The following is a 57,671-nucleotide window of genomic DNA, read 5'->3' on the forward strand; positions in this document are numbered from 1 at the left end:
CGGACGCTGACGCGACCGACGCTGACGCAACCGATGCAGACGCAACGGATGCTGACGCAACGGATGCTGACGCGACTGACGCTGACGCAACTGACGCTGACGCGACCGACGCTGACGCAACGGACGCTGACGCAACGGATGCTGACGCCACGGACGCTGACGCGACCGACGCTGACGCAACCGATGCAGACGCGACTGACGCTGACGCCACGGACGCTGACGCCACGGATGCAGACGCAACCGATGCAGACGCGACCGACGCTGACGCCACGGACGCAGACGCGACCGACGCTGACGCGACCGACGCTGACGCCACCGATGCAGACGCAACGGATGCTGACGCAACGGATGCTGACGCGACTGACGCTGACGCAACGGACGCTGACGCGACCGACGCTGACGCCACGGACGCTGACGCAACGGATGCTGACGCCACGGACGCTGACGCGACCGACGCTGACGCAACCGATGCAGACGCGACTGACGCTGACGCCACGGACGCTGACGCCACGGATGCAGACGCAACCGATGCAGACGCGACCGACGCTGACGCCACGGACGCAGACGCGACCGACGCTGACGCGACCGACGCTGACGCCACGGATGCAGACGCAACCGATGCAGACGCAACGGACGCTGACGCAACGGATGCTGACGCCACGGACGCTGACGCAACCGACGCTGACGCAACCGACGCTGACGCAACCGACGCTGACGCAACCGACGCTGACGCGACCGATGCTGACGCAACGGACGCTGACGCAACGGACGCTGACGCGACCGACGGTGACACCGACGCGGCCGAGCTCGGCATCACAATCACGAACCCCGTGATCGAGCGCGAGCAGACGCAGTCGTCGACTGGTACCGGCTTCGAGCCGGGCGAGGTCGTGACTGGTGTCATGAACTCCGACCCGCTGGCGCTGGGAACCCAGACAGCCAACGCGGCCGGAACGGTCACGTTCACGTGGAAGATTCCTGCTGGCACTGACCTCGGTAACCACACGGTGACCCTTACGGGTGCCGATTCGGGATCAGTGAGCATCGGATTCAAGGTTGTGGCGAAGGGACTGGCTGCCACCGGTTCTGATTCCGGCCCGGCTATTCCGCTGGCTCTGATGCTGATCGCTGCTGGAACCCTGGCGGTTGTCGGGTCCCGACGGATGATCAAGAAGGCACAGGCGTCAAGCTGAGCCTGACCGGTACGATCACTCGTATCGGATGAACGACGGCTGGCGGCCCGGACTCCGGGTCGCCAGCCGCGTTCTCGTCTGCTGAATCAAACATCAAACCAAAACTCAAGGGAGTTCGGTGCATAGCAAGCCTTCGCCTCCGGCGACGCTGAGTAGATCCGCACGAGTGGCCGGAGTCATCGCCACGCTGATTGTCTTCGTGGTCGTAACCGGGACGGCACTGATCTTCACGCCCAGTGGAAACCCGCTACGCAGTGCGGTCCAGTCAGTCGCATTCCCGTACTTCTCGCAGAACTGGCGTGTCTTCGCTCCGAACATCCTCAAGAGCAACCGCACCCTCGAGATCCGTGCCCAGTGGCAGGATGAGAATGGCGAACTGGTCACCTCAGGCTGGGTCTCGATCACTGACATCGAACAGCGAACCGTCATGGGGAATGTTGCCCCGTCGCGAATCGAGAAGAACGGCTGGAACGCTTCGAATACCTATCTGAAGCGTTACTTCGCCTTGGATGACGAGCAGCAAGAGCGCGTCCGTGACACTTTTATTGAGGCCCACGACGGGGGATTCCGGCCGGTCCCGGTCGAGGATCTCATCGCAGACCTCGGCGAGGATGACGGCGACGTCGTCCGGTTCCTGCGCGTCGACTACATGCTCATGCGCTACGCCACGATGTACGCGACCGCTGGCTTTGGCGAAGATATCGAACGCGTGCAGTGGCGGGTCGTCACCGAGCGACCAAACGACTTCACACATCGCTTCGATGACGAGCGGCAGTTTACGCCGACGATCCGCACCTTCGGGTGGCGCCAGTCAAACCTGACCGTCGACCCGAATGTGCTGGAGCAGTACAGTGCGGTCATTAGCCGCTACGGTGCGGTCTCCGCCTTCGAGAGGGCAGCCGATGAAGCTGAGTGAATTGTTCGACCGGTGGTTGCGGTGGCTTACCGGCGCGCAGCACAATCTCCGCAGCTTTGCGGTGCTGCGGATCCTGTTCGGCGTCGGTCTGCTCTTCACCGTCGTCCCGAGCATCGCCGACCGGTCGATGATCTGGGGTGCTGCGTCATTCTGGGTCGATCCTGAAGCGAAGCGTCGGGGATACTTCACGTTCGACCTGCTGCTGCCCAAAGACAACGCGATCCTGTTCGACATCGTCTTCTTCGCACTGATCGCCCTCATCCTGCTTTTCACGATCGGATATCGCACCCGCATCGTCACACCTATATTGTTGATCCTCATCGTCTCTTTGCAGTCGAACAACGGGTTCGTCCTCAACGGCGGTGACACCCTGTATCGCATCACCCTGCTCTTCCTGGTGTTCGCGAACCTGAGCGAGCACTACTCGCTGGACGCGAGACGGCGCAGCCGTCGCCCCGGGTTGCCGTCGCCCCGGCGTTGGGGGATCCCTGCTTACATCTCAAACGCTGCGCACAACACCGCGCTGGTGCTGTGCTGCTTCCAGATCATCGTCGTATACGTCGTCTCCGGTGTCTGGAAGCTCACGGGCGAGGAATGGCTCGGCGGAACGGCGCTGTTCTATGCCCTGCGCATCGACGCCTTCATGGCCTACCCGGCGATCAACGAACTGCTGTGGCAGTCCTCGTTGCTCATCTACATCGCGACTTTCATCGCCCTGTGGGTGCAGACGCTGTTTCCGCTCGCCCTGCTGTGGCGACCGACCCGCATATTCGTTCTCGTATCGCTGATCTTCATGCACCTCGGGATCGCGGTTCTGCTGGGCCTGTGGCCGTTCTCGCTCGCGATGATCGCGCTGGACATGCTGTTCATTCGCGATTCGACGTGGGTATGGGCAGGTCAGTGGCTTCGCGCAACGCGGGTTGGGCAGTTCTTGGAGGAGCGGCTCCGGATGCCGGCGGGCAAGCCGGTAAAAGTAGCGGTGGGCGACCCTTCGACAAGCTCAGGGATCGGTTAGCGGTTCATCGACCGACTGCCGCCCACTCCTCCGCGTGCACAGCGACGGTCGCCGCGCCGCCGATGAGCTTCGACACGGGGCAGCGGGCATGCGCGGCATCCATCACGCGCTGTGCCTCCTCCATCGAAGCGCCCTCCACCGACAGGAACGCATCGACGTGGAACTCGTAGCCCGACCCCTCTGAAGCGTGATGCAGCTCGACCTTGACGCGCACCGCAGTGCGCGACTGGCGAGCAACAACAGCCTGCGCCGTAGCATTCAGGCACGTCGACCAGGCGAGCGCGAGAAGCTGCTCGGGGTTCGTGCCAGCGGGATCACGATCGGGATTCAGCGGCGATGACACGGTCACGGTGAGCCCGTCGGGAATCTGGGCGACCCCATCGCCGCCGTCACGGTTGATTGCCTCGGTCCGGTACTTCATGCTCATATCTCAACTATAGTTGGACGCAGTACACCAACTCTGGGCGATGGGGCCGCGAGCAACGGAAGCGGCAGGCATCGATGGAATCAACGAGCACGACGATCGTCGAGTTCGACGACGTCACCAAAGACTACGGTCGGCGCGGCCAGCATCCGGCCCTCGACAGCATCGCCTTCGCCATCAAACGCGGTGAGATCTTCGGTGTCATCGGCGAGAGCGGCGCGGGCAAGACGACCCTTCTCGAACTCATCAACGGCCTCACCATCGCCGAACGCGGAGAAGTGCGCGTCGACGGCGCACCGGTCGCCGGTCGCACTCGCCGAGAACTACGTGCACTCCGCCGCGATGTCGGCGTCGTCTTCCAAGGCATCCATCTGCTCAGCAGTCGCACGGTGCGCCAGAATGTCGAACTGCCCTTCACGATGTCGAAGACGCGAACAACCCGCGCCGAGCGACGTGCTGCCGTCGACGAGATGCTCGCCTTCGTCGGACTCACCCACCGCGCCGACCATTTCCCCGCCCAACTCAGTGGCGGCGAGAAACAGCGCGTCGGCATCGCCCGCGCACTCATCACCCGTCCGGCCCTGCTGCTGTGCGACGAGCCCACCTCATCACTGGATGCCGCCACCACCGCCGAAGTGCTCAAAGTGCTCCTCGCGGCCCGAGAAAAACTCGGCACGACCATCGTCGTGATCTCGCACGACCTCGATGTCGTCAAAGCGATCTGCGACCGCGCCCTGCTGCTCGAACGCGGCCGCATGCGCGCACTCTTCTCGGTCAACAAGAGCGACCTGAACGCGATGCCCAGCTATTACGAGCAGGTCAAGCGGGAGCTGATGTGATGACCTGGCTCACTGACCTGCTCGCCGAGTACGGCGAAGACATTGCAGAAGCCCTCGCCGAGACCGGATACATGATGATCGTCTCCCTCGCGGCGGCCGTGCTGCTCGGACTCCCGCTCGGGATGCTGGTGTTCCTCACCCAGCGCGGCGGCATCGCCGAGAACCGGCCAATCTGGTCGACGGCGAACATGTACATCAACATCGTCCGCTCCTTTCCGTTCCTGCTCCTGGTGGTCTTCCTCATCCCCTTCACCCGCACGGTGATCGGCACTAGCTTCGGCACCCAAGCCGCAACCCTGCCGCTGTGCTTCGTCGCTGTCGCGATCTACGCGCGTCTGGTCGAGCAGATCCTGCGGGAGATCCCGCCGGGCATCTCCCGCGTCGCCGTGGCCATGGGAGCCACGCTCCCGCAAGCAGTCTGGCGCGTGCTGCTGCCGGAGGCGCGCTCGGGCCTGGTCTACGCACTCACCTCGGCCGCGATCAGCCTGCTGTCGTACTCCACCGTGCTCGGCGTCGTCGGAGGCGGCGGCATCGGCGACTTCGCCATGCGCTACGGCTACCAGGAGTACAACGACGCCCTCATGTACATCACCATCGCGATCATCGTCGTCTGCGTGCTCGCGATCCAAGCGGTCGGCCACCGCACCTCCGAGCGCCTCGACCACCGCTGAGAAACACCCACCACCACGCACTGCACCGCACCTCATATAGAGAGAAGGAATCATGCGAGCTCCTCGCCTCGGCATCCTCGCCGCAACCCTCGGCCTCACCGTCGCACTCGCCGGCTGCACAGCATCCGGAACGACAACCGGCGAAACGGATGCCGCACCCGCCGAACCCACCATCCTCAAAGTCGCGGCCGTCACTGCTCCGATGACCGACGTCGTCGAGGCTGCTGGCGAAGCGATCGATGACGGCTTTGAGATCGAACTCGTCGAGGTGTCTGACTACGTCACCGCGAACACGATCGTCAACGACGGAGAGGCATACGCGAACTTCTCGCAGCACGAGCCGTACATGCAGGAGTTCAACGCCGGCAACGACGGAACCCTCGTCGCTGTGCAGCCGGTCTACAACTTCGTCATCGCGTTCTACTCGAAGACGCTCGCCGACATCGCCGACCTGCCCGACGGCGCCACCGTGGCCGTGCCGAACGACGCCTCGAACCTCGGTCGTGCGCTCAAGCTCCTCGACGCGAACGACGTAATCACCCTGGAAAGCGGTGTCGACCCGTACGCGGCGACGATCGATGACATCGCCGAGAACCCGAAGAACCTTGAGTTCCTCGAGGTGCCGATCAGTTCGCTCAACGCCGCTTATGAAGAGGCCGACCTCGTCTACCAGTGGCCCTCGCACATTTCGGCGCTGGGCCTGAATCCGGAAGATGACGGGCTCATCACCGAGCTCGACGACCGGTTCGCGCTGTACGTCGCCGTGCGCGGTGAGGATGCTGACACTGAAGCCACCGCAGCGCTCAAGGCGGCATTCGCCAGCGATGAGGTGCGCGAGGTCATCGAGTCCAACGGCACCATCGACGTAGCGTTCTAAGCACGCCGGCACAGCGCGCCGACAGCACGCCGAAACAACGCAGACTGTGGCCTGGTGACAACAGCACCGGGGCACAGTCTGCGTTGTCGTTGGAGGACTTGCACAGCCCGCTTGGGTTAGCGTTGGAGGACTCCTACGGTTGAAGCATCCTTACTTCTCTCTGAGGGGAAAACCATGGTCGACGCCGCTGTCCGCACTTCGAAGAACACCGACGCCGCAGACGGCACTCCGCGCATTGATGTCGCGCGCGTCAATGATCTGCTGCTGGGCACCTGGGCCGATACGCGCCGCACCGCCCGCGAGATGATCAAGGACCCGGCCTTCTGGCGCATCGATGATCTCGGCAAGGACGAACACCGCGAGCGCGTGCTCAGCCAGCTGCACCTGCTCGTCGAGAACAAGTCCGTGCACCGCGCTTTTCCGAAGGCTTTCGGCGGCGAAGAGAACAACGGCGCGAACATCTCCGGCTTCGAAGAGCTCGTCGCCGCCGACCCGAGCCTGCAGATCAAGGCCGGCGTGCAATGGGGGCTGTTCGGCTCAGCGATCCACCAGCTCGGTACGGACGAACACCACCGGAAGTGGCTGCCCGGAGTGATGGATCTGTCCATCCCCGGCGCGTTCGCGATGACCGAGATCGGGCACGGATCGGACGTGGCATCCGCCAGCACGACCGCCACCTACGATCCCGAGACCGAAGAGTTCGTCATCAACACTCCGTTCCGCGCAGCGACGAAGGAGTTCCTCGGCAACGCCGCCCTGCACGGCATCGCGGCCACCGTCTTCGCGCAACTGATCACGAACGGTGTCAGCCACGGCGTGCACTGCTTCTACGTGCCGCTGCGCGGCGACGACGGGAACGATCTTCCCGGAATCACCCGTGAGGACGACGGGCTCAAGGGCGGGCTGAACGGCATCGACAACGGCCGGCTCTCGTTCGACAACGTTCGTATCCCGCGTACGAACCTGCTCAACAAGTACGGCGACGTCGCCGTCGACGGCACTTACACGAGCCCGATCGACAGTCCCGGCCGCCGCTTCTTCACGATGCTCGGCACCCTGGTGCAGGGCCGCGTTTCGCTCGATGGCGCGGCGTCGTGGGCATCCGCCCTCGCCCTGCACATCGCCATCACGTATGCGACCCAGCGCCGCCAGTTCGATGGCGCCGACGGGCAGGAGGTCCTGCTGCTCGACTACGGCAAGCACCAGCGCCGCCTGCTGCCCCGCTTGGCTACCACCTACGCGCAGATCTTCGCGCACGACGAGTTCCTGCAGAAGTTCGACGGCGTCTTCTCGGGCCGCACCGACACCCCGGATGACCGCGAAGACCTCGAAACGCTGGCCGCAGCGCTCAAGCCGCTGTCGACCTGGCATGCGCTGGACACCCTGCAGGAGGCCCGCGAAGCCTGTGGCGGTGCCGGGTACATGTTCGAGAACCGTCTCGTCGGCCTCCGGCAGGACCTGGACATCTACGTCACGTTCGAAGGCGACAACAACATCCTGTTGCAGCTGGCCGGCAAGCGGCTACTCACCGATTTCGCCGCGCAGTTCAAGGACAAGGATGCTGCCGCCCTCGCCAAGTATGCGGTCGGGCACACCGCGGGCAAGGTGTTCCACGGCGCGGGCCTTCGCCGCTTCGGCCAGAACATCGCCGACTTCGGATCGACCGCGCGTTCGGTGGAGAACGGGTTGCGCGCTGACCAGCAGCACGAACTGCTCGCCGACCGCGTGCAGCAGATGGTCGCGGACATCGCCGGACGCCTGCGCCCGGCGGGCAAGGACAGGGTCCTCGGCGAGAAGCTCTTCAACGAGAATCAGGCAGACCTCATCGAAGCGGCGCGTGCGCACGGCGAGCTGCTGCAGTGGGAGGCCTTCACGGATGCCGTGAACAGCATCCCCGACGAGGACACCCAACAGGTGCTGACGTGGTTGCGTGACCTGTTCGGTCTGCAACTGATCGAGAAGCACCTCGCCTGGCACATCATCAACGGCCGGCTCTCGACGCAGCGCGCGGCCGCCGTGTCGAGCTACAACGACCGGCTGTGCCTGCGGCTTCGTCCGCACGCGCTCGACCTGGTCGGAGCATTCGGCTACGAGCCCGAGCACGTGCGCGCACCGATCGCGAGCGGTATCGAGCAGCAGCGCCAGGATGAGGCGCGGGCGTACTACGCCGATCTCGAAGCATCCGGCACAGCCCCGATCTCGGAGAAGGCGATGAAGAAGAAGGCGAAGGGCTGACGGCGTCGGAGGCCCGCCATACCCTGGTCTCATGACCTCTCTTCTCACCGGAACTGACGGCCGTGCGCGCTGCGCGTGGGTCGGGGTGGATGCCGAATATGCGCGGTACCACGATGAGGAATGGGGCTTCGCCCTGCACGGTGACCGCGCCCTGTTCGAGAAGATGGCGCTGGAGGGGTTCCAGGCGGGCCTGAGCTGGATCACCATCCTGCGGAAACGCCCGCGGTTTCGCGAGGTGTTCCACGGGTTCGAGCCGGCCGTCGTCGCCGCCTACGACGACGACGATGTGGAACGCTTGATGGCGGATGCTGGAATCATCCGCAACCGCGCCAAGATTCTCGCGACGATCGGCAACGCGCGGCTGGTGACCGACATGGAACCGGGCGAACTCGATGACCTGATGTGGTCGTTCGCCCCGGCCGTGGGCATCCGCCCGCGCTCATTCGCCGACGTCCCGGCGATCACTGCTGAGTCGACCGAGATGAGCAAGACGCTCCGCAAGCGCGGTTTCCGATTCGTCGGCGCGACCACGATGTACGCCCTCATGCAGTCGTCCGGAATGGTCGATGATCACGTCGAAGGGTGCTGGCGCGCTCAGTGACGATGGGCAGTTCTCCCCGCCTGTGCCCGGAGAAACGGCAGTTAGGATGTACCGGTGTGTCGGGGCCCGCTGTGGCCGAACGACCTATCAAGTACACCGGGGGGAATACTGACTATGAAGGCGCTGTCATGGTTGCGCGCGAAACCGAAGACAGCTGCCTCCGTGTCAGCGGTCACGGCCGCGGTCGTCGCCATCGGCACACTCGCCTTCGTCTATGACGGCAATCCCACCACCAAAGTCGACCTGAACGACGGCGGCGTCTGGATCACCAAAACCTCCAGCCTGCTCGTCGGCCATTTCAACCACGAGTCGACGGTCCTCGACGGCGGCCTGCGCAACAGCGGTGAGCAGTTCGACATCCTGCAGGACGAGGAGACCGTACTCGTCGTCGACTCAGGCGACTCCGCGCTCACCTCGGTCGACCCGGCCCGAGTTTCACTCGGCGACAGCACGACCCTGCCCGCGGATGCAAAGGTCGCACTCGGCCACGACACCGCTGCGATTCTTGATCAGAAGTCCGGCGATCTGTGGGTCGTGCCGGTTGCCGGCATCGCCGGGCTGGAGATCCGCGGCAGCGAACCGCTCGTCGAGCTCGGCCCGAACGCCGACGTCGCGGTCGCCCAGGACGGCACCGTGTTCGGGCTGTCCGGCAAACGCGGTGAGGTCGTCACCGTGCCCGTCGACAACGAGGGTGCGCCGCTGGAACCGACCGTTGAATCCGTCGGCGAGATCGGCACATCCGTCACGCCGAGCATCACCGCGGTCGGCAGCACACCGGTGGTACTTGATGCCGCTGAGGGCGCCGTGATGACTCCCGGCGGGTTCCGCACCGAGATCGAGCGCGCAGACGGCGCCGTGCTGCAGATGGCATCAGCACAGACGGATGCTGTGGCCATCGCGACAACGTCGGAACTGTTGAGTGTTCCCCTGGATGGCAGTGAACTGCAGCGGACCAGCACCGGAGCGCAGGGCGCTCCGGCAGTCCCGGTTTCACTGCGCGGCTGCGTCTACGGCGCGTGGGCGGCATCGGGGAAGTTCATCCGCGAGTGCCCCGGTGACGGCAGCGACGTGCTCGCCGATATCCCGGAGGGCACCGAGTCCGCCAGTCTCACCTTCCGCGTGAACCGCGACGTCATCGTGCTCAACGACGCCATCGGCGGCGCAGCCTGGCTCGCAGACGAGAGCCTCCAGCGCATCGACAACTGGAGTGACCTCACGCCTCCGGAGGGCGATACCGAAGAGGATGAGGAATCCACTGAGGAGACCGTCGAGACGACGCTGCCCGAGCGCACCGAGATCAACACCGTTCCGGTCGCCGAAGACGACTCCTACGGCGTGCGTCCTGGCGGTACCGCGCTGCTGCCGGTGCTCGACAACGACAACGACTCGGACGGCGACGTCCTGGTGGCATCCCTCATCCAGGACCAGCCCTCTATCGGCACCGTGCAGCAGATCCAGAACGGCGGTGCGCTGCAGATCGCGGTCGACGAGAACGCGTCGGGCTCAGCCTCCTTCGCCTACGAAGTCGATGACGGCCGCGGCGGAAAAGACACCGCGACCGTCACCCTGAGCGTTCATGATTCGACCAAGAACGGCGCACCGAAACCGAAACGGCAGACCACGCTCGCCGTGGAGAGCGGCGGCACGCTGTCGTACAACATCCTTCCGGACTGGATCGATCCTGACGGCGACGACATCTATCTGAAGGATGTCGTTCCTGCCGAGGGCGATGAGGTCGACTTCACCACGGACGGCCAGATCACCTATCGCGCTGTCGCGAGTCCACAGGGTCGTAAAGAGATCCAGGTGATCGTCGCCGACGGTCAGCAGAAGACCGCCACCAGCACGATCATCCTCGATGTGCGGCCTCCCGGATCGACGGATCCGAAGACGAACGCCGATCACGTGGTGACGCCAATCGGTGAGCAGGTCACCGTCGCGCCCCTCGCGAACGACACCAGCACCAGCCGCGAACCGCTTCGGCTCGCACGCGTGTTGGAGGTGCCCGGCACGACGATCCTTCCCGACTTCGACAACAAGACCTTCACGTTCTCGGCAGATAAAACCGGTGTCTACTACGTGCAGTACCTCGTCACCGCCGGCGCGAAGGGCGGCAAGGGGCTCGTACGCATCGACGTGGTTGATGCCGAAGAGACCGACCTGCCCCCGGTCGCGGTGCGAGATGTCGCACTGCTGCCGACCGGCGGCGATGCGCTCATCGGCGTGCTCAACAACGACTCCGACCCGGCCGGCGGCATCCTCGTCGTGCAGTCGGTCTCCGTGGAGCCGAGCAGCGGCATCTCGGTTTCGGTGCTGAACCACGAAATGCTGCGGATCACCGACCAGGGCACGCTGCAGGATCAGGTCCGCGTCACCTATCGCATATCGAACGGCTCGAAAACGGCCGAGGGTGAAGTCATCGTCATCCCGATCCCCGCGCCAGAGGAGATCCTCGCGCCGGTCGCGAACGACGACAGCGTGCAGGTGCGCGCCGGTGACGTCGTCACCATCCCGGTTCTCGACAACGACACGCACCCCAGCGACGACGCCATGCACGTCTCCCCGGACCTCATCGATCCGCTCATCGACCCGGAGGACGGCGAAGCGTTCGTGTCGCAGGACACCGTCCGGTTCCGCGCCGGCGATGAGCCGAAGACCGTCTACGCGACCTATGAAGTGGTCGACTCCCATCAGAACAAAGCAGCCGGATACATCACCATCCAGATCCTCCCGGTGGATGTCGAGACCAACGCCGCCCCGCGCCCCCGCGATGTCGTGGCGCGAACTCTCAGCGGCAGTACGGTGCACATCCCGATTCCGTTGCACGGCATCGACGAGGACGGCGACTCGGTCGAGCTCATGGGTCCGGCGACCAACCCCACCAAGGGGCGTATTGTCGATGTCGCAGCGGACTACATCACCTATGAGGCACTCGACACGTCCACCGGAGCCGACACCTTCACCTACCGCGTGCGTGACCGCCTCGGCAAGGAAGGCGTCGCTACGATCCGTGTCGGTATCGCCCCGCCCGAGCAGATGAACCAGGCACCCTTCGCGGTGAAGGACGCTGTCGTCGTGCGACCCGGACGCGAAGTGGCGGTACCGGTCACGGAGAACGACTCCGATCCGGAAGGTGACCAGGTCGCGCTGGTCGAAGACGGGCTGCAGCTGCCCGACATCGAGGGCTTATCGGCGCGGGTGTCGGGGGACCGTGTGCTGGTCCAGGTGCCGGATCGTCCCCTGGAGACGTCGTTGCAGTACACGATCCAGGACTCCCGCGGTGCCACGGCATCTGCGGTACTGAGCATCACGGTCAATGAGGACGTGCCGCTGCTGCCGCCGATCGCAGCAGATGATCGGGTGCAGCTCACGGACCTCGAGGAGGATCAGCTGACCGCCGATCTCGACGTCCTCGCCAACGATGAGGATCCGGACGGCACGGTCGAAGAACTGGAACTCGCCGTCGGCGCGGGAGCCACGCTGCTCGACGACGGCAAGGTGCGCGTCACGGTCGGCGAGACCCTCCAGCTCATCCGCTACACGATCACCGATCGTGACGACCTGCAGACATCGGCATTCATCTTTGTTCCTGCGTCGAAGGACCTGCGACCCGACCTGAACCCTGCTGTGGAGCCGATCGAGGTTGTCAGCGGCGAGACGAAGATCGTACCGCTCGCGGACTACGTCACCGTCGCTGGCGGCGGCAGAGTGATGATCACTGAGCACGCCAAAGTGAGCGCGATCCATTCCAACGGCGCCGATCTGGTGCAGGACGCGCACACTCTCGTCTACACGTCCGCCGAGCGGTACTTCGGCCAGGACGTTCTGATGTTCGAGGTCACAGACGGAACGAGCGTGGACGATCCGAACGGTCGCAAGGCAACACTGTCGATTCCCGTCACCGTGCTGCCGCCGGCGAATGAACCGCCGACATTCACCGGGGCCACCGTCACCGTGGCGCCGGGAGAAGAAGCGGTAACGGTCGATCTCGCCGCGCTCACGACTGACCCGGATGAAGACGACACCCACGACTACACACTTGTGCGCAACCCGGGCGACGGTGTATCGGCGAGCATCGAAGGCAGCGTTCTGTCGGTCGAGGCATCGACCGACGCCGATAAGGGAACCGCGCTGACCCTGCCGCTGCGCATCACAGACGGCGAGACCGACCCGATCGAGGGTTCCGTCTCGGTGACGGTTTCGGCGTCGACCAGGCCTATGCCTGCAGCCAACACGGACACGTTCACGCGGGCGGATCAGGGCGAGATGATCTCTGTTCCCGTGCTCGAGAACGACTTCAACCCCTTCCCGGAGACGCCGCTGAAGGTGGTGCGGATCGAGCGGGAATCGGGCGAGGGGGCAATCGCTATCAAGGACGACCGCGTCGAGGTCACCCCGGATGCCAACTTCGTCGGAACCATGGTTGTGAGTTATCGCATCCAGGATGCGACCAAAGATCCCGACCGCGAGGCCGATGGCCAGATCGTGCTGACGGTCCAGGGCGTTCCGGATGCCCCGGGGATCCCGGTCGTAACGAGCGTGCAGGATCGCACCGTGGTGCTGTCGTACTCCGCCCCGTCGAACAACGGCGCAGAGATCGATCACTACACGGTGAAATCGGTCACGGGCAGCCCGTACACGAAGGAGTGCACGTCCACGACGTGCACGCTTTCGGGGCTCACCAACAACGTCGAATACGCCTTCGAGGTCACCGCGACGAACCGGGTCGGAGAGTCGGAGCCGTCGCAGAGCTCCGAGATCGCGCGACCTGATGCGCGCCCGGACACTCCGAACCCGCCGACGCTGGTCTTCGGCGACCGCTCGCTGAAGGTGGCGTGGAAGACGCCGACGACACCGGGGTCGCCGGTGGACAGTTTCACGCTGGAGATTTCGCCCGCACCGCCGTCCGGAATCGTGCAGAAGGTCGTCACCGGCAACTCCGTCGTCTGGGAGGGGCTGGAGAACGGCGCTGACTATGAGGTGAAGGTGCGAGCGCACAACCAGGCGCCCGAGCCGTCGAGTTGGAGCGGCTGGTCGGCATCGGTGATCCCCGCCGGGCCTCCGATGAAACCAGCACAGCCGACCACGGCCGAGCTCACCTCGGTGGGCGACCAGGCGCAGATGCAGATCAACTGGGTCGCGCCCGCTAACAACGGTGATGGCATCGACGGATACCAGTTGGAAATCCGCCGCGGATCGACCGTTGTGAGAACCCACGATGTGGCCGCAGGGACGACCAGTTTCGCAGCCACAGTGGACACCTCCGAGTCCGGGTACACCTACCGGATCCGCGCACAGAACAAGGCCGGCTGGGGCGAGTGGAGCGACCCCTCGGTCGAACGCCGCGGCGTCATCGCCCCGGGCGCACCGACCGCTGTCACCGCGGCTCCCGGCGACAAGTTCATTGACGTCGCATTCACTCCCGGTCCTCGCAACGGCGCCCGCGCCGACGAGATCGTCTATGAGTACCGCCTGAACAGCGGCGCGTGGCAGCGCAACTGGGATGGCACGCGCATCGGCGGCCTGACCAACGGCACCACCTACGCGGTGCAGGTGCGTGGGGTTGCGACCGTGGGCGGAAGCACATACGCGGGAGCGGCATCCGGTTCCGCATCGGCGGTCCCGTACGGCACACCATTCGCGCCCACCGCCGACGCTGTCGGCCACGCGCAGAAGGTGACGCTGTCGTGGAATGCCAACGGCTCCGGGAACGGCCGGCCGATCCAGGTCGATATCAGCATTAACGGCGGCGCGTGGCAGCTCAATGTCGGTAAGACCGGAACCCGCGATGCGGGTAACGACTACGACCAGACCCACGACATTACGGTCCGCGTGACTGATTCGCTGGGCAATGTCGCACCGATCGCCTCGGCAGTGGCCAACACTGCCCCCAAGCCGCCGCCACCGCCGCCCCCGGCTGAGGTGCTCACAGCCGGCAAGGGCGACCCTGTCAACCGAGCCGAGTGCTCGACCTATTCGTGCGCCTACGTCACGCTCACCACCAAGAACTTCCGTAGCTCCGGCAACTATGCGCTGTATTGCGATGACGGTGGAAGGCCTCGTTTCGGCGGAATGACGAAGAATGTTCCGGCGAACGGAACCGTCCAGTTGAGCTGCTTCTACGGCAACCCCGGCAACACAATCCGCGTTTACATCCAGGAGCTTGACCGCTACTCAGAGCCCTTTACCTGGCGCTGATCACGCGAAGAATTCGAGAATGGAACACCCATGACAATGACCCCCGAACAGGCCTCCTGGTTCCAGGGCACCTTCCAACGCCTCGTCGAGAACATCGATAAGGCGGTGCAGGGCAAGAAAGAGATCGTCTCGCTGGTCGCCGCGGCCATGCTCGCCGAGGGCCACGTGCTGCTTGAGGACGCGCCGGGAACGGGTAAGACCAGCCTCGCGAAGGCGCTGGCGGCGACTGTGCAGGGCACGAGCAGTCGCATCCAGTTCACTCCCGATCTGCTGCCCTCCGATGTCACCGGTGTGACTATCTACGACCAGCAGGCGCACCGGTTCGAGTTCCACAAGGGCCCGATCTTCGCATCCATCGTCCTGGCCGATGAGATCAACCGTGCCTCACCGAAAACGCAGTCGGCGTTGCTGGAGGTCATGGAGGAATCGCGGGTGACCGTCGACGGCACGACCCACGAGGCCGGGCGGCCGTTCCTCGTCATCGCGACGCAGAACCCGATCGAGCAGGCCGGAACCTACAAGCTTCCCGAGGCGCAGCTCGACCGCTTCCTGATCAAGACGTCCATCGGATACCCCGACCTCGCGGTCACCGAGAGCATTCTGGCCGGGGCATCCGATCGCAACCCCTCGGCGAAGCTCACCGCCATCATCACCACGAACGCGGTCGCCGACATGGCAGACCTCGGATCCACCGTGCACGTCGAGCCGGCCGTGCTGCGCTACGTGGCCGAACTTGCCGAGGCCACACGTCAGGACGCCGCGATCCGCCTGGGCGTCTCCGTGCGCGGAGCGATCGCCATGATCCGTCTCGCGAAGGTCTGGGCTGCAGCGCAGGGCCGCCACTACGTGCTGCCCGACGACATCAAGCTGCTGGCGCGCCCGACGTGGCAGCACCGCCTGCTGCTGGACGCCGAAGCCGAATTCGCTGGCACCACGCCCGACATCGTCATCGCACGGGTGCTTGACAGTGTGGCGGCCCCGCAGGCACGAACGGCGGCCTGATGACCTCGGAGACGATTCAGGCTTCGCCTGCCCAGACAGATCACGACGCCGGTTGGCGTGACGTCGTGGTCGTCCTCGGCATGCGCGCGCTGGAGCGTCTCCGCAAGATCACTGCCGTGTTCCGTCCGCTGGCCTGGGTGCTGATTGCCGCGGCCATCGTCCTGTGGACCGCGGGTCAGCTGCTCGGCTGGTCGGAGCTCGTCATCGCGGCCCTCATCATCGCGCTCACTGTCGCCATCTGCGCTCTTTTCCTGATCGGGCGCACCGAATACGACATCGCGCTCGACCTCGCCCGCACTCGGGTCGTCGTCGGTGAGCGTGCCGTCGGCGCGCTCACCCTCGCCAACCACGGCGACCGCGCCATCCTCCCGTCGCGCGTCGTGCTGCCGGTGGGCGCCGGACGCGGTGAGTTCGGCATTCAGCGACTTGCCCCCGGCGAGGAATCAGAAGAGCTCTTTGCCATTCCCACGCAGAAGCGTGCCGTGGTTCAGGTCGGGCCGGTCAGCATCGTGCGTGGTGACCCCCTCGGACTGTTCGAGCGCGCGCACCCGCGCGACGAGCCGGTCGACCTCTTCGTGCATCCGCGCACGGTCCTTTTCGGCGGGCAGTCGCTCGGGTACCTGCGCGACCTCGAAGGTCTGCCGGCAGCCGACCTCTCCCGAGACGATGTGTCCTTCCACGCGCTCAACGAGTACCAGCCGGGTGATGACCTGCGCCATGTGCACTGGCGTTCCACCGCGCGCACCGGCGTCATGATGGTGCGCCAGTTCGAAGAGACCCGCCGCTCGCACTTCGTGATCGGGCTCTCCCGGTCGACCGGCGACTATATGAGTGATGACGATTTCGAGTTAGCGATCTCGGCGGCCGGGTCCATCGGACTGCGCGCGATCCGCGACTCGCAGCGTGTGGATGTGCGCGTGCAAGGGCGCGCTCTCTCCGCCGGGACGGGCAAGCAGCTGCTCGACTCGCTCTCCGCGCTCGAGTCCAGCAAACCGCGTGAGGGCGGCATCGCCGAACTCGGCGGCATCATCGCGGCGACGATGCCGCTGGCCAGTGTCGTCGTCCTGGTCTGCGGAACCAAGGTCTCCACAGATGAACTTCGTCTTGCCTGCGCACGCGTACCGTTCGGCGCGCGTGTGATCGCCGTGGTCGCAGATACCAGCGCCCCGTCGCCGTCGTTGCGCCGAATCGGGGAAGCGGATGTCGTCACCGTCGGTGACCTGGCACAGGTTCCCCTCGCCCTGCAGAAGGTGCTGGCATGATCGCGCCGGCCTCAGACATCACCCTCCGTCGTTGGGTCCTGGACCTCGGCGCGAGCGCGCTTCTCGTCGCCGTCGCCTTCGTCGGTTTCTGGCCGACCTTCGGTGGACCCAGCTATCTGGGCGCCGCGATCGGCGGCACACTGCTCGGTCTCGGAATCGCGGCCGTGGCTGCCTGGCGCCAGTGGAGCATCCTCGTCATCGCAGGACTGGTCGTCGGGGCGTATTTCGTGTTCGGAGGTGCGCTCGCGCTGCCGCATACGACGATGTTGGGGTTCGTGCCCACGCTCGAAACGCTGCAGAAATTGGCCGTGGGAACGGTGACCTCGTGGAAGCACATGCTGACCACGGTCGCCCCCGTCGGCGCCGCCGACGGCCACCTCATCGTCCCGTTCCTGTTGTGCCTGGTCGTCGCCGTGTGCACGGCATCCTTCGCGCTGCGCCTGACGAGCGTCGCGTGGGCGCTGCTCCCCGTGGCAGCCATGCTCGTGCTCACGATCGCGCTGGGCACACCTGCGCCGGCGTTCCCCGTCGCGCAGGGCCTGCTGCTGGCGGTGCTGGCAATTGCCTGGCTTGCCGTCCGGCAGCTGTGGGCGCCGCACAATGACGCCGTTTCGGTCGGCCAGGTCGACCCGGCGCGTGCCGGTCAGATGCGCCGACGACGCCTCATCGCCGGAGCCGCGGTGCTCGCCGTCGCGAGCGGCGCTGGTGTCGCCGTGAACGCGGTCGCCGCTCCCACCGAGGTCCGCCACGTCTTCCGCGACGTGATCATCCCGCCGTTCAACGTGCGCGACTATCCCAGCCCGCTGCAGAGTTTTCGCAAGCACGTGCGCGATGACGCCAACAAGACGCTGTTCACTGTGCAGGGCCTGCCCAAAGACGCTCGCATCCGCATCGCGACCATGGACCAGTACGACGGCATGGTCTACAACGTCACCGATGGTGGTCCGCACTCCTCGAGCGCATTCACGCAGCTGCGTTCAAATATGTCGCCCGATGCCGAGGGCATTCCGGTGACGCTGCAGATCGAGATCGACAATTACAGCGACGTGTGGGTTCCCGATGCCGGATCCGTCACTGAGATCGACTTCACCGGTGAGCGCGCCGATGCTCTTCGCCGCAGCACCTATTACAACCAGTCGACGGGAACAGCTGTGACGACGTCCCCGCTGACCGCGGGCGACACCTACACCGTGCACACGATCATGCCCGCTGAGCGATCTGACGCGCAGCTCGCCGATGACAAGTTCGGGAAGGTCGCACTGCCGACACAGAGCAACGTTCCGGAGGAGCTCACAAACCTCGCCGGCGAAGCCGTCGCCGCAGCGGAAACGCCGATCGAGAAGGTCCGGGCGCTGGAGACGTTCCTCTCCGAGGAGGGCTTCTTCAGCCACGGGCTCGAGGGCGATGTGCTCTCCCGATCCGGACACACCGCGGAGCGTATTTCGAGCCTGGTCGGCGGCGATCAGATGATCGGCGATGACGAGCAGTATGCGGTGACGATGGCGCTGCTCGCCCGCGAGCTCGGAATCCCGGCCCGGGTGGTCCTCGGCTTCTACCCCGAGAAGGAAGATTCCGGAACCGGAGCGTTCTCGGCCAGCGGCAATGACGTGCATGCCTGGGTGGAGATCAACTTCGCGGCCGCCGGTTGGCTCGCCTTCGATCCCACACCGCCCGAGGACCAGATTCCGAACGCGCAGAACACCAAGCCGCGCGCCGACCCGAAACCTCAGGTGCTGCAGCCGCCGCCTCCGCCGCAGGAGCCGGTCGATCTGCCGCCGACGCTGCCGGATGATCGCGAATCCGAAGAAGAGAAGACGGACGTCGCCGGAATCATCGGTCTGATCCTCGCTATCGGCGGGATCTCGCTCGGAGTCATCGCGCTGCTTGCTTCGCCCTTCATCATCATCGGTGCGTGGAAGGCTTCGAGGCGGCGCAGCCGACGAACCGCCGAGCGCAGTGCGGATCGCATTTCCGGCGGCTGGGACGAGCTCACCGATCGCGCGGTCGACTACGGGGCACGGCTCAACTCCGGAGCGACACGAGGCGAGGAGGCGGCTCTCGTGGCTGGCGCACTCGCGGTGCCGACCGTGACGGTCCTGGCTGAGCGGGCGGATGCTGAAGTCTTCGGCCCACGCGAACCGAGCGCTGAGGACGTTGAATCCTTCTGGAAGGAAGTCGACGAGATTGTCGTCGGTGTGGGCCGCGAGGCCGGTTTCTGGAAGCGGATGAAGGCGCGATTGAGCCTGCGCTCACTGCTGGGTGGTTCGTCGCTTTCGCGTGGCGTCCAGGGCCTGAAGGATGCGGCATCCGAGCGCAGACGGCGTGAACCTGGCACCATCAAGAACAATGAACCTGTAGCACCCGAGAGTGAGAAACCATGACACAACTGACGTTTGGCACCGTCGCTCCAACGTCGCGACGTGCCGTGGCATACATCATCGATGCAGTGATCGCCGGCGGCATCGGCATCGTTCTCAGCATCATCCTCTCCATTGCCATGTTCACGGCAGGCAGCCCCGAGGCGATCCTCGGCGTGCTCGCGATCGGCGGGCCGCTGATCAGCCTGGTGCTGCTGGGATGGTTCATCGTTTACACGTTCATGCAGAGCGGCACAGGCTCTATCGGGATGCGTGCGCAGGGTTTGCGCCTGGTCCAGGAAACCGACAGCTCACGGCTCGGCTTCGGCCGGACGCTGCTGCGCAACATCATCTTCGGCCTCGCCGCAGCGATCATCGTCGGCTACTTCACGCCGCTGTTCGACAGTTCGGGCCGGTTCCAGGGCTGGCATGACAAGGTCGCCAAGTCGCTGATGATGGATGCCCGCACCGTGACCGCTGCGACCCCCGCCCCGCCGACGGAGGCGATGCCGATCCCGCCGCGTCCGCCCCTGCCGAATGCCGCGCCCGCAGCGCCCGCTGCGCCTGTCGCTCCTTTTATGCCCGGCCTGCGGGGTACGCCCGGACTCGCCAGTCCCATCCCGGCACCGGTGGTTGCGCCGCAGCCGGCGGCACCTGCACCGGCACCGGTAGTTGCGCCGCAGCCAGCAACGCCAGCAGCGCCAGCACCGCTCGTACAGCCGGCGTCACCCGCCACCGGTGAGGAGACACTGATCGCGTTCGTCCCCGGCATCACGCAGGACGGCCCACCGGCGGCGACCCCGCCGACACCCGCGCAACCGGTCCCGCCGGCACCCGCGCACCCAGCGCCCGCCGACGACCTCGGCGACATCGAGGACACGCGCATCAGCATCCCGGGTCACCGTCTCGTGTTTACCTGGGATGACGGAACCCGCGTGACCGTCTCACGCCGCACACTGTTCGGACGCAACCCCTCGCCGGAGGACGGCGCTGTGGTCGTGCCGGTGCGCGACGAGACCCTCTCGCTGTCGAAGACCCATTTCGAGGCGGCGGCCGAACCCTCCGGCGGATGGATAATGGATCGGCACTCCACGAACGGCACCGTCGTCGTGCGCGACGGCCACCGGATCACGTGCACGCCGGGCGAGCAGACCCCGATCCGGCTGGGCGATGCGATCGAGATCGGTGATCGCATCGTCACCGTCGGCGGCTACGCATGAGCGCCCCGATGATCGTCACAGCCGGAGCCTGGACCCACGCCGGACTGCGTCGCTCGCTGAACGAGGATGCGCTCCTGGCCAGCGCACCGATCTTCGTCGTGGCCGATGGCATGGGCGGACACGAAGCGGGGGAGCGGGCCAGCGCTGCGGTCGTCGCTGAGTTCTCGCGATACATCGGGCGTTCGAGCCTTGTCCTCGACGATGTGCTCGAAGCCCTCAGCCGGTCACGAGACGCCGTAGAGGCGCTGTCGGACTCAGCGATGGGACGAGCCGGCACCACGCTCAGTGGAGTGATTCTCGCCGATGTCGACGGAATGGGGTACTGGCTGACCCTCAACATCGGAGACTCCCGAACCTACCGTCTGGCAGACGATGAGCTGGAGCAGATCAGCGTTGATCACTCCGTCGTTCAGGAGCTCATCGAGTCGGGAGAGCTCGACTCGGAGCAGGCGGCCAGCGACACTCGCCGAAACATCATCACCCGGGCTGTCGGCGCCGGAAGTGCGGGAGAGGCAGACTTCTGGTTGTTCCCGGCTGAGGCGGGGGATCGGATGCTGGTCTGCTCTGACGGTCTGTCCTCAGAGGTGCCTGATACCCGAATTCGTGAGATCCTCACGGTGGAATCCGACCCGCAGACCGCTGCCGCGGCACTTGTCGCCGAGGCGGTCAGCGCTGGCGGCCGCGACAACATCACCGTCGTGGTCGTGGACGCCGTCTCCGTCGCATCCCGCCCTGGCGTTCAGATGCGCGACGACAATATCGATGAGAACACTCGGCCTCGCGAGGCCTTCGCAGGAGGGATCGACTGATGCAGACGAACTACCAAGCAGGCCAGTGGTACGTGCTGGTTGCGCCGGGCGCTCTCATCGCGCTGTCTCCGGATGCCTCGACGGAACTTGTCACGCGCATCTGGGAACGGCAGCAGGACTCGATCGATCTCGCCGCGGTGATCGACACGCTCACCGATGATGCGGCAGGGTCGTTCGCCGCGATGCAACCGTTCGCCGCCGTCGTGCTGGAAGGTCCGGATGCCAGAATCGCGGTACGCGGCGACGTGACCGTGGAGGTCACCGGACCACAAGGTGCCGAGAGCTTCACGGGAGCGAACGTCACCACCTGGAGCGAACGCTTTGTCGAGAGCGCAGCCCGGATCTCCGTGAGCGTCAACGGCAGCGAATCCGGCGTCGACCTTCCGATTATCGGCGGCATCGTGCGCGCGGCGCGTGCCAGCGCCGAGATCGAGCCGGCTGATGTCGAGATTTCGGATGCTGCGCCCGCCGTCGCTTCGATTGAGGAAGCAGTCGTCGCGGAGCCTATCGCGGAGGAGCCGGTCGAGGAGCCCGCTGCTGAGCCGGCCGAGGGACCCCTCGAGGAGCCCGTCGTCGAGGAGGAGCCTGCCGTCGAGGAGGCGCCTGCCCCGGCGGAGCCGGCACCCGAGACAGCGCCGCAGCCCATCGATGACGCCGTTGACGGCGCGACCCTGGTGCCTACCGAGCAGGCCCACACGTCAGACATCGATGAGTTCGAGCAGCTGTTCGGGCAGACGGTCGCCTCGCGGCCAGCATCCGCCCCTCCCGCCCCTCCCGCACCTCCCGCACTCCCGGCCCCTGGCGCCGGTGATCACGACGGTGCGACGATCTCGTCGGCTCAGGCGCGCGCGCTCCGCCAGACCGAACCGGCCGTCGACCCGGATGCCCCCACTGCGGTGCTTCCCGTGGTGCCGAGCGCGCAGGGACGTGTGCGGGTGTCTACGGGCCAGCAGGTCACACTCGATCGCACGGTGATCATCGGTCGTAAGCCCCGGTCCACGCGTGCATCCGGTGCTGATCTGCCGCATTTGGTCGCCGTGGAGAGCCCGCAGCAGGACATCTCGCGCAGCCACCTCGAGATCCGCCCCGAGGGCGACACCGTCGTGGTCGTCGACCTGCACACCACGAACGGATCGACACTGCTGCGTCCGGGCGTCGATCCGCTGCGCCTGCACCCGGGTGAGCAAACCCTTGTGCTCTCCGGCGATGTGGTCGATCTCGGCGATGGCGTGACGGTCACGTTCGAGGACCTTCCGTGAGCAGACCCCCCTCGCCGCCGCCGGAGCTTCCCGGCTTCACCTATGTGGAACCGCTCGGCACGGGAGGCTTCGCGGACGTCTTCCTCTACGAGCAGCAGATGCCCAAGCGCCGCGTCGCGGTGAAGGTCCTGCTGGCCGATCGGCTCTCCAGCGGTGCCGCGCAGGAATTCGCCGATGAGGCGAACGTGATGGCGATGCTGTCGACGCATCCGGCAATCGTGACGATCTATCAGGCCGGGGTTGCCGGCGACGGCCGCCCCTATCTCGTGATGGAGTACTGCCCGCGCCCGAATCTGCAGGTCCGTGCCCGCAAGGAACCGTTCTCGGTGGCCGAGGCACTGCGCGTCGGCATCCAGGTCGCCGGTGCCGTTGAGACTGCGCACCGCGCGGGAGTGCTGCACCGCGACATCAAACCGGCGAACATCCTCGTCACCGCATACAACCGTCCGGCGCTGACGGACTTCGGTATCGCCTCGACCACCGGCGCAGTATCGGAGTCGACCGGGATGTCGATTCCGTGGTCACCCCCGGAGTTCTTTGCAGACCCGCCGGTGAGTGGCCCGCGCTCGGACGTGTTCGCGCTGGGTGCGACGCTGTACACCCTGCTCGCCGGGCGCTCGCCGTTCGAGCGGCCAGGAGAGCGCAACTCCGGTGCCGATCTGATCGAGCGCATCGAACGGGCACCGCTGCCGTCGCTGGCGCGACCGGACTCGCCGGCGAGCCTGCAGCAGGCGATCGAGCGGGCCATGTCGAAGAACTCCGATGCGCGCTACCCCAGCGCCGTCGCATTCGCGCGAGCACTGCAGAAGGTGCAGATCGAACTGAGCCATTCGGTGACTCCGATCGACATCATCGATGATCACCCGGTCGCCGAAGATCTCGAAGACGAGGCCGATGGCCTGACTCGCGTGCGTGACATCGTCAACATCGAGCCGGATGCTGGCGCGACGCGGCCCTCGGCCACAACGCGCCCGCTCACCACCCCCGAGCCGGCCCGCACTGTCGTCCCCTCGCCCCGGTTCGACCCGGCACCGCAGACCACCGATTACGCTCCGATCGAGGAGACGGTGTTGCGCCCGACGGCTCCCGCTGCCGCCCCGGCGGCTGCGCCCGTCGATGACGACCCGACGATCATGCGCCCACCGCGCACGCTCTCGCCCGATGCCGACGCACCGGTCGACCCGGCCACCGAACCCGCCACAGCGCCACCTGCTCGGCGGCGACTGGGCGCGAGGGCGTGGGTCGCGCTCGCCGCAACTGCTGTCGTGCTTGTGGGCGCGACGGTCGTCGGCATCACGATGCTCTCCGGCAGCGGGAAGCCCGAGCCGATCGCCACCCAGGATGAGATCGTCCCGCAAGACCCGATCTCGGCGGCCGTCCCCGACGTGGACGATCTCTCCGGTACCCGAGACGGCACGGCGATCACATTCTCCTGGACCAACCCGGCCGCCGAAGACGGCGACTCATACCTCTGGAGCACGGTCGATCTGGTCGGTGCCAGCAAACCCGCGGCCACGGATGAGACGTCGGTGACGTTCGAGGGATCGGCAACCGGACAGGTGTGCATCGACGTACTGCTTCGTCGCAGCGACGGGCGCGCATCGGAACCGGTGCGGGGGTGCGTTGAATGACGACGCCCGGTGAACGCGAGGCGGCAGCCGCCACCTCGATCTGGGAGATCGATGACAAGCCCGAGCAGATTGAGGGGCTCGACGCCGACGGACGTCCTGACCCCGCCTATGCTGCCTCGCTCGGCCTGCTGCGCGCCCCGTTCGGACGCCGTGCGCTGGCCTTCGTGTGCGATGTGGGCTTCTGGACCATCGCACAGCTGCCGCTGTGGCTCGGCGCCGTGCCCCTGCTTCTGAAGCTGGCCACCGGATCAATCTCGCCCTACGGGTTCATCAACCATCCGAGTTTCGTGCTCGCCATCGTGATGACAGCAGCGACGGTAGGAATCACCCTGGCGCTCAGTATCGTCCAGTTGGCTCTGCACGGACGCAGAGGGCTCACGATCGGCAAGTCCATCGTCGGCATCCGAAGCATCAACGTGAAGACTCTCGAGCGTCCGGGCATCGGCGCCGTACTGCTGCGCTACCTGATCGTCGGAGCATCCGGCATCGTGCCCCTGCTGGGACCCGTCCTGTTCTTGGCCTCGCCCACGTTCGACCCGGACGGCCGTGGTCGCGGACTGCACGACAGGGCAACAGGAGTCTGGCTCGTGGATGTCAGGCGCGGCCTCAACCCCTACGACGACAAACGGATGCGCGTTGCGCGCAAGGTCGTCACAGCCGAACCCGCCCCGGAGCGCTCCGCGCTTCCCTCCCTCGCTACCCCGCGGGACCCGGCTGCGCAGCCGGAGTACCGACCAGGCACCCGGACCAGCGCCGGAGTGATCGGGATAGCGCGCACGCACACGACCCCCGAACCGGCACCACAGGCACAGCCCCAGCCGGCCCCGACTCCTGCTCCGGCCCCGCAGCCCCAGCCGGCCCGGCAGCCGACGCCCGCTCCGGCCCCCGCTTCCGCAGTGCCGAACCCTTCGCGCTTCGCGCTTCGTCTCGATACCGGCGAGAGAATCTCGGTTTCGGCCGCGATTCTGCTCGGGCGCAATCCGGCTGCCGCGGAGCATCCCGGTGCGCACCCGATCCCGCTGCCCGATGACAGCAAGTCGATCTCGAAGACTCACCTGCTGGTGCGCCCCGTCGACATCGGGCTGGAGATCATCGACTGCCACTCCACGAACGGCTCCGGGTTGATCCGCGACGGTGTGGAATACGCACTCACGCCGGGGGCTCCCGTGGTGACGGTGCCCGGCGACACAATCCGATTCGGCGATCGCATCGCCGTAGTTCTGAACGGAACCGAGGAACAGTCATGAGGCTGAAGCTGACACTGCACCGGCAGGGCGCTGACGCGGTCGACATCGTGATCACGACAGATTCGACGGCCACGACCGGAGATGTCGCCCGTCATATCGCCGCAGCTGATCCCACGCGTTCGACCCTGGTCGCCGATGGTGATGTGCTCACCCTCGCGGTCGCATCTCCGACCGGGGATCGGTTCGTCGCGCTGCAGCCGGACGTTCCGATCGGCGAAGCGCCGATCGGCTCGGGGTTCGTGGCATCCATCCTCAACTACGGACCCGACCATGTCTCGACCGGACAGCGCGAGATCGTCGGCGTGCTGCGCGCCACGGCCGGCCCGCTCGCCGGCCAGGAGTTCCCGATCGGATCCGGCCAGGTGATCGTCGGACGCGACGCATCGGCGGATGTCGTGCTCGCGGACCCGATGGTCTCGAAGCGCCATGCCCGACTCGAGGTCGGCCAGCACATCGAGGTCATCGACCTCAACTCAGCCAACGGCGTGCTCGTCGACGGCGTCGCCGTGCCGCGCGTTCGGTTGGAAGACGGGGAGCCGTTCGTCATCGGTGCAACGACACTGGTGCTGCATCTCGCTCGATCCTTCGACGGAACCGCCGACGAAGAACCGATCATCGAACGCGGCAGCGGGCTGATGTTCAACCGCAGCCCGCGCGTCGAGGTGCGCTACCCGGGAACGCTCTTCAAAGCGCCTCGGCTGCCCACCGAGAAACTCGGCAAGCTCTTCCCCTGGCCCATCCTGATCACGCCGATCCTCATGGGCCTCGCGCTCTACATCCTGAACGAGAATCCGCGTTCGCTGCTCATGATCGGTATGACGCCGCTGATGGCGCTGGGCAATATCATCAACCAGTCGCGGCAGTCCAAGCGGGCTTCCAACCACGAGTTCCTGCTGTTCGAGCGGCAATACGAGCAGCTTGAAGAGGACTTCTTCCGCGGTAAACCGGAGGAGGAGCAGGCACGCAACGCCGAAGTCCCGCCGGTCGCGGAAGTCTTCGATCACGCGATGCGCCTGGGGCCGATGCTGTGGACCAGACGTCCCGAGCACTGGAACTTCCTCGGTCTGCGCCTGGGCAGCTGCCGTCTGCCAGCCCGCAACTCGATCGCTGAAAACGAGACTCCCGAGGGCCTGCCCGAGTTCATCGAGAGGATCGAACGCCTGCAGGAGCGCTATTCGTTCGTCGACGATGTGCCGGTGTTCGAGCTGCTCGCCGATGCTGGCTCCGTCGGCATCGCCGGCCCGCAGGGCCTTGCCGCCGACGCGATGCGGGGGATCGCTGTGCAGCTGTTTGGGTTGCATGCGCCGAACGATCTGGTCGCCGTTGCCTTTGCCGACTCCACGTGGACCGCCGAGCTGGACTGGCTCAAATGGATGCCGCACACCTCGAGCGAACGCAGCCCGTTCCGTGGCGTGGCGCTCGCGGACTCGGCACCCACTGGCGCTGCACTGCTGAGCACGCTCGAAGAGTATGTGCAGCGGGCGAGCGCCGGAGGAGGAGACAGCGGAGAACCCCGCGGACCCTTCAAAGACGACTGGAACCCGCTGCTGTACGGCACGGATGTCGCGCGTGCGGCAACCGACCACAAGAAGACCCCACCGGTATCGGTCATCGTCTTCGTCAGCAATGACGCGCCCGTCGATCGCGGCCGGCTCACCGATGTCCTCGATCGCGGTGCCGACTACGGCGTGCACGCGGTGTTCGTATCGCCGACGGTCGAATCGCTCCCGGCCGTCTGCCGCAGCTACATTGACGTCACCACCGGCCTCGAAGACGCGCAGGTGGGTCTGGTGCGTACCGGCGACCACTTCGAGCACGTGCAGGTTGAAGGTGTCTCCAACGCCTACATGAATATGCTGGCGCGTCGCATGGCTCCGGTGGTGGATGCCAGCACCGTGGTGCATGACGCCTCTGACATTCCGAGCTCCGTGATGTTCCTGCAGCTCGTCGACCCCGCGATCGCCGAAGACCCCCAGGTCGTGATCGAACGGTGGCGTCAGAACAACACGATCGTCGATCGATCGCCGGCGTCGCGACCGAGGCTGAAGAAGACGGGCACGCTCCGCGCCATCATCGGGCAGGGCCCCAGCGACGCGATGGCGCTGGATCTGCGCACCCACGGGCCGCACGCCCTGGTCGGCGGCACCACCGGCGCGGGAAAGAGCGAGTTCCTGCAGGCCTGGGTACTCGGCATGGCCGCGGCCCACAGCCCCGACCGGGTGACGTTCCTGTTCGTCGACTACAAGGGCGGCTCGGCGTTCGCCGATTGCGTGGACCTGCCGCACTGCGTGGGACTCGTCACTGACCTCAGCCCACACCTCGTGCGCCGTGCGCTGACGAGCCTCCGCGCTGAGCTGCAGCATCGAGAGCATCTCCTGAACCGTAAGAAGGCCAAGGATCTGCTCGAACTCGAAAAACGTCAAGACCCGGAGTGCCCCCCGGCACTCGTGCTGGTGATTGACGAGTTCGCCGCGCTCGCCTCAGAGATGCCGGACTTCGTCGATGGCGTCGTGGACATCGCGCAGCGCGGTCGCTCCCTCGGCATCCACCTCATCATGGCGACCCAGCGCCCTGCCGGCGTTATCAAAGACAACCTGCGGGCGAACACGAACCTGCGCATCGCACTGCGCATGGCCGATGAGGCCGACTCCCGAGATGTCGTCGACGATCCCGTGGCGGCAACATTCTCGGCATCGATTCCCGGCCGTGCGATCGCGAAGACCGGCCCTGGCCGACTGGTTCCGTTCCAATCCGCGTACGCGGGAGGGTGGACCGGTGAGGACGAGACCGCGGCGGCCGACGTGCGCGTTGCGGAGCTGCGATTCGGATCCAGCGCGGAGTGGGAGGCCGAACGCTCAGCGGACGCGGAGACGCACGAGGAGGACCTGGGCCCGAACGACCAGAAGCGGATCGTGTCGACGCTCGTCAGCGCGAGCGAGGTCGCAGGGCTCATCCGGCCGCGTCGTCCCTGGCTCGATGATCTCGCGACGGTGGTCGACCTGCACGATCTTCCCAACGACGGCGATACGCGCATCCCGATCGCCCAGATGGACGTGCCGGAGAAGCAGCTGCAGGAGGCAGCGGTGTTCGTACCCGACCGAGACGGATCGATGGTGGTCTACGGCACGTCCGGCTCGGGAAAATCCACGCTGTTGAAGACGATCGCCACTGCCGCGGGCATGCATCCGGATCGCGGACGCGTCCAGGTGTACTGCCTCGACTTCGCCGCGGGGGCGCTGGGGGCGCTGGCCGCGCTTCCGCACGTCGGCTCGGTCGTCGACGGCACCGATGTCGAGCGGATTCAGCGACTGCTGCGCACGCTTGATCGGGAGTTGGATCGCCGCTCAGCTGCGTTCTCATCGGCCAGCGCGGCATCCGTTCAGGAATATCGCGAGATCGCCGACCCGAACATGCCGCGCATTCTGCTGCTCATCGATAACTATCCCGAGTTCAAGAAGGACTGGGAGTACGCCCCGGGGCGCGGCCCGTTCTACCGTACGTTCATGCGGATCCTCGGCGAGGGACGCACGCTCGGTGTGCACATCGTGCTGACGGCCGACCGCGGAACCGCGGTGCCCAGCGCCGTCGCGTCGAACATCTCGCGCCGGGTGGTGCTGCGTCTGGGTGACCCCAGCCAGTACATGCTGTTGAACGCTCCGCGAGACATCCTCGATGAGCAATCTGCGCCTGGACGCGCGATCATCGACGGTCACGAGGCGCAGATCGCCGTTCTCGGCGGCACGACCAACGTGGTCGAGCAGACGAAGGCGCTGGCTGCTCTGTCCGAGAGTCTGCGCGAGCGGGGCGTGCGCGACCTTCCCGAGGTCGGGGCGCTGCCGACGATGGTTCCGGTCGCCGATATGCCGGCGATGGTGGATGGGATGCCGGTGTTCGGCGTCGCGGACGACACCCTCGCGCCGCGCGGATTCGAACCAGTCGGTTCCTTCGTCGTCGCAGGTCCGCCGTCATCCGGCCGGACGAACGCGCTGAAGGCACTGGTGGTGGCGATGGAGCGGTTCGATCCGAACGTGCGGATGTACCACTTCGGCAGTCGACGCTCGCAGCTGAAGGACTTCCGACCGTGGGTGCGTAGCGCCATTCGTCCCGAGGACGAGAAGGACCTGGCAACAGAGCTGACAGAGCTCATCACCGCGGACTCGGACGAGGGGCGCATCATGGTCGTCATCGAGGACATGCCGCACGTCGCGGATGGACCGGCAGACCGGCCGATGCGCACGATGCTTCAGGCGATAAACAACAGCGATCATCTGCTGATCGGTGACGCCGAGATCAGCCGCGCCAGCGGTGGCATCGGCGTGCTCGGCGAATGGAAGGCGGGACGGCAGGGCATCGTCCTCAAACCAGACACCTACGATGGCGAGTCGATCTTCAAGACGCCGTTCGGGAGAGTCAAGCGCTCGGAGTTCCCGGCCGGTCGAGGCATCTTCGTGCAGGCGGGACGGATGACCACCATGCAGATGCCATTCGTCGCGGATGCCGCGATGGGGACAAGTTCCATGGGTACCGCTCCCCGTTTGCGAGATCGTAATCGTTAACTAGTCTCGATTACGAGGCCGCAGGGGCCCGAAGACCACGAACGCGGAAGGCAGTTCTCATGGCACATGATTTCGGTGCAACATACAGCGAGATGGAAGGCGCAGCCCAGCGCCTGCGCGACGGACGCACCACCATCTCCGACACGCTGAAGGAACTCCAGGGCATCATCGACGACCTCGTCCAGGACGGGTTCAAGACTGAGAATGCCTCTGAGGCCTACTCGACGTCGTACGAAGAGCTCACCACCTCGCTCGACGACGCATCCGAGGCAGTGAACGACATGGCCACCGCCCTCGACAAGATGGCAGACGTCATCCGCGACACTGACGGATCGCTGGCTGGCGGCGCTTCCTAAGGCTTCGCAGTTGCCAGAGGCCGTGAGGCCAGTCCGGGGGGACTGGCCTCACGGCCTCTGCTTTATCCTTCATCTGACTTGCACAAACGACGGCGAATAGAATCGGGAACATGAGCGGAGCACAGAGCTACTGGTACAACCTGTCCACTCAGTCGGTGGTGCGCGCTGACGAACGACCCTCCGAAGACACATTGGGGCCGTTCGCCACAGCCGATGAAGCGCAGGATTCGCCTGCGGTGCTCCTGGAATACGCTCGTGCCTGGCTGGAAAGTGACGAGAGCGAGCCATATCGCGCCCTGGCTGAGGAAAACCCAGACGACCTCGATTACGCGTGATCGACGCGGAATGAGAGGCAGGCACGGCGCGGCGGCGCTTCTCGCCGTTTCGCTCGCGATCGGGCTGACTGCGTGCACACCGGCGCTGCCGGAATCGGTCATCCCGGGCACTGAGGTCATCGTCGGGTGGAGCGGCGAATTTACCTCGTTCAATGCGCAGGCTTCGCCGACAGCAGGCAATCGTGACATCGCCCAGGCGATTCGCGGCGATTTCGGTGATGTGATCGACGGCGAGTTCGTCGCGGACGAGGGCTTCGGCACGCTCGCGATCGTCAGCGAGGCCCCGTTCACCGTGCGCTATGACCTGACCGAGCCGGTGTGGTCGGACAGCATCCCGCTCGACGCCGCCGATCTCCTGCTCGGGTGGGCCGGGGCATCCGGATATTTTGAGCCGCCGAGCACAGACGCGGGCGGCGCGGAACAGGCAGTCCCTCTCACCGTGCCCCGTATCGATGAGTTCGCCCGTTCCATTGATGTGACCTTCCCGCAACCGGTGATGCAGTGGCAACAGGCCGTCTCCGTGCCTGTTCCCGCACATGTGGTCGGCCAGCGCGCCTTCGGTCTCAGCGACGCGATGGAGGCGAAGCAGGCTGTCATCGAAGCGATCCAGACAGGCGATGCGGACTCTCTGGCGGCTATCGCGGCAGTCTGGATTGAAGACTTCACCGTCGCAGGCGACGGTTCGACCCCGGAGGACGTGCTCCTATCCAGCGGGCCGTATGTCGTGGATGAGATCGAGGCATCGGATGCCGGGCAGAGCGTGACGCTTGTACCGAATCCTTCGTACCGGGGGATCTCCACCTCGCAGGTCGCGCGCATCGGTCTGGTTCCGGCCGGTGATGCACCTCTTGCGGCGATCGGAGACACGCTCGACATCGCTCAGGTTGCACCCAGCGCGGCCAACCGCGAGACGGTGCGCGAACTGGAGCGCACCGATCGAGTCGTCGACATCTCGCACGACGGCACCGTCTGGGCGATGTTCCTGAATCCGGCAGGGCTTTTCAGCCAGCACGCGACACGCACCGCGTTCTTGCACGCCGTGCCGATACGGGTGGTGAGCGACGGCGGCGCGGGGCCGTGGACCTCTGCGTACACGGGGACGACCTCGATGGTATCGGCGCCGGGATCGCGCACCTACGACATCGTGAACGAGGACTCAGGCTTTTCCGAGACGCTGGGAACGCCGGGGGAAGATCCTGCTCTGGAACGCGAATCAGCCGGGTTTGCTGCCGGCACCGCCGTCTGCGTGCTCTACGACCGAGGAAGCGAGTTCGCGGGTGGCGCGTTCACCGCGCTGCGAGAGGCAGCCAGCGAGTTTGGATGGAGCATCGCCGACTGCGGCAGCGACGATATCGACGGCGCGTTGGAGCAGGGCAACTGGAACGCCGCGATCGTTCGGGTGCCCGTGCCTGACTCGCCGGATCAGATCGCCGCGCAGTGGGGCACTCAGGGCGGAGCATCCATCACGGGGGACGCTTCACCAGCGCGGGATGCCCTGATCGCTCGGCTCGCCCAGACCACCGACGTCTATGAGGCACGTGACGTGACTGCGCAGATCGAGGCGAGCATCGTGCAGTCGGCTGTTGCGTTGCCGATCGCCATGAATCCGCGCCTGACGATCGTTGACCGCGATGTGACGGGCGTCACGCCGAGAAGCGGAACGGATGCATCACTGACCCACGCCCTGACGCAATGGACAGCGGCTCCGTGACTGCGCGATGGGGTGCGCTCCCCATCGCGACGGACCGATCCGGACGCATAGAGTCTTGTCTGGAGGTTGTGCCGTGGGGATGATGTTGCCGAATGAGCTCATCTGGGTGATGGAGAAGCTCGGATTTGAGTGGCCGGATATTGACGAGGACGAACTGCGCCGCGGCGCGGAGATCGTCCGAGTGTTCCGCGACGATCTCGAAGCGAAGATCGTGACGATGGACCGGAAAGTCAACGGCGACCTCGCGCTCGCGATGCGTGGTCAGGCGGGACCGGCGTACGTCTCGGCGTGGAACGTGAACCGCTCGCAGAACCTGCAGAAGCTTCTGGACGTTCTCGGGCCAGTGCCGGTGGCGACCGGGATCGCTTCCGATGCGGTGTTCGCGCTGAAGATGAAGGTGATCGTCGACGTCACAACGACGATGATTTCCCTGGTGGCCATGCTGACCAATCCCGTTACGGCTCTGGGTGCGGGCCCGATGCTGTTGTTCAAGAAGAAGCTGCTGAACGCCGCCGTGGATATCGCGGTCGAGCAGCTGTTGAATCAGCTTCTGCCGATGGCGATCGAACCGCTGATGCAGGAATTGCCCGCCATCGTGATGGCAGCACTGGATGCGCCGATCGTCGAGGCTGTCGCGGGAGACCCCGATGAGTTCTACGCCGACCTGCAGGCGCTGGAGTCCGCGGAAGGCGAGATGGAACAGCACGCGGCAGACGTGGAGACGCTGACCGAACTCTTGATCGCGGATCTCTCGAGCCTGAACATCACGGGGGACTGACAGATGAAAGCAAAAGCAGCTATCAGGGCACTGACGGATGCGGTCGACGGTGTTCCGATCCACGTGCGGCAACTCTCCGAGATGTTCCGCAAACACGGACAGAAGCAGAATCGCAATAACAGCGACGTCCAGAACCTGGACTCTGCGGATATGACGCATCCGCTTCAGACCGGCTGGAAGAACGACGGCGCGTGGGAGCCCGACGAGATCGTCGCTTGGAACAAAGGTGAACGACCCGAGCCGGAGGACTACCTCGACGCGGACTACATAAAGCAGCATCTCGGTCAGTTCGAGAATGGTGGAACGCACATCTACAGGACGGGTTCCCTCGAGGGCTACGGGCCGGGGAACAACATGGCGGCCGATGGCAGCAACACGACCTACGTGTTCCCGACGGATCAGCTGCGCGACCTCATGCAACAGGCTAAAACCCCGACCGAACTCGCCCAAGCACTGGGGCTGCCGGAGAACTTCTTTGCCGGTGGCGACATCGAACTGCGCGACTTCGCCCCGCACGAACTCGATGGCCTGCGAATGCCGTCCGGCAATGAGGGCGGTACGGATCCCGACAAGTGGATTCCGGGCGGCTACCTGCCGAGCGGCATCCCCGAGGCCGTCATCGATATTCCAGACTTCGCGAAGGGCACGAATAACGGGATCTACAACCCGGGTGAATGGCCCGGAAGCCCGCGACCGTTTAGCCTTTAGCGATGAGTAAGCAGATGGGCCCTGACATGGACCTCGGGCGTGACGCGGTATCGTCCTTCGGTTCGGCATCGCTGACAGCTGGCGCGCTCTTGCCGTACGAGGGGCGCACGCTGCTGACACGCTCGGATGGGCTCCCGCCGGCCGTGCTCGAAGCGGAGCACGACGGTTGGGCGTCTCAGAACAATCCGATTCTTGTGCGCGGGCGAGCCAAGCTGCTGCCGCTTGCGTGGCGCGGTGATCCGCGTGGCGGGCACGGTTCTGGCGTCGCGTCGGAGGAGATCGCCGCGTTCGCGTCTCAGATGCAGGCGGCAGGTCTGTATTGGGCGGGGAACTGGAGAGTTCTTGACCTCAGCGATCGACGGAACGACAGCATCGGATCGTACACCGCGGCGCTTCGCGCGGCTGGGGCCACCCACGTGGACTGTTGGACGTACTCGGAGAAGATCGGTCTCGCGCTCGTGTGGGCCGGAGCCGAGGAAGAAGGCACGATGTCGCTGGCACTGCACATCGTTCCAGCTGGTTGGGTGTCTGAGTCTCGCGTCACGAAAGCGGTTCGGGGCATCGACGTACGGTGGTCCTGGTCGGAGGTCGTCGACCTGTATGCGGCCCGGATCCAGGCGGGGCATCTCAGCCCACCCGATAACCTGACAAAAGCAGACCAAGAGGGGCACAACTGATGACTGGCGCGTTCGGAAACATCGGAGTGAAAGTAATGCCACGCATCTATGGTGCGAGCGAACTCGGGGTGCTGTCGATCACGGCTCCCGGTGACGCTCATCCTCGCGTGGAGTACGTCGGCGGCGAGCTCTTCGTCGGGCTGGATGCAGTCGGCAGCGATGCAGCGATCACCCGGGGGCAGGCAGAGGAATGGTCGCACCCGTTCAGCGATGCGGTGGCGGAGGCATCTTCGAGCGCGCCGATCCCGGAGCCCGTGGAGGGAGTGCGCGTGGTCGACGATGAGGCGCTGGCAGCATCCCTGCTTGTCGACCCCTCGCTGCTGGCTGTGGCGTCGCCCATGGATGCTCCAGTCGTGCTCGTGCTGTCACGCGACCGGCTGGTGATCGTCTGCTCGGACGACGAAGCCGGCATCGCACGTGTCTTAGACCTGGCTGAGGAGCTGTACGAAGCGGGTGGTCCGCTCGTCAGCGGCCACCCGATTGTTCTCGTTGACGGTGCGTGGGCGCCGTTCCCCTGGCGTGAGAGGTTCCCTGCGCTGGAGATGCGTATCCAGCGGGTGCTTCGCCTGTTCAGCGTGCGCGCGTATGAAGCGCAGTCGGTCGCGCTGAAGCGCCCGGACGTTCATCTCGCCGATCCCAAGATCCAGGTGCTGGAAACAGGGGTCACGACGACGTTTGCCGCGTGGCCGAAGGGCACAGCGACCTTGCTCCCCGTCGTCGATAACGTCATCATCGCCGACAGCGCCGCGGACGGAACGAAGCTCAGCGTGACGACGATGAACGAGTTCCTCGACGCGGCGGGAGACGCCATCATCCGCACTGGTTTGTCGCCGCTGCGCTACTTCGTTCCCGGTGAGGCGCCGAACGCAACGGCCCAGTAACTCTCCGTTCCTGTCGCCATGGGAAGCAGTACCCATGGCGGAGTTGGACTGCTGCGAATAACGTCGTCCGCGGAGGTCTTGCCGTGGGAATGATGTTGCCGAATGAGCTCATCTGGGTGATGGAGAAGCTCGGATTCGAGTGGCCGGATATCGATGAGGATGAGCTGCGGCGAGGCAGCGAGATGATCCGTGTATTCCACGGCGATCTGGAGACGAAGATCCAGGCCGTGGACCGCAAGGTCAATGGCGACCTCGCGCTCGCGTTGCGCGGACAGGCAGGTCCCGCGTATGTGAGCGCGTGGAACACGAACCGTTCGCAGAACCTGCAGAAGCTGTTGGATCTGCTCGGCCCCGTGCCGACCGGCATGGATATTGCAGCAGACGTCGTCTTCGGGTTGAAGGGAAAGGTGATCTTCGACGTATCGACGACGCTGATGGTGTTGATACCGATGTTGACTAATCCGCTTACGGCACTGGGCGCCGGCCCGATGCTACTTCTCAAGAAGAAGCTGCTCAACGCCGCGGTCGACATTGCGATCGAACAGGTTCTGATTCAGATTCTCCCGATGGTTGTCGAGCCGTTGGCGGAGCACATTCCTGCGGCGATCTCTGCGGCGCTGGATGCCCCGTTGGTCGAGTCGGTCGTCGGAGACTCGGACGAGTTCTACGCCGACCTGCAGGCTCTCGAGCAAGCAGAGGGCGAACTGGAACTGCACGCCACCGACATCGATACGTTGACGGACCAGCTGACGGCAGACCTTTCGACCCTCAGCATCACAGGAGACTGATTATGGGAAACATCAAAAGAGATGCCATTATCCCGATCGTCAGATCGCTGGATGACATGCCGGTTCACGTGCGTCAGCTCGCTGGTTTGTTCCGCGGCCAGGGGTCGCGACTCAAGCGCAACAAGGGCTCCGTCAACGACATCGATCGCTATGACAACGGCGTCGTCACGACCCGCGGGCGCAACACCAAGGCAACGCACTTTGGCGAGAATGGGCGACCCATCTCGGAACGCGGCACGATCACCGAGCTCCCTGATAGCTCGCCACGCGGAGACAACGCAACGAACATCGGGCGAGAGGGGAAGCCTGGCGACCAGGGCGGACACCTGGGCGCGCATCGCTTCTTCGGTGATTCCCCGGATGAGGGCATCGTTCCACAAGCGGCGAATCTCAATCTCAGCGCGTGGAAGACGATGGAAAACGAGTGGGCCGACTGGGTTGGAAAGGGTTACGAAGTCAACTACACCATCGACATCACTCCGCCGGGTGCGAGACGTCCTGATAGTTTTGAGGTCGAGTACACCGTCAGAAATCCTTCCACCGGTGAGGTCATTCATCGCGATTGGCCGGAATTCGCCAACGTCGCCGGCCAGATCTTTGACCGCGTTCGACCGGAAGGTATGCCGAACCTGTGACCGGACCGACAAGGAGCGCCATGCCCAATGATGATGCGATATCCAGTCTGATCAGAGGCCTGATCGAGCACATGAGCGGTGCCGGTGAGGGCTGGGAATCACTGGCGATGGTCATCAACTTCGACGGCGACAGATTCGCCGGCACCCACGGCTACACCTACTCGCCGAGCGGCGAGATCGCTGCGGTTGCTTCGCGTCCTTCGGCCGTCAGGCCTCTGGTGAACGCCTACACCGAAAGCTATTACAAGCCCGGTGCGGCATTGCCGGTGAAGATCCTCGTGCAGTTCGACCGGACCAACGGCGAGTACGAGGTCACGTTCGAGGACAGCGACACGAGCCGCTGGAAGGTGACCCCGCAGAACTACCAGGAGATCCGCGAGGAACTGCGCCCGAAGCTCGACTGAAACGGCGCGCCCCTTCGACCTGCCTTCTTCGTAGGCCGCATCCCCTCGACGTGGCAGGATGAAACCGAGGGGGGTTGTTACGTGACTGATGTCGAAGGTGAAGTGGACGTTGACGCGATCACGACGAAGAGTCCATCGCTGCTGCGTCTGGAGTTTGCCGGCGAGTGGCATGAGCTGAGCACAGGAGAGTCGTTCATCATCGGTCGCGAAGGCGATCTGGAGATCGACGACAACCCGTACCTGCACCGTCACTTCCTCGAACTGCAGCACCACGACGGGCTCTGGTGGTTGGCGAATGTTGGCATGCGACTTGCCGCGACCGTTTCCAGTGCCGGTGGTGCCGTGCAATCCTGGCTCTCGCCGGGGGCGCGGATGCCGCTCGTCTTCGAGCGCAGCGTGATCGTATTCACCGCGGGGCCGGTGACGTACGAGTTGAGCCTGCACACCGAGCAGGCGCCGTATGAGGTGACTCGGCAGGTGGAAGCGACGATGAGCGGCGAAACCACCGTCATGCCGGCGCGATTCACTCAGATGCAGAAGCAACTCATCGTGGCGCTTGCTGAGCCGATGCTGAGTCGTGAAGGTGTCAGCATGAACGAGCTGCCGTCATCCAGCGATGCAGCCAAGCGCCTGGGGTGGACGATGAGCAAGTTCAACCGCAAGCTCGACAACGTCTGCGACAAGCTCGACCGGATGGGTGTGCAGGGCCTCCGTGGTGGCCCGGGCAAGCTGGCGACGAATCGTCGCGCGCGTCTGGTGGAATATGCGGTCACATCGCAGGTCGTCACGCGCGCGGATCTTCCTCTGCTCGACGATGAAGCGCTACGCAATCAGAGCGACTCGGACGACTGAGCAGACGGCGCCTCCAGATGACTCGAAGCTCACAGAAGATCCAGGTGTCGCGTGAGGGGATCGCACGTGATGCGACGGTTTCGTGGCGGCTTGATCACGCTTATTCGTGGGTCGTGGAGATGCACTCGCCAGGGTTCGGTACGGCACAAGCGCGCGCAGATGACGCCTTCGAGGCGCTCTGCCTTGTGCGCGAGGAGCTCGAGCCCTTCGGCTGGCGCATCGGAGTCGCCGGTGCGCAGGCGAATGTCTGGCCCAGCGGTATGGCCCGGGATCAGGGCGGGGGTCTCCGCGCCTACCGGCTGACACCTGAACGGGTAGAGGACCTCGTGGACACCTTCGAGCCGGTGGACCCTGCGACCGTGACCACGGTCGCGCTGCAACGGGCCGAGGCCGACCGATTGTACGAAGCGGTTCGAGACGCCCGCTGAACCTACCGTCCGGCGTCGGCGAGATGGCGGGAATCGTTGCTGAGCACCTTCACCATGACTCCGCGCTGGCGCAGTTCGGTGATGGTACGCACCTCCTCATCGCGGTCGCGCCCGAGCGCGTGCACGTTGGCGACAACGAGAACGTCGCCCTGCTGCAGCGTGGCGATGAGTCGCGTCAGCCGATCGCTCCAGCTCTCGAGGATGTCCGGCGCCGGGTGCCGGAACCCCTCGATGGGAACGCCAAAACGCGTCAGATCATTGCGCTGCTGCACCACCGGTGGCATCCCCTCACGGGAAACCACGAGTCCGACCAGGCGTGAGCCCTTCGGACGCGCGTGCCACCAATCATGATTCTGGTTCAGCTCGGTGAAGCACTTCGGGCATTCTGCCGCCACATGCGGGAGATGCACGGGACTCGTCAACGCCTCGGCAGATCCTGCTCCGGTCGTCAGATCAGTTGAATCGCTCATCAACGCACCTCCAGCATCCATTGTGCCCTGTCCGGGGCAAAGCTGCTGAAGCCGGTGAGGCGGGACTACAGCATCCCGAGCGCCCGCACCGCGTCTCTCTCCTCGATGAGCTCCGCCACCGAAGCATCGATGCGCGCGCGTGACCAGTCGTCGATCTCCAGGCCCTCGACGATGCGCCAGTTACCGTCGACGAAATTCACCGGGAACGATGACACCAGGCCTTCGGGCACGCCGTACTCACCACGCGAGACGACGCCGGCGGAGGTGCACTCCTTCGTGCCCAGCACCCAGTCCCGCACATGGTCGATCGTCGCGCTGGCTGCGGATGCCACGGACGATGAGCCGCGCACCTCGATGATCTCGGCACCGCGCTTGGCAACCCGCGGAATGAAGGTCTCATCGAGCCAGCGCCGAACATCGCCGACGCGCTCGGCGAGAGCATCGAGCACGGGCCGTCCGTCGACGGTCGCGTGGGAGACGTCGGGGAACTGCGTCGCAGAATGGTTGCCCCAGATCGGTACGAACCGGATGCTCGAGACCGGCTTTTCGAGCACCTGAGCGAGCTGCGCACGAGCGCGATTCTCGTCGAGTCGGGTCAACGCGGTGAAACGTTCGACCGGCACACCTTCGGCGGCGGATGCTGCGATCAATGCGTTCGTGTTCGCCGGGTTGCCGACCACGGTGACCCGCACATCAGCCGCGGCGTTCTCGGCGATGGCGGTGCCCTGCGGACCGAAGATTCCGGCGTTGGCGGCCAGCAGATCCGCGCGCTCCATGCCGGGGCCGCGTGGCCGAGCACCGACCAGCAGGGCAACGTTGCATCCGTCGAAGCCGACCGCCGCATCGTCAGTGACCTCGACATGCTCCAACAGATCGAATGCGCCGTCCTGCAGCTCAAGGGCTGCTCCCTCCGCAGCTCCGAGACCCTGTGGAATTTCGAGCAGTCGCAGCCTGATTTTCTCGCCGGGACCGAGCATCTCCCCGGCGGCGATGCGGAATAGCAGTGCGTAGCCGATCTGTCCGCCGGCACCGGTGATTGTGATTGTGGTCGACATTCTTCGACCTTACGACTGGCGGGCGCACAAGCCCAGAGCGAGGGGTAATCTCATCGCATGACGTTCAATCCAGATGCCGACATCTCCGGCCACCGCACACGTCGCCCCGGACGGACCGCCGCAATCGCGGGAGGCGGCGGCATCGGTATTCTCGCGATCGTGGCGCTGCTGGCAGGGCCCCTGTTCGGCATCGACCTGAGTGGACTCATCGGCGGCGGAACGCAGGACCCCAGCTCGGCGCAATCAGAGAGCACCGTGTTGGCCTGTGACACAGGCCAACAAGCCAACACCGATGACGATTGCCGGATGGCCGGGGCGCAGCTGCTGCTTGACGACTACTGGGCGCAGCACGTCGAGGGGTACACGCCGCCCCAGCTGTATGTGTTCCAGGGGCAGACCTCGACGCAGTGCGGAACGGCATCCAATTCGGTCGGCCCCTTCTACTGCCCGCCTGAGCAGGGCGTGTACATCGACCCCGACTTCTTCCAGATCATGCGGGAGCAGTTCGATGCATCCGCTGGCGAACTGGCGCAGCTCTACATCGTCGGCCATGAGTGGGGCCATCACATTCAGAACATCACCGGCGTGATGGATGCCTACCCGAACAACGGAACCGGACCCGAGAGTAACGGCGTCCGCATCGAACTGCAGGCTGATTGCTATGCGGGCGCGTGGCTGGCCGACGTCGCCGAACTGAAAGACCCGGACGGGCGAAACTACCTCGAGCCTCCGACGGAAGCGCAGCTAACCGACGCGCTCAACGCCGCTATGGCCGTCGGTGACGATCACATCCAGGAGCAGTCCGGATTCGTCAACCCCGAGTCGTGGACGCACGGATCCAGTGATCAGCGACAGGGATGGTTTGCCAGCGGGTACCAGAATGGACTCGGCAGCTGCGACACTTTCGCTGTTGAGGGAAGTCGGCTCTGAGCGGCTTTTTGTCTCAGGATGCCGTGGCTCCCGTGAGCGCAGCACACCGCGCGATACGGTGAGGGAGCCGTCAGTAGCTGACGGAGTGACATTCATCGGGGGTTGATTATGAATCTGGATGCCCTGTATCCACCGATCGAGCCGTATGACACCGGAATGCTGTTCGTCGGTGACGGCCAGCGCATCGCCTGGGAGGTCAGCGGCAATCCAGAGGGAAAGCCCGTTGTGTTCCTGCACGGTGGCCCCGGCGGCGCCACGGCGGCGTGGCATCGGCAGTTCTTCGACCCCGCGAAGTACCGGATTGTGCTGTTCGATCAGCGCGGATGCGGCACGAGCACGCCGCATGCCAGCGCGCCCGACGCCGATATGCGCTTCAACACCACCGCGCACCTGATCGCCGACATCGAGCTCCTGCGCAAGAACCTCGGCATCGAGAAGTGGCAGGTTTTCGGTGGTTCCTGGGGGAGTGCGCTCGCGCTCGCCTATGCGCAGGCGCATCCGGGCGCAGTCACCGAGCTGATTCTGCGCGGCATCTTCACGCTGCGCCGAATGGAACTCGAGTGGTTCTACGAGGGTGGAGCAGCTGCGCTCTTCCCTGATCTCTGGGAGGGGTTCATCGCGCCGATCCCGGTGCTCGAGCGCAACCGGATGATCGAGGCGTATCACCGCCGACTGTTCGATCCGGACCCGGCCGTGCATGTGCCGGCTGCGAAGGCCTGGTCGAGGTGGGAGAGCTCGACGATTACGCTTCGCCCGGATGCGGACAAGGTCGCAGAGATGACAGAGGATGCCACGGCGGTGGCCTTCGCCCGCATCGAGAGCCACTTCTTCGTGAACCGCGGATGGTGGGCTGAAGGACAGCTGCTGGCCGGAATCGATGCCATCCGTGATATCCCCGCCGTCATCGTGCAGGGGCGCTACGACGTCTGCACGCCGATGATGACTGCATGGGATCTGCACCGGGCGTGGCCCGAGGCGGAGTTCGTCGTGGTCGACGATGCCGGGCACGCGGCATCCGAACCGGGCATTCAAAGCGCGCTACGCGACGCCACCGATCTCTTCGCCGACGACTGAGGCCGGCTCAGGCGCGCAGTGCCTGCAGCAGCGTCTTCACGAGGCCGAACATCCCACCACTCGCACGGAAGCGGGTGAGGCCTTCCGAGACCACAGCGCCGGTGCGTGCCGTGACGAACCACGGCGGCTTGGGCAGGATCGTGAAGCGTCCACCGCCTGGCGAACGCAGGGGTCCGGGCAGCAGCGAACCGACTGAGCGCGGGAACGGGCGGAAAGGCCCCCGCACCACCGAGCGCTCCACGTTATCGAGCAGCAGGGCGTTGTGAACCACGCCCAGCCCGCTGCCGATCTTCTCGAGCGTGCTGCCGGGATAGGCGCCCCAGGTGAGGGTCGGACTGGTGAAGCCGACGGCGGTCCAGGCGTTGATCGCGACGGTGCCGTAGCGCAACGCGGTGATGGCGCGCTCGAATCCGCTGTCGAGAGACTGCTGCGTGGCCGGGTCGATGAGCACGTTCGCGCCCAGGGTGCCCTCCAATTGGTCATTGGCGTGGGCGACGGCGGCATCGAGGAAATCCTGGCCCGCACCGGCGAGTTCGACGACGCCGAGCACGGGTGCGAAGTACTCGGTGTTCTGCAACGCGGTCGCGTCGTCGTTCGGGCCGATGTCCACCAGCATGCGGTCGCCGAGGACCAGCGCATCCGGGTAATCGAGCGCCGCCTGCTTCATATGAGCATCCGAACCCGGGTACCACATCGGTCGTTCGGGGGCCCGCGCGTATGCGCTGCGCAGCGCAGCGAGGAAAGCGTCGCGCAGCTCCCAATCCGACGACATGATCACGACCTGACCGGCGATGCAGTTGTGTCCGCAGTTCTGCAGTCGCATCGTGGCGATGTGCTCAGCTTGGAAGGTGATGTCGGCGTCCGTCCACTCGCCTGGCACGACGATGATGGGGGAGACTCCGCCGAGTTCTGCGGTGATCGGCTTCTTCAGCAGCGGGCGTCCCTCGCGGCGCCGCCGTTTGCTGGCAGCGGACCCTGAGCCGGTCGAAGGGCCCCAGGTGATCGCGTCGAAGGTAGCGGCAGAGCCGGTGATATGCACGTGCGACAGACGCTTGTTGGCGGTGAGATAGGCACCCACGGCGCCATCGCCGCGCACGATCCGCAGGAGGGCGAGTTCGATGAGTGGCGCGAGAGCGTGCTCGAAAACGGGCACCAGGCTGTCTTGCGTCGGGTTCACCTTCAGCAGCACGGTGCGATTGTTCGCGAGGAGCTCGTAAAGGGCGTCGAGGACGGGAATCGCGGTGACATTGCCGGCGCCGAGCACGAGGCCCACTCCTCCGGAATCCTGCGGCGTGCGCTGGGCGAGACCCGCGCCCGCGCGCGCTGAGCGTGGCGTCGTGCCCGGCGTGAGCCACACCTCGCCGGTGAAACCCGACAGCAGTATCTTGTCGGCGCCGGTGAGCGGGAACGCGTGCACACGCGTGCGACCGCCAGGCGCGCGATCGATACGGATGCCCTCGAGCGGGTTGCGTCCGTCAGCCAGCCGCGACAGCGTCTCGGCGTACGCATCCAGGGCGCCCAGCACGTTGTACGGGCCGGCGAGCCATTCCTCGCCTCTCAGCGGATGGCTGCCCGAGAGACCCTTGGATGCTGCGGCTGTGTGCGCCCACTCCTCAGCGGATGCCGCGACCGCAGTGCGCACCGTTCGCAGCAGAGTTGCGCGTTGGCCGAGACTGAGCGCGGACCAGGTGCGCGTTCCCTCCTCCAGTTCACTGATCGCTGTGTCCAGTTGCTCACGGACGGCGTCATCAACACCGCTCGCGGTCGGTACGGCTGCGGGCGCTGAAGTCATCGGGATCTCCTCTGGCGGCTTTTGTCCAGCCTAAGCGGGCTGGATCGAAGCGGCGTCGATATCGGCTTTGCGCAGCCGGTACCGCGACAGCGGAACGAGGCTGAGCGCCATCAGAATGGCGGGGACGATACTGAAGCTCAGCACGATCCCGGCGACGGCGGCAGCAGGTTGCGTGACGCTGCTGCCGGCGATGCTTGAGACATATCCTGTCGAGGCGAGCATCAATGCGACGGTGGTCGCCCCGAGCGCGAAGCCGATCGTCTCACCGGCCGTCCAGATGCCCGTGAACGTTCCAGCCTGACCGGGACCCGTGGTGCGCTCGTCGTGCGAGATGACATCGGGCAGCATCGCCATCGGCAGCGATTGCAGACCGGCATAGGCGATACCGGCCACGGCTACTGAAGCGTAAATCCAGGCGCCGGGTGCCCAGACGGCGAAGATGATCGACGCTGAGGCCAGGAGGTACAGGATGCTGGCGCCGACGAAAGCGCGCTCCTTGCCGATCCTGTTCGCAATCACCGTCCAGACCGGGGTCGCGATCAGGGCGGGTCCGACGAGAGCGATGAACAGCACCTCGACCGCGGCCTCATCGCGCAGCACCCAGGTGGCGACGTACTGCGCGCCAGCCAGCATCGTGCCGGTGGCGAGCGCCTGCAGCAGGAAGGTGCCCAGAAGCGCACGGAAGGGCAGGCTGCGACGCAGGGCGCGGAAGCCGGAGAGGTACTGCTCGCGCAGGCCCGTCGGGCCGATCCCTGAGCGGGGAACGCTGTGCGCCGCGGCATCCTTCGCGGTTCGACTGGCGATCAGCATCCCGATGCCGATTGCGACTCCGGCGACGATCCCCATCAGCAGATAGCCGGTCACCTGGTCGCCGGTGGCCCGCCGGAGCATCGGACCGCCCGCGCCGAACAGCAGGATCGCAGCGGTGAGCACGACGACCCGCCAGCCGAGCAGACGCGTGCGCTCGTTGTAGCCACGGGTGAGTTCCGCGGGCAGCGCGACGTAGGGCACCTGGAAGAGGCTGAACGACGTGGCGGTGGCGAGGAAGGCGAGCAGCACGCAGGTCGCGCCCGCGACCGGCCCCCACGACGGTGGCACGGCGAAGGTCAGCGCGAAGAAGATCGGCAGGGTGAGCGCGCCGATGACCATGAACCCCCGGCGTGATCCGGTGCGCGCGAGCTGACGATCGGATGCCGCGCCGATCAGCGGATCGATGATGACGTCCCAGATTTTCGCCGATGTGACGATGATGCCAGCGGCGAGGGCTGCGACACCGAGGTTGTCGGTGAGGAAGTACGTCAGCACGAGTCCGGGCAGCGTGGAATAGCCGCCGGTGCCGAGCGAGCCGATCGCATAGTTCACGATCGTGCGTGCGGACAGGCGTACGGAAGCTCGTTCGGGTCGAGCGCCAGTGCTCATCGCGCCAGTGTAGCGGGGCCCACGCCCCGGCATCCGCCGAGCGTCAGATCAGTGCGAGCTCGCGCAGCTTCGTGGTGACGTCATCGTTGCTCGGCTCGACGTGGTGCGAAGCATCCGGGTACACGACCACGGGGATGTTGGTGCGTCCAGAGATCTCCTTGGCGACGTCGGCCGCTGTCGGTTCCGCGACGAGGTCGACGTAGGTGTACTCGATACCCAGCTCGTCGAGCTGCTTCTTGGTGCGGACGCAGTCACGGCACCAGTCGGCGCCGAACAACGTGATGGTGTCAGAGGCAGGAGAAGTCATATATCCAGGATAGGACGCCCCACGCCGCCCCGGGCCATCTGGCAACCGCGTAATCTGGCGGGATGAGCACAACCGAGCTGAGCATCACCGAACGCTGGAACCAGGTGCACGCGCCGTATGGCACCGCCGCGCTGCGCTTCACACACTGGTTGGATGCTGAGCCGCAGAGCTACGACGGCGTCCCCGGACGCTGGTGGGCGGCAGGCGGGCTCGTGCACGGAGAGGACGTGCCCGGCCTCGGCGCTGTTCGGCTCGAGCCGTTCACGCATGTCACCGCGGGAGAGTTGCAGCTGCGTGCCTTTGCCCGTGACGGTGCGCTCGCGCTGCGGGTGTATGACCCGGAGAACCCGGACCGGCTCACGTTGAAAGCGATCGAGTCATTCGAGACGGATGCTGCGTGGGAGCTGCCGGGACGCTTCGTGCCGGCAGCGGCAGGCGAGGAACGCCAGGTTCGCAGCGTCGATGGCCACGAGAGCACGCACAGCGCCGTCGGCACCGTCGCTGTCACGATCGCCGGCAACGAGTATCACCTGGTCGTCTCGGGTGACGAGGGTGGACTCAGCGCCGTCATCACCGATGCGACAGCGGCAGACGGGGCCTACCGGTTCCGTTTCCTGCCGATCGGTGAACCGGATGCTGCCGGCGCCACCACGGTCGACTTCAACCAGGCCTACCTGCCGCCGTGCGCGTTCAGCGACCAGTACGTGTGCCCGCTGCCGCCGCCGGCGAACCGCATCACAGCGGCAGTGACCGCGGGGGAGCGGCGCGCCGTTCGCAGCTGATCTCACGACGACAGCGGCGGCTCAGCGAGCGACGGCTCAGCGCCGGTTCAGCGAGCGACGGCGGCTGCGACGTAATGGCCGGGAGCGACCTCTGTGAGCGGGCCATCCGGCACGTCGGATTCCGGTGCCGGCCGAGTCGTCACATGGGCGAGGCGCTCGCGTGCGCGCTGCGGGTCGGGTACGAGGACCGCTTCGAGCAACCGCTTCGTGTACGGATGCTGCGGCGCCTCGAACAGTTCGGCAGTCGGTGCGAGTTCGACGATGCGCCCACGCCGCATCACGGCTGTGCGGGTCGCGATCTCTTTCACCACCGACAGATCGTGCGAGATGAACAGATAGGTCAGGTCGAACTCGCGTTGCAGCTTCTGCAGCAGTTCGGTCACCTGCGCCTGGATCGACATGTCCAGCGCTGACACCGGCTCATCGCAGACGATGAACGCCGGACGGGGAGCGATCGCCCGGGCGATGGCGATGCGCTGACGCTGACCGCCGCTGAACGCCCCCGGGCGCTTGCGTGCCGAGGCCTCGTCGATACCCACCGCGGCCAGTGCCTCGCGGGCGGCTGTGGCTGCGGCATCCCCCGAAACACCGCCCGCCGTCAACGGCTCCATGACGCTGGCCAGCGCCGAGCGATGCGGGTTCAGAGCGGAGTACGGATCCTGGTGGATCACCTGCATCCGTCCGCGTTGAGTTTCGCGATCCCGGCGCGACAGCGCCGAGAGGTCGACGCCGTCGTAGATCACAGAGCCCGCCGTCGGCGGCTCGATCTGCAGGATCAGGCGACCGAGCGTCGACTTCCCGCTCCCGGATTCGCCGACGACTCCGAGTGTCTCGCCGGCATCGATGGTCAAAGAGACACCGTCCACCGCGTTCAGGGTTCCGGTCTGCCGCCCCCAGGCGTTGCGCACCGCGTAGGACTTTCGCACGTCATCGACGCGGATGAGCTCGCTCATAGGCCGTCTCCGATCGCAGCCAGCAGAGACCGGGTGTACGGATGCTCCGGCGCGCGGAAGAGCTCGTCGACGCCGGCGTGCTCGACGATCCGGCCATCCTTCATCACGGCGACCGTGTCGCACAGCGCTGCGACGACACCGAGATCGTGCGTGACGATCACCACGGTGAGACCGCGCTCGGCCTGCAACTGCCGGATGAGAGCGAGGATCTCGGCCTGAACGGTGGCGTCCAGTGCCGTGGTCGGCTCATCGAGCAGCAGCAGTCGAGGTCGAGCGAGCAGGGCCATCGCGATCATCGCGCGCTGGCGCAGCCCGCCGGAGAGCTCATGCGGATACCGGGAGAAGACCCGCTCCGGGTCGGGAATCCGCGCGGCGGTGAGCGCTTCGATGGCGAGTCCGCGTGCCTGTCTGCGAGCGACCCCCTGGCGTCGACGGGCGACTTCGACCAGGTGGGCGCCGATGCGCACCAGCGGATTGAAAGACGTCAGCGGGTCTTGGAAGACCATCGAGATCGGCAGACGTGCATGGTCGTAGCGAGCGGTGACATCAGCGCCGTCGAATTCGATGCGCGACCAGGTGCGGAGAGCGCCCTCGGGAAGGATGTCCATGATCGCGCGCAGCAGCATCGTCTTGCCGGATCCGGATTCGCCGACGATGCCGAGAATCCCGCCGGCAGGCACATCGAGTGTCTGGTCCTCCAGTACTCGGAAAACGCCGTCGGCTGCAGGGAGATCGATGGTGAGGTTCTGGATGTGCAGAAGTGTCATCGGGCGCTCTCCTCGCTCACCTTGCGGCGCAGGGCGTCACCAAGGACGTTGAACGACAGTACCGTCAGCATGATCAGGAGCCCGGGTACGACCGCGAGCAGCGGACTGCGCGCGAGGCTGCCCTGTGCGGATTCGAGCAGACTGCCCCACGAGGCCATCGGCGGCTGGATGCCGAGACCCAGGAAGCTCAGCGCCGATTCAGTGAGCATCGCCGCAGAGATCGTGGCGGTCGCAGCCACGATGATCGTGGGCATCGCATCGGGCACCACGTGGCGCCACACCACGGTACGGGGGCGCTCGCCGATGAAGCGGGCGTAGCCGACGAAGGTGCGCTCGCGCAGCGACAGCGTTTCGGCGCGGACGAGCCGGGCCGTCGGCATCCACGAGAACGCACCGATGACGATGATGATCGTCCACAGCCCCGGGCGCAGGAACACGCTCGCGACGATCACGAGGACCATCCACGGGATCGATGAGATGAAATCGACGAATCGCATCAGCACCTCGTCCACCCAGCCGCGTGCATATCCTGCGGTCAGCCCGACGATCACACCGATCGCGGTCGAGGCGAGCATGGCGAGGACACCCACCATGAGGGAGATCCGGCCGCCGTAGATCACTCGTGCCAGATAGTCGCGGCCGACATCATCGGTACCCAACCAGTGCGCGGCGCTGGGACCTTGCCAGCGGATCGCAAGATCGGTGCTGTCGGGGTCGAGTGGAAGCAGTGGCGTGATCAGGCTCACGACGACCAGCAGCACGAGGAACGCGGCAGCGGCGATCTCCGAGGCCGAGCGCAGTGGCCGGCGGCGCCGAGCGGACACAACCGGAAGCTCAGGGATCACGGGGGCGGTCACGAGCCTGCACCTCCCAAGCGGATGCGCGGATCGATGAGGACATACAGGATGTCGGCGAGGAGGTTACCGACGATCACGAGCAGAGCCGACAGCAGCAGGATCGCCAGAATCACCGGATAGTCCAGGCTCTTGGTCGCCGTGAGGAAATACGGCCCGATGCCGGGCCACGCGAAGACCGACTCGGTGATGATGGCGCCAGTGATTAGCATCGGCAGCGCGAGACCCAGTTGCGTGACGATCGGCAGTAGGACGTTGCGGCTGACATGCACACCGAGGATGCGGCGCCGGGGCGAGCCGTACGCGCGCTGGACAAGCACGTAGTCCTGGGAGAGCTGGTTGATCGTCGAGGAGCGCACGTACCGGGAGAGATCGGGGAAGAAGGCCACCACGAGTACGGTGAACGGCAGCACGTAGTGGGCGAGGAGATCCAGCGGATCACCCTGCTTGCCGACGGTGTGCATCCCGATGATGGGGAACCACCGCAGCAGATAGCCGAACACGTAGATCATCAGCAGCGCGAACCAGAACGACGGCATCGCGATGCCGATTCCAGCGAGCGAGTCGATGAGCCGGTCGGCCCAGCGGCCTTTGTGTGAACCGGCGACTAGTCCGAGGACGATCGCGATCACCATGGCCGCCAGGTACGCCGGCGCGATCAGCAGGATCGTGTTCGGGATGCGGGCGGCGAGTTCAGAGCTGATCGGCTGGCGGCTAGTGAGGGAGTAGCCGAAATCCCCCTGGAAGACGTTCCCGAGCCACAGCAGATACTGCGTGATCACCGGCTGATCGAGACCGAACTTCGCCCGCATCGCTGCGACCGTCTCATCGGACATGTTCGGCGTCGTGATCGAATCGACCACATCGTAGGGGGCGAGCTGGATCAGCAGGAAGACGACGAAGGAGAGCAGCAGAAGCATCGGGACGACCTGGAGGAGTCGTCGCACGATGAACCTGGTCACGGGTGGCCCTTCTGCCGGTGTGTCGCCTGGGTGAGCAGGCGGATGCCGTGAGCCTGCGCTGAGCGCGGCTCACGGCATCCGATTATTTTACTTCGCGGTCAGCAGACCGAAGTTCTCCATCGTGTAGATCGGAACGAGTCCGGCCTCTTCCACGCCGCCGATGCGCGAGTTCACGGCGAGGATCTTGAGGTTGTCGGTGATCGGGTAGATCACCGCGTCCTCGGCGATCTGCGCCTGCAGGTCGTCGTAGATCGCGCCGCGCGCCTCGGGATCCAGCTCGGCCGCCCCCGCGTCGAACAGTGCGTCGGTTTCCGCGCTTTCGTAGTGGAAGAAGTTCGACGATGCGCCGGAGCGGTACAGGGCGCTGTATGCGTCCGGGTCGGCGCCCATAATGTAGCCGCCGAGGAAGGCATCGTACTTAGCGTCGGCACCCTTCTCGATCTCGGTGTAGATCGATGCGCCCTCGACACCGGCGAGTTCGACGGTGACGCCGGCCTGCTTCAGCTGCTGCTGGATGAGCGTCGCCTGGGTCGTCTGCGCCGGGTCGGAACCGGCGTAGGCGAGGGTGATCGTCAGGCCGTCGGCTGCGGATGCCGCATCCAGATCCTGCTCGTACTTTTCAACGTCCTCGGTCGCGAAGGCGTTGCTCGGCGGCAGGATCGTGTAGGCGTTCTCGTAGTACTCATCCGACAGGTAGGCGGCATCGTTCAGCTCATTGCGGTCCAGCGCGAACATGAGCGCCTGGCGCACGTCCTTATCGGTGAGCTTCGCGAGGTTCAGGCCCAGGTAGGCGACGCGGCCCTCGGAGTACGGGTAGATGTCCAGGCCAGCGGCCGACAGCTCATCGATCTGGTCAGGCGTCGCGAATGAGGCATCCGCTTCACCTGTCTGCAGAGCGGTCTTGACCGTGTCGGCATTCGGAACGATCTGCAGCGTCAGGTTCTCGATGTTCGGAGCCTCGCCGTAGAAGTTCTCGTTCGGCTCGAACGTCAGGTACTGGCCGCGCTCGTACTTGGTGAGCACATACGGACCCGAGCCGACAGCGATCGGGTCGAGTTCAGCGCCGGAGAAGTCGGTGACATCGCCGTAGACGTGCTCGGGGATGATGTAGGTCTCCGTGGCGATGTTGCTCAGCGCCGCGGCGCTCACCGACGGCAGGTGGAACACGACGGTGCGGTCATCGGTCGCCTCAGCAGTGATGGGCGCGTCACCGACCCACAGCGCGTCGGCAGCGCCGTTCTCGCGGACGGCCTTGTTCGTGTAGGTGAACACGACATCGTCGGCGGTGAGCGGCTCGCCGTCAGACCACAGCAGCCCCTCCTTGAGGGTCACGGTGACGGAGAGTCCGTCGTCGGCCGGTTCGATGGTTTCGGCGAGCTCATTGACGACGGTGCCGTCGCCTTCGACGCGCGCCAGCGGCGAGTACACGATGTTGGTGGTGGTCAGACCCCAGCGGTCGCCGACGTTGATCGGGTTTAGCGAGGTGGGGTCGCCGCCGATCACGTAGGTCAGCGATCCGGTTACGGCCTGGCCGTCGGCAGTTTCAGTGTCAGGGGATGCTCCGGCCGAGCAGGCGGTCAGAGCCAGGGCAGCGGCGGCGATGAGCGCGGTGAGCCCGAAACGTGTCTTCGTCATAGAGTTCCTCAGCTGTGTATGCGCGCGAATGCGCACACTCAAGGCTAAGCGCGCCAACGCCCGAGGTATTCCCCGATTGCGCTCTATGACGCTTTGTTGTCAGAGGGCCGTTGCCATTGTTGGTGCGGACCCTGCGGTGAGGGCATCCAGCGCTCGCCGAAGAGCGGTGCTCGAGGTGTGGGCGGTGTACGGGAAATACACGACTTCGACACCCACATCGGCGAATTCGCGCTCCAGCCGCTGCCCCTTCTCAGTCCCGCGCCAATCGTCGCCCTTGAAGAAGTGCGTGAAGTGCACATCTCGCCAGGCATCCATCTTCGCGGGAGCCGTCTCGACGTAAACGTCGTCGACGAACGAGATGTGGCGCACGATCTCGGCGCGCTCAGCGGTCGGAATGACAGCTTCGATGCCCTTCACCTGCCGCAGCATCTCGTCGCTCACGACGCCAGCGATCAGCACATCGCACTGCTGCTTGGCGTGGCGCAGAAGGTTCAAATGGCCGACGTGGAACAGGTCGAAAGCTCCCGCGGCATAGCCAATACGCGTCCCCATGATCTCCCCAGATCATTCATTCCCCAGAAAGTGGCCCCCACGGCCACGCACGACCCCCAGAGTCGTACTCGGTTAGCTTAGCGCGCGCGGCGCGCGCTGTCACGAGTTGCGCGGACAGGCTGTGAAAAAGGACTTGCTGCATGAAACAGGTGCACCGACGACGTTTCTCATGCGGCAGAGCTTTTCTCGATGCGCTGATGGCATGAAACGATGGATGCCGGAACCGCGGGGAGGAGCGCACGTGGACGTTGCCGTCACGATCATCGTGCCGACCTTCAACGAGCGCGAAAACGTCGCCGAGCTTGTGGCGCGGACTGCTGCGGCTCTGAACGGCCACGCCGCCGAGATCCTGTTCGTCGACGACAGCTCGGACGATACTGCGGCCGAGATCGAACGTGTCGCCAGGGACGCCGCACTGCCGGTGCGTGTGATCCACCGCAGCGAGAACACTGGCGGACTGGGCGGTGCAGTCGCTGTGGGGCTGGCGGAAGCCACCGGAGACGTCTGCATCGTGATGGACGGTGACCTGCAGCATCCGCCCGAGCTTCTCCCGGCCATGCTGGCGCGCTTCGGCGCGGGTGACGTCGATGTCGTAGCGGCATCCCGTTATATCGGTGGCGGTGACTCCCGCGGGCTGGGAACCGCCATGCGTTTCGGTGTCTCCCGTGCGGCTACCTGGCTCACCAAGGCCATGTTCCCGCGAAGGCTTGCGCGCAGCAGCGACCCGATGACGGGGTTCTTCCTCGTTGACCGTCGGATGCTGGATGTGCCGACGCTTCGTCCGCAGGGGTTCAAGATTCTGCTGGAGATCCTGGCGCGCTCGGATGTGCGCATCGCCGAAGTTCCGATGGAGTTCTCGGAACGCCGAAGCGGAACGTCGAAGGCGACTCTGCGCCAGGGTGCCACCTTCGTCGCGCATCTGACGCGCCTGCGGTTCGGCAAGATGTCAATGTTCGCCCTGATCGGCGGAATCGGCGCTGTGGCAAACCTCGGCATCATGTGGATTCTCATCGCGATGGGGATGCCCTACATCTGGGCGGCGATTATCGGGGCCGCAGCCACGATTGTCGGAAACTTCCTCCTGCAGGAGCGCTTCGTCTTCGCCGACATGCGTCAGGACGCCCGCGGCCCCTGGACACGCTTCGCGGCCTCCATCACCTTCAACGGCGTCGAAGCGGCGCTGCGAATCCCGATCATGGCGCTGATGGTGGAGACCTGGCACATCTCCAGCATCCTGGCCACGGCGATCTCGCTGGTCATCGCGTTCTTCGCCCGGTTCCTGTTCCACTCCCTGGTCGTCTACGCGCCGAGGCGGGGCCGCTCGCGGCGGACGGATGCTGCGGGCACGGAGCCGGTGACCGACACAGCCGCCCAGCGCATCCTCAAGGCCATCGACGCTGAGGCGATGCGGCCGGGGGAGCTCTGAGCGCAGCCCGTACGTCTTACGATGGAGACGATCGGCATCGCGCCGGAGCTTGTGGGGAGCTGTGAAGAGAGCGATATTCGGACTCAAGACTCGTCTTTTGATGCGCCCGGATCTGCAGGCGTTTCGTCAGATGCGCGAGCGTGAGACGGCATCGCTCGAGCAACTCTCCGACATCGTGGCTACCGCGAGTGCACGGATCGCTCTGCACGCGTTCGACAACTCGCCGTTTTATCGTGAGCTCTACTCCGGCGCTGGTTTCTCCCGCGACGATGTAGTGGATGCTGCGAACTTCAGCCAGCTGCCGGTGGTGACCAAAGACCTGTTGCGAAGCGCCGGCGATGCTGTGCTCGCGCAGAACGTGGCCCCTGCTCGTGCACTCTCATCACAGACCGGCGGCAGCACCGGAGCTCCGCTGCACATCCGCAACGATGCAGCTGCACCGACCGCCGCGATGTGGTGGCGGATCTACCGCTGGTGGGGTATTCACCCGGCCGATGACATGGCTTTCATCTACCGCCGGGTGCGGCAGGGCAAAGAAGCGCTCCTGTATGCCGCGCAATGGTGGCCGAGTCGTCACTTCCTGCTGGATGCGCGTGCGGTCACCGAGGAATCGATCCAGTCGTTCATCGCACAGTGGCAGCGGGTCGAACCGCGGCTGCTCGTTGCTTACGTCGAGGGTGCGACTGCTGTGGCCGCGCACCTGGAGCGGACCAACCGTACGCTGGCGACGACAGCGGTCTCTGTGACGGCGGCGATGCTGCAGCCCGGGCAACGGGAACTACTGGAGCGAGCTTTCGGTGCCCCGGTGTTCGACACGTACCGTTCGGCCGAGATCCCCTGGATCGCCGCCGAGTGCTCGGCGCATCAAGGGCTCCACGTAGCCGCTGATCAGCGGCGGGTCGAGATCGTCGACGCAACCGGGCATCCGCTTGCCGACGGCGTCGAGGGGTCTGTCGTCGTGACTGACTTCAGCAATGAGGTCTTTCCGCTCGTGCGCTATGAGATGGGTGACCGGTCGCGAACGATCGAGGGAGCATGCGCCTGCGGGCTGGCATTCCCGCGGATCGATCCGGTTCAGGGCCGAGTCGCGGATATCATCCGCACGCCGTCCGGAAAGCAGATCACCGGCGGCCTCAGCGGTCTCTTCCTGGAATCACCCGGAGCGATCCGGCAGATGCAGATCGTGCAGCACGCTGATCTCTCGATCACGTTGCGCTATGTCGTGGCGAACCCGGATGCATCGGGCGAAGCCGTTGCGCTCGCCGTCGACAAACTCCGCAGAATCCTCGGGGCAGAAGTGCCGATCACGCCGGTTGCTGTCGAATCCATCGAGAGCGCGGCAGGCAAAGCCCGGTTGGTGATCTCGGAAGTCCGAAGCTGAGAAATGTAAGATGACGTGCGTCTGCGTCGTGCAACGACGTGCAGCGCAGCAGGGGACTGGGGGAGAAAACGCGTGGCAACACACTGGACATTGGAAGACCTCTACCGAGGGATCATGCAGTCCTGGCTTGTGCTGGTCGGCACCATTGTGGTGCTCACCCTGGCTGGTGTGGGCATTTTCGCGATCTACCCGCAGAAGTACACCGCTGAGGCCCAGCACACGGTTGAGCCGATCAGTGTGCTTTCTTCGGGGTCGAGCTTCAACACCGTCAACATGGAGACCGAGCGTGTCGTTGCAACATCGACTGCCGTGATCGATCGAGCCGTGAGCGAGCTCGACGACACCTCGGTGGAAGCGCTTCGGGCGAACACCGTGATCGAAGTTCCGCGCAACTCGCAGGTGCTGATCTTCCAGGTGACGGCAAACAGCCCTCAGCTCGCCGCCGACCGCGCGAACGCCCTGGCCACAGCCTACGGTGAGGAGCGCACCGATAATGCGCGCGCGGTCGTCGAGAAGTCGACCACGGAGCTCGGGAACTCCATTGAGAAGCTGCAGTCACTGCTGGACTCGCAGGCTGAGGGCAGCAGCCAGCATTCGGCGACGCAGCAGCAACTGCAGGCATTGCTCGATCAGCAGGCACTCATCACGGCGACGCCGTTCTACTCCGGAACTCTCGTAACCCCGGCCGACCCGCCACAGAAGTCGAACCGACCATCCGTTCTCGTGTTCATCGCGGCGGGAATGTTCCTCGGCATCCTGCTCGGGGCGATCGCTGCACTGATCGTTTCGCGAGTGCGCAATGGGCCCGGCAGCACCTACAAGCGCAGCAAGACATCAGAGGAAACAGCGCTGGCGGAGGAAGCCGTCACCGAGGACGACGACAGGCCAGAGCAGCCGAAATTCACGCTTGACGAGGACGACACTCTTGCTGACTCAGAGCACGCGGATGCAGAGCACGCGGATGCAGAGCACGCGGATGCAGAGCACGCGGAGCCGGTGGCGCTTCAGCCGATGAGCGCGCGCAGCGCTGACAAGAAGCGCCGCTGACCTCTGCAGGCCAGCGGCGCTTCTGTCGGGCTCAGCCGCCGGTGTACTCCCAGGAGCGCACGTAGTCGATCTGGAAATCGAGTTTCTGCGTTGCCGAGCGGTTATTCGGATCCGGCAGGCCCCAGTATGTCGTCGACGGTCCGACATGCAGGTTCAAGCGCATGTGCAGCGGTGTACCGAAGTATTTCTCATCCCACAGATCCGGGTAGCTGGCAGGGGTGGCGCGCATCACCTCGACACCGTCGACATACGTCGCGGCATAGGTCGGGGTGAGCTCGAACGCGTACACGTGGAAACCATCCCATGGCACAGCGGTCGCGCCCTGCTCCCGGTGACGCCAGATCTCCTTCCGGCCGCTGCCGTCAGTCTTGGTATGGATGGTCGTGGCGGCAGTGTCCTTCACCCAGCGGTCGTACTCGGCGGGCATCGTGCCGCCATGGCCCCAGGCTTCCATAATGTCGATCTCACCGGACTGCGAGTTGCGCAGCCAGAACGCAGCCAGCGCACCACGAGTGTTATCGCCGGTCGGGGTCTTCGCGCGGATCTCCCAACGTCCGTACCGCTGACTCATCGATACGTCATCCGCTTCGAGCTTGCGCTGATCCAGATAGCCGGTCGTGTGCCAGAGGTTGGTCGGCCCGCTCTGCGTGGACGGGCGCTTGGTCGGCTTATCCAACCAGTCGGACTTGATGTGCAGCACGCCGCCAGCGTCCACACTCACCTGTTCGCGTTCGACCACTGCCGCATCGAAGAGCAGACCGAGATCATCACGCCCGCGAACGTTCCACTTGTCCGGGTCAACGGCGGGCTTCTTGGTTGACGGGTCGACATAGGAGAACTCGTCGCGCCAGTCCGGTGCGCCCCAGCCGGCGACCTCGCCGTCGGCGGGTGGTGCGGGCTTGACGGGTGGTGCGGGCGCCACGGGCTCAGCCGGTTTGACCGGAGGCGCGGGCTCAGCCGGTTTGACCGGCTTCACCGGAGGCACGGGCACTGCCGGGGTATCCGTGCGGTCCTCGCGTACGAGGTGCGCATCGAAGCTGATGTTCGGCGTCTTGCGCCAGCTGAACAGCACCTGCACGGCGATCGTGTTCTTGCCGGTTTTCAGAATCGAGGCCGGAACCGAGAACGTCACCGGGTCACGACGCGCTGCCTCGGAATTCGGTGCGATCGTCGAGTAACTGTTCGCCTTGATCTGGCCGGTCGGAGCGTTCTTGCGGCCGACCTCGACGCCGTTGACCCAGACGACGATCCCGTCATCTGCCCAGGTATTCAGCCACGACCATTCCGGCAGATCGGTGCCGAGCGTGAAAGTCTTGTGGAAGAACGCTGAGAGCGGCTGGGTGTCCTTGGGCACGGGAATGCGGGTGCTGACCGGGCCGATGTCGCGGCCCTTGCCGAAG

48 protein-coding genes and 1 pseudogene (1 of these 49 running past the window's edge) are annotated in these 57,671 nt (G+C 65.3%); 36 read left to right on the forward strand and 13 right to left on the reverse strand.

Annotated elements, in window-relative coordinates:
- The 3 genes and pseudogenes from ACSS7Z_RS02710 to ACSS7Z_RS02720 form a co-directional block, all read left to right on the forward strand.
- Positions 1–1,193 (forward strand): annotated as a pseudogene (locus ACSS7Z_RS02710) (hypothetical protein); the annotation flags it as partial.
- A gap of 118 nt (positions 1,194–1,311) precedes the next feature.
- Positions 1,312–2,109 carry a DUF5819 family protein gene (locus ACSS7Z_RS02715; protein ID WP_438252905.1) on the forward strand — a complete coding sequence of 266 codons (798 nt, stop codon included), beginning with the start codon at positions 1,312–1,314 and terminating at the stop codon, positions 2,107–2,109.
- Entirely contained in the window at positions 2,096–3,124 is a 1,029-nt protein-coding gene (locus ACSS7Z_RS02720) for an HTTM domain-containing protein (RefSeq protein WP_438252907.1), read from the forward strand. Before ACSS7Z_RS02715 ends, ACSS7Z_RS02720 begins: the two co-directional genes overlap by 14 nt.
- Before the next feature lie 4 nt (positions 3,125–3,128).
- On the opposite strand, the gene ACSS7Z_RS02725 is transcribed toward ACSS7Z_RS02720, so the two are convergent.
- Positions 3,129–3,551: an OsmC family protein gene (locus tag ACSS7Z_RS02725; protein ID WP_438252909.1), complete on the reverse strand. Its 423-nt coding sequence runs from the start codon at positions 3,549–3,551 to the stop codon at positions 3,129–3,131.
- 74 nt (positions 3,552–3,625) lie between these two features.
- Between ACSS7Z_RS02725 and ACSS7Z_RS02730 the strand changes: the two genes are divergently transcribed.
- From ACSS7Z_RS02730 to ACSS7Z_RS02860, 27 genes are all read left to right on the forward strand, one after another.
- Entirely contained in the window at positions 3,626–4,387 is a 762-nt protein-coding gene (locus tag ACSS7Z_RS02730) for a methionine ABC transporter ATP-binding protein (protein ID WP_438252910.1), read from the forward strand.
- Positions 4,387–5,058: a methionine ABC transporter permease gene (locus tag ACSS7Z_RS02735; protein ID WP_438252912.1), complete on the forward strand. Its 672-nt coding sequence runs from the start codon at positions 4,387–4,389 to the stop codon at positions 5,056–5,058. The genes ACSS7Z_RS02730 and ACSS7Z_RS02735 overlap by 1 nt, the downstream gene beginning before the upstream one ends.
- 52 nt (positions 5,059–5,110) lie before the next feature.
- Complete coding sequence (locus ACSS7Z_RS02740; protein ID WP_438252914.1) at positions 5,111–5,935, forward strand: MetQ/NlpA family ABC transporter substrate-binding protein; 825 nt, start codon at positions 5,111–5,113, stop codon at positions 5,933–5,935.
- A gap of 174 nt (positions 5,936–6,109) precedes the next feature.
- The gene (locus ACSS7Z_RS02745; RefSeq protein ID WP_438252916.1) at positions 6,110–8,170 is read left to right on the forward strand and encodes an acyl-CoA dehydrogenase family protein; all 2,061 of its coding nucleotides are present in this window, start codon (positions 6,110–6,112) and stop codon (positions 8,168–8,170) included.
- A 31-nt stretch (positions 8,171–8,201) separates the two neighbouring features.
- Positions 8,202–8,771: a DNA-3-methyladenine glycosylase I gene (locus tag ACSS7Z_RS02750; protein ID WP_438252918.1), complete on the forward strand. Its 570-nt coding sequence runs from the start codon at positions 8,202–8,204 to the stop codon at positions 8,769–8,771.
- Positions 8,772–8,933: 162 nt separating this feature from the next.
- Complete coding sequence (locus tag ACSS7Z_RS02755; RefSeq protein WP_438252920.1) at positions 8,934–14,969, forward strand: Ig-like domain-containing protein; 6,036 nt, start codon at positions 8,934–8,936, stop codon at positions 14,967–14,969.
- 30 nt (positions 14,970–14,999) lie between these two features.
- Positions 15,000–15,971, forward strand: coding sequence for an AAA family ATPase (locus ACSS7Z_RS02760; protein ID WP_438252922.1), 972 nt, complete (start codon positions 15,000–15,002; stop codon positions 15,969–15,971).
- Positions 15,971–17,233 (forward strand): DUF58 domain-containing protein, encoded by a 1,263-nt coding sequence (locus ACSS7Z_RS02765; protein WP_438252923.1) that lies wholly within the window; start codon positions 15,971–15,973, stop codon positions 17,231–17,233. Before ACSS7Z_RS02760 ends, ACSS7Z_RS02765 begins: the two co-directional genes overlap by 1 nt.
- Positions 17,230–19,614, forward strand: coding sequence for a transglutaminase TgpA family protein (locus ACSS7Z_RS02770; RefSeq protein ID WP_438252924.1), 2,385 nt, complete (start codon positions 17,230–17,232; stop codon positions 19,612–19,614). Before ACSS7Z_RS02765 ends, ACSS7Z_RS02770 begins: the two co-directional genes overlap by 4 nt.
- Positions 19,611–20,810 (forward strand): RDD family protein, encoded by a 1,200-nt coding sequence (locus tag ACSS7Z_RS02775; protein ID WP_438252925.1) that lies wholly within the window; start codon positions 19,611–19,613, stop codon positions 20,808–20,810. The genes ACSS7Z_RS02770 and ACSS7Z_RS02775 overlap by 4 nt, the downstream gene beginning before the upstream one ends.
- A complete protein-coding gene (locus ACSS7Z_RS02780) occupies positions 20,807–21,619 on the forward strand; it encodes a PP2C family protein-serine/threonine phosphatase (RefSeq protein WP_438252926.1) in 813 nt (270 codons plus the stop codon). The genes ACSS7Z_RS02775 and ACSS7Z_RS02780 overlap by 4 nt, the downstream gene beginning before the upstream one ends.
- Complete coding sequence (locus ACSS7Z_RS02785; protein WP_438252927.1) at positions 21,619–22,878, forward strand: FHA domain-containing protein; 1,260 nt, start codon at positions 21,619–21,621, stop codon at positions 22,876–22,878. Before ACSS7Z_RS02780 ends, ACSS7Z_RS02785 begins: the two co-directional genes overlap by 1 nt.
- Positions 22,875–24,509, forward strand: a complete 1,635-nt coding sequence (locus ACSS7Z_RS02790; protein WP_438252928.1) for a serine/threonine-protein kinase — start codon at positions 22,875–22,877, stop codon at positions 24,507–24,509. The genes ACSS7Z_RS02785 and ACSS7Z_RS02790 overlap by 4 nt, the downstream gene beginning before the upstream one ends.
- Positions 24,506–25,756, forward strand: coding sequence for an RDD family protein (locus tag ACSS7Z_RS02795; protein ID WP_438252929.1), 1,251 nt, complete (start codon positions 24,506–24,508; stop codon positions 25,754–25,756). Before ACSS7Z_RS02790 ends, ACSS7Z_RS02795 begins: the two co-directional genes overlap by 4 nt.
- On the forward strand, positions 25,753–30,312 hold the full coding sequence (locus ACSS7Z_RS02800; RefSeq protein WP_438252930.1) for a type VII secretion EssC family protein: 4,560 nt from the start codon (positions 25,753–25,755) through the stop codon (positions 30,310–30,312). The genes ACSS7Z_RS02795 and ACSS7Z_RS02800 overlap by 4 nt, the downstream gene beginning before the upstream one ends.
- Before the next feature lie 59 nt (positions 30,313–30,371).
- Positions 30,372–30,668 carry a WXG100 family type VII secretion target gene (locus tag ACSS7Z_RS02805; protein ID WP_438252931.1) on the forward strand — a complete coding sequence of 99 codons (297 nt, stop codon included), beginning with the start codon at positions 30,372–30,374 and terminating at the stop codon, positions 30,666–30,668.
- A gap of 110 nt (positions 30,669–30,778) precedes the next feature.
- Positions 30,779–31,003 carry a hypothetical protein gene (locus ACSS7Z_RS02810; protein ID WP_438252933.1) on the forward strand — a complete coding sequence of 75 codons (225 nt, stop codon included), beginning with the start codon at positions 30,779–30,781 and terminating at the stop codon, positions 31,001–31,003.
- A gap of 10 nt (positions 31,004–31,013) precedes the next feature.
- Positions 31,014–32,714, forward strand: coding sequence for a periplasmic substrate-binding domain-containing protein (locus ACSS7Z_RS02815; RefSeq protein WP_438252935.1), 1,701 nt, complete (start codon positions 31,014–31,016; stop codon positions 32,712–32,714).
- A gap of 79 nt (positions 32,715–32,793) precedes the next feature.
- A complete protein-coding gene (locus tag ACSS7Z_RS02820; protein WP_438252936.1) occupies positions 32,794–33,492 on the forward strand; it encodes a hypothetical protein in 699 nt (232 codons plus the stop codon).
- 3 nt (positions 33,493–33,495) lie between these two features.
- Entirely contained in the window at positions 33,496–34,200 is a 705-nt protein-coding gene (locus ACSS7Z_RS02825) for a hypothetical protein (RefSeq protein WP_438252937.1), read from the forward strand.
- Between the two features lie 2 nt (positions 34,201–34,202).
- A complete protein-coding gene (locus ACSS7Z_RS02830) occupies positions 34,203–34,877 on the forward strand; it encodes a hypothetical protein (RefSeq protein ID WP_438252938.1) in 675 nt (224 codons plus the stop codon).
- Between the two features lie 35 nt (positions 34,878–34,912).
- Entirely contained in the window at positions 34,913–35,758 is an 846-nt protein-coding gene (locus ACSS7Z_RS02835) for a hypothetical protein (protein WP_438252939.1), read from the forward strand.
- Positions 35,759–35,847: 89 nt separating this feature from the next.
- The gene (locus ACSS7Z_RS02840) at positions 35,848–36,546 is read left to right on the forward strand and encodes a hypothetical protein (protein WP_438252940.1); all 699 of its coding nucleotides are present in this window, start codon (positions 35,848–35,850) and stop codon (positions 36,544–36,546) included.
- Between the two features lie 2 nt (positions 36,547–36,548).
- Entirely contained in the window at positions 36,549–37,181 is a 633-nt protein-coding gene (locus tag ACSS7Z_RS02845) for a DNA/RNA non-specific endonuclease (RefSeq protein WP_438252941.1), read from the forward strand.
- Positions 37,182–37,201: 20 nt separating this feature from the next.
- Positions 37,202–37,585, forward strand: coding sequence for a hypothetical protein (locus ACSS7Z_RS02850; protein WP_438252942.1), 384 nt, complete (start codon positions 37,202–37,204; stop codon positions 37,583–37,585).
- Between the two features lie 81 nt (positions 37,586–37,666).
- Positions 37,667–38,437: an FHA domain-containing protein gene (locus ACSS7Z_RS02855; protein WP_438252943.1), complete on the forward strand. Its 771-nt coding sequence runs from the start codon at positions 37,667–37,669 to the stop codon at positions 38,435–38,437.
- A 17-nt stretch (positions 38,438–38,454) separates the two neighbouring features.
- The gene (locus ACSS7Z_RS02860) at positions 38,455–38,865 is read left to right on the forward strand and encodes a hypothetical protein (protein WP_438252944.1); all 411 of its coding nucleotides are present in this window, start codon (positions 38,455–38,457) and stop codon (positions 38,863–38,865) included.
- 2 nt (positions 38,866–38,867) lie between these two features.
- Here ACSS7Z_RS02860 and ACSS7Z_RS02865 read toward each other — a convergent pair whose 3' ends face one another.
- Both ACSS7Z_RS02865 and ACSS7Z_RS02870 read right to left on the reverse strand, forming a co-directional pair.
- Positions 38,868–39,335 carry a recombinase family protein gene (locus ACSS7Z_RS02865; RefSeq protein ID WP_438252945.1) on the reverse strand — a complete coding sequence of 156 codons (468 nt, stop codon included), beginning with the start codon at positions 39,333–39,335 and terminating at the stop codon, positions 38,868–38,870.
- 65 nt (positions 39,336–39,400) lie between these two features.
- Entirely contained in the window at positions 39,401–40,390 is a 990-nt protein-coding gene (locus ACSS7Z_RS02870) for a malate dehydrogenase (RefSeq protein WP_438252946.1), read from the reverse strand.
- Positions 40,391–40,447: 57 nt separating this feature from the next.
- Here ACSS7Z_RS02870 and ypfJ point away from each other — a divergent pair, with 57 nt between their 5' ends.
- Positions 40,448–41,320: a KPN_02809 family neutral zinc metallopeptidase gene (gene ypfJ, locus ACSS7Z_RS02875; RefSeq protein ID WP_438252947.1), complete on the forward strand. Its 873-nt coding sequence runs from the start codon at positions 40,448–40,450 to the stop codon at positions 41,318–41,320.
- A 108-nt stretch (positions 41,321–41,428) separates the two neighbouring features.
- Entirely contained in the window at positions 41,429–42,394 is a 966-nt protein-coding gene (gene pip, locus ACSS7Z_RS02880) for a prolyl aminopeptidase (RefSeq protein ID WP_438252948.1), read from the forward strand.
- A 7-nt stretch (positions 42,395–42,401) separates the two neighbouring features.
- On the opposite strand, the gene ACSS7Z_RS02885 is transcribed toward pip, so the two are convergent.
- Genes ACSS7Z_RS02885 through ACSS7Z_RS02895 form a run of 3 tightly spaced genes read right to left on the reverse strand, consistent with a single transcriptional unit; the run spans position 42,402 to position 45,912 of the window.
- A complete protein-coding gene (locus ACSS7Z_RS02885; RefSeq protein WP_438252949.1) occupies positions 42,402–44,186 on the reverse strand; it encodes an aldehyde dehydrogenase family protein in 1,785 nt (594 codons plus the stop codon).
- Positions 44,187–44,216: 30 nt separating this feature from the next.
- Complete coding sequence (locus tag ACSS7Z_RS02890; RefSeq protein WP_438252950.1) at positions 44,217–45,605, reverse strand: MFS transporter; 1,389 nt, start codon at positions 45,603–45,605, stop codon at positions 44,217–44,219.
- 43 nt (positions 45,606–45,648) lie between these two features.
- The gene (locus ACSS7Z_RS02895; protein ID WP_438252951.1) at positions 45,649–45,912 is read right to left on the reverse strand and encodes a glutaredoxin family protein; all 264 of its coding nucleotides are present in this window, start codon (positions 45,910–45,912) and stop codon (positions 45,649–45,651) included.
- 62 nt (positions 45,913–45,974) lie between these two features.
- On the opposite strand from ACSS7Z_RS02895, the gene ACSS7Z_RS02900 reads away from it, so the two are divergent.
- On the forward strand, positions 45,975–46,694 hold the full coding sequence (locus ACSS7Z_RS02900; protein ID WP_438252952.1) for a DUF1684 domain-containing protein: 720 nt from the start codon (positions 45,975–45,977) through the stop codon (positions 46,692–46,694).
- Between the two features lie 47 nt (positions 46,695–46,741).
- On the opposite strand, the gene ACSS7Z_RS02905 is transcribed toward ACSS7Z_RS02900, so the two are convergent.
- From ACSS7Z_RS02905 to ACSS7Z_RS02930, 6 genes are all read right to left on the reverse strand, one after another.
- Entirely contained in the window at positions 46,742–47,647 is a 906-nt protein-coding gene (locus ACSS7Z_RS02905) for an ATP-binding cassette domain-containing protein (protein ID WP_438252953.1), read from the reverse strand.
- The gene (locus ACSS7Z_RS02910; protein WP_438252954.1) at positions 47,644–48,414 is read right to left on the reverse strand and encodes an ABC transporter ATP-binding protein; all 771 of its coding nucleotides are present in this window, start codon (positions 48,412–48,414) and stop codon (positions 47,644–47,646) included. The genes ACSS7Z_RS02905 and ACSS7Z_RS02910 overlap by 4 nt, the downstream gene beginning before the upstream one ends.
- Positions 48,411–49,271 carry an ABC transporter permease gene (locus tag ACSS7Z_RS02915; protein ID WP_438252955.1) on the reverse strand — a complete coding sequence of 287 codons (861 nt, stop codon included), beginning with the start codon at positions 49,269–49,271 and terminating at the stop codon, positions 48,411–48,413. The genes ACSS7Z_RS02910 and ACSS7Z_RS02915 overlap by 4 nt, the downstream gene beginning before the upstream one ends.
- On the reverse strand, positions 49,268–50,230 hold the full coding sequence (locus tag ACSS7Z_RS02920) for an ABC transporter permease (RefSeq protein ID WP_438252956.1): 963 nt from the start codon (positions 50,228–50,230) through the stop codon (positions 49,268–49,270). The genes ACSS7Z_RS02915 and ACSS7Z_RS02920 overlap by 4 nt, the downstream gene beginning before the upstream one ends.
- An 87-nt stretch (positions 50,231–50,317) precedes the next feature.
- Positions 50,318–51,865, reverse strand: coding sequence for an ABC transporter substrate-binding protein (locus ACSS7Z_RS02925; RefSeq protein WP_438252957.1), 1,548 nt, complete (start codon positions 51,863–51,865; stop codon positions 50,318–50,320).
- A gap of 99 nt (positions 51,866–51,964) precedes the next feature.
- Entirely contained in the window at positions 51,965–52,417 is a 453-nt protein-coding gene (locus ACSS7Z_RS02930; protein ID WP_438252959.1) for an FAD synthase family protein, read from the reverse strand.
- A gap of 214 nt (positions 52,418–52,631) precedes the next feature.
- Between ACSS7Z_RS02930 and ACSS7Z_RS02935 the strand changes: the two genes are divergently transcribed.
- The 3 genes from ACSS7Z_RS02935 to ACSS7Z_RS02945 all read left to right on the forward strand — a co-directional run bounded on the left by ACSS7Z_RS02935 (position 52,632) and on the right by ACSS7Z_RS02945 (position 56,271).
- Positions 52,632–53,843, forward strand: a complete 1,212-nt coding sequence (locus tag ACSS7Z_RS02935) for a glycosyltransferase (protein ID WP_438252960.1) — start codon at positions 52,632–52,634, stop codon at positions 53,841–53,843.
- A 97-nt stretch (positions 53,844–53,940) separates the two neighbouring features.
- The gene (locus ACSS7Z_RS02940; protein ID WP_438252961.1) at positions 53,941–55,224 is read left to right on the forward strand and encodes a phenylacetate--CoA ligase family protein; all 1,284 of its coding nucleotides are present in this window, start codon (positions 53,941–53,943) and stop codon (positions 55,222–55,224) included.
- A 72-nt stretch (positions 55,225–55,296) separates the two neighbouring features.
- Positions 55,297–56,271: a YveK family protein gene (locus tag ACSS7Z_RS02945; protein WP_438252962.1), complete on the forward strand. Its 975-nt coding sequence runs from the start codon at positions 55,297–55,299 to the stop codon at positions 56,269–56,271.
- 31 nt (positions 56,272–56,302) lie between these two features.
- On the opposite strand, the gene ACSS7Z_RS02950 is transcribed toward ACSS7Z_RS02945, so the two are convergent.
- Positions 56,303–57,671: the 3' portion of a glycoside hydrolase family 16 protein gene (locus ACSS7Z_RS02950; protein ID WP_438252963.1), read on the reverse strand. 254 nt of this gene lie beyond the right edge of the window; only the last 1,369 of its 1,623 coding nucleotides appear in the window; its start codon lies off the right edge, out of view — the gene reads right to left on this strand; its stop codon occupies positions 56,303–56,305.

The sequence above is a fragment of the Microbacterium wangyouchuni genome (assembly GCF_051546305.1).
In the GTDB taxonomy this organism is placed as follows: domain Bacteria; phylum Actinomycetota; class Actinomycetes; order Actinomycetales; family Microbacteriaceae; genus Microbacterium.

Coding starts and splice junctions, on each gene's coding strand:
- ACSS7Z_RS02865 (WP_438252945.1), bottom strand. CDS start 39,335: ATGAGCGATTCAACTGATCTGACGACCGGAGCAGGATCTGCCGAGGCG.
- ACSS7Z_RS02850 (WP_438252942.1), top strand. CDS start 37,202: ATGCCCAATGATGATGCGATATCCAGTCTGATCAGAGGCCTGATCGAG.
- ACSS7Z_RS02750 (WP_438252918.1), top strand. CDS start 8,202: ATGACCTCTCTTCTCACCGGAACTGACGGCCGTGCGCGCTGCGCGTGG.
- ACSS7Z_RS02810 (WP_438252933.1), top strand. CDS start 30,779: ATGAGCGGAGCACAGAGCTACTGGTACAACCTGTCCACTCAGTCGGTG.
- ACSS7Z_RS02765 (WP_438252923.1), top strand. CDS start 15,971: ATGACCTCGGAGACGATTCAGGCTTCGCCTGCCCAGACAGATCACGAC.
- ACSS7Z_RS02770 (WP_438252924.1), top strand. CDS start 17,230: ATGATCGCGCCGGCCTCAGACATCACCCTCCGTCGTTGGGTCCTGGAC.
- ACSS7Z_RS02890 (WP_438252950.1), bottom strand. CDS start 45,605: ATGAGCACTGGCGCTCGACCCGAACGAGCTTCCGTACGCCTGTCCGCA.
- ACSS7Z_RS02775 (WP_438252925.1), top strand. CDS start 19,611: ATGACACAACTGACGTTTGGCACCGTCGCTCCAACGTCGCGACGTGCC.
- ypfJ (WP_438252947.1), top strand. CDS start 40,448: ATGACGTTCAATCCAGATGCCGACATCTCCGGCCACCGCACACGTCGC.
- ACSS7Z_RS02805 (WP_438252931.1), top strand. CDS start 30,372: ATGGCACATGATTTCGGTGCAACATACAGCGAGATGGAAGGCGCAGCC.
- ACSS7Z_RS02895 (WP_438252951.1), bottom strand. CDS start 45,912: ATGACTTCTCCTGCCTCTGACACCATCACGTTGTTCGGCGCCGACTGG.
- ACSS7Z_RS02745 (WP_438252916.1), top strand. CDS start 6,110: ATGGTCGACGCCGCTGTCCGCACTTCGAAGAACACCGACGCCGCAGAC.
- ACSS7Z_RS02740 (WP_438252914.1), top strand. CDS start 5,111: ATGCGAGCTCCTCGCCTCGGCATCCTCGCCGCAACCCTCGGCCTCACC.
- ACSS7Z_RS02925 (WP_438252957.1), bottom strand. CDS start 51,865: ATGACGAAGACACGTTTCGGGCTCACCGCGCTCATCGCCGCCGCTGCC.
- pip (WP_438252948.1), top strand. CDS start 41,429: ATGAATCTGGATGCCCTGTATCCACCGATCGAGCCGTATGACACCGGA.
- ACSS7Z_RS02870 (WP_438252946.1), bottom strand. CDS start 40,390: ATGTCGACCACAATCACAATCACCGGTGCCGGCGGACAGATCGGCTAC.
- ACSS7Z_RS02795 (WP_438252929.1), top strand. CDS start 24,506: ATGACGACGCCCGGTGAACGCGAGGCGGCAGCCGCCACCTCGATCTGG.
- ACSS7Z_RS02780 (WP_438252926.1), top strand. CDS start 20,807: ATGAGCGCCCCGATGATCGTCACAGCCGGAGCCTGGACCCACGCCGGA.
- ACSS7Z_RS02910 (WP_438252954.1), bottom strand. CDS start 48,414: ATGACACTTCTGCACATCCAGAACCTCACCATCGATCTCCCTGCAGCC.
- ACSS7Z_RS02730 (WP_438252910.1), top strand. CDS start 3,626: ATGGAATCAACGAGCACGACGATCGTCGAGTTCGACGACGTCACCAAA.
- ACSS7Z_RS02720 (WP_438252907.1), top strand. CDS start 2,096: ATGAAGCTGAGTGAATTGTTCGACCGGTGGTTGCGGTGGCTTACCGGC.
- ACSS7Z_RS02885 (WP_438252949.1), bottom strand. CDS start 44,186: ATGACTTCAGCGCCCGCAGCCGTACCGACCGCGAGCGGTGTTGATGAC.
- ACSS7Z_RS02935 (WP_438252960.1), top strand. CDS start 52,632: ATGCCGGAACCGCGGGGAGGAGCGCACGTGGACGTTGCCGTCACGATC.
- ACSS7Z_RS02825 (WP_438252937.1), top strand. CDS start 33,496: ATGAAAGCAAAAGCAGCTATCAGGGCACTGACGGATGCGGTCGACGGT.
- ACSS7Z_RS02860 (WP_438252944.1), top strand. CDS start 38,455: ATGACTCGAAGCTCACAGAAGATCCAGGTGTCGCGTGAGGGGATCGCA.
- ACSS7Z_RS02735 (WP_438252912.1), top strand. CDS start 4,387: ATGACCTGGCTCACTGACCTGCTCGCCGAGTACGGCGAAGACATTGCA.
- ACSS7Z_RS02815 (WP_438252935.1), top strand. CDS start 31,014: ATGAGAGGCAGGCACGGCGCGGCGGCGCTTCTCGCCGTTTCGCTCGCG.
- ACSS7Z_RS02905 (WP_438252953.1), bottom strand. CDS start 47,647: ATGAGCGAGCTCATCCGCGTCGATGACGTGCGAAAGTCCTACGCGGTG.
- ACSS7Z_RS02840 (WP_438252940.1), top strand. CDS start 35,848: ATGATGTTGCCGAATGAGCTCATCTGGGTGATGGAGAAGCTCGGATTC.
- ACSS7Z_RS02845 (WP_438252941.1), top strand. CDS start 36,549: ATGGGAAACATCAAAAGAGATGCCATTATCCCGATCGTCAGATCGCTG.
- ACSS7Z_RS02800 (WP_438252930.1), top strand. CDS start 25,753: ATGAGGCTGAAGCTGACACTGCACCGGCAGGGCGCTGACGCGGTCGAC.
- ACSS7Z_RS02835 (WP_438252939.1), top strand. CDS start 34,913: ATGCCACGCATCTATGGTGCGAGCGAACTCGGGGTGCTGTCGATCACG.
- ACSS7Z_RS02830 (WP_438252938.1), top strand. CDS start 34,203: ATGAGTAAGCAGATGGGCCCTGACATGGACCTCGGGCGTGACGCGGTA.
- ACSS7Z_RS02820 (WP_438252936.1), top strand. CDS start 32,794: ATGATGTTGCCGAATGAGCTCATCTGGGTGATGGAGAAGCTCGGATTT.
- ACSS7Z_RS02900 (WP_438252952.1), top strand. CDS start 45,975: ATGAGCACAACCGAGCTGAGCATCACCGAACGCTGGAACCAGGTGCAC.
- ACSS7Z_RS02785 (WP_438252927.1), top strand. CDS start 21,619: ATGCAGACGAACTACCAAGCAGGCCAGTGGTACGTGCTGGTTGCGCCG.
- ACSS7Z_RS02725 (WP_438252909.1), bottom strand. CDS start 3,551: ATGAGCATGAAGTACCGGACCGAGGCAATCAACCGTGACGGCGGCGAT.
- ACSS7Z_RS02760 (WP_438252922.1), top strand. CDS start 15,000: ATGACAATGACCCCCGAACAGGCCTCCTGGTTCCAGGGCACCTTCCAA.
- ACSS7Z_RS02930 (WP_438252959.1), bottom strand. CDS start 52,417: ATGGGGACGCGTATTGGCTATGCCGCGGGAGCTTTCGACCTGTTCCAC.